The organism is Gemmobacter aquaticus, from assembly GCF_007859075.1.
Lineage (GTDB): Bacteria > Pseudomonadota > Alphaproteobacteria > Rhodobacterales > Rhodobacteraceae > Gemmobacter > Gemmobacter aquaticus.
On sequence record NZ_VOAK01000011.1, the window covers coordinates 1,450,407 to 1,505,902 of the forward strand.

General features: G+C 63.5%; 56 protein-coding genes (2 of these 56 cut by a window edge). 31 read left to right on the plus strand and 25 right to left on the minus strand.

Annotated features, from left to right (window positions below; translation table 11 throughout):
* A protein-coding gene (gene topA / locus FQU74_RS09160) for a type I DNA topoisomerase (RefSeq protein ID WP_146286082.1) crosses the window boundary here: on the minus strand, positions 1 to 887 show its 5' end (the start). It extends 1,753 nt beyond the left edge of the window; only the first 887 of its 2,640 coding nucleotides appear in the window; its start codon is at positions 885 to 887; its stop codon lies off the left edge, out of view.
* Between the two features lie 124 nt (positions 888 to 1,011).
* On the opposite strand from topA, the gene FQU74_RS09165 reads away from it, so the two are divergent.
* On the plus strand, positions 1,012 to 1,479 hold the full coding sequence (locus tag FQU74_RS09165) for a hypothetical protein (protein WP_206665005.1): 468 nt from the start codon (positions 1,012 to 1,014) through the stop codon (positions 1,477 to 1,479).
* Here the strand turns inward: FQU74_RS09165 and dprA are convergent.
* Positions 1,476 to 2,648, minus strand: coding sequence for a DNA-processing protein DprA (dprA, locus tag FQU74_RS09170; protein ID WP_146286084.1), 1,173 nt, complete (start codon positions 2,646 to 2,648; stop codon positions 1,476 to 1,478). The genes FQU74_RS09165 and dprA overlap by 4 nt on opposite strands.
* Positions 2,649 to 2,770: 122 nt before the next feature.
* Here dprA and FQU74_RS09175 point away from each other — a divergent pair, with 122 nt between their 5' ends.
* The 5 genes from FQU74_RS09175 to FQU74_RS09195 all read left to right on the plus strand — a co-directional run bounded on the left by FQU74_RS09175 (position 2,771) and on the right by FQU74_RS09195 (position 7,361).
* Positions 2,771 to 3,793 carry a GlxA family transcriptional regulator gene (locus FQU74_RS09175; RefSeq protein WP_146286085.1) on the plus strand — a complete coding sequence of 341 codons (1,023 nt, stop codon included), beginning with the start codon at positions 2,771 to 2,773 and terminating at the stop codon, positions 3,791 to 3,793.
* Between the two features lie 117 nt (positions 3,794 to 3,910).
* Entirely contained in the window at positions 3,911 to 5,188 is a 1,278-nt protein-coding gene (locus tag FQU74_RS09180; RefSeq protein WP_146286086.1) for a 4-aminobutyrate--2-oxoglutarate transaminase, read from the plus strand.
* A gap of 310 nt (positions 5,189 to 5,498) precedes the next feature.
* Positions 5,499 to 6,221, plus strand: coding sequence for an energy-coupling factor ABC transporter ATP-binding protein (locus FQU74_RS09185; protein WP_146286087.1), 723 nt, complete (start codon positions 5,499 to 5,501; stop codon positions 6,219 to 6,221).
* Positions 6,196 to 6,792, plus strand: coding sequence for an energy-coupling factor transporter transmembrane component T family protein (locus tag FQU74_RS09190; protein WP_146286088.1), 597 nt, complete (start codon positions 6,196 to 6,198; stop codon positions 6,790 to 6,792). The genes FQU74_RS09185 and FQU74_RS09190 overlap by 26 nt, the downstream gene beginning before the upstream one ends.
* Positions 6,793 to 6,818: 26 nt before the next feature.
* Positions 6,819 to 7,361 carry a biotin transporter BioY gene (locus FQU74_RS09195; RefSeq protein ID WP_146286089.1) on the plus strand — a complete coding sequence of 181 codons (543 nt, stop codon included), beginning with the start codon at positions 6,819 to 6,821 and terminating at the stop codon, positions 7,359 to 7,361.
* Positions 7,362 to 7,418: 57 nt separating this feature from the next.
* On the opposite strand, the gene FQU74_RS09200 is transcribed toward FQU74_RS09195, so the two are convergent.
* Positions 7,419 to 8,519, minus strand: a complete 1,101-nt coding sequence (locus FQU74_RS09200; RefSeq protein WP_241659871.1) for an acetyl-CoA C-acyltransferase — start codon at positions 8,517 to 8,519, stop codon at positions 7,419 to 7,421.
* Positions 8,497 to 9,666, minus strand: coding sequence for an AMP-binding protein (locus FQU74_RS09205; RefSeq protein WP_146286090.1), 1,170 nt, complete (start codon positions 9,664 to 9,666; stop codon positions 8,497 to 8,499). The genes FQU74_RS09200 and FQU74_RS09205 overlap by 23 nt, the downstream gene beginning before the upstream one ends.
* Before the next feature lie 230 nt (positions 9,667 to 9,896).
* Here FQU74_RS09205 and FQU74_RS09210 point away from each other — a divergent pair, with 230 nt between their 5' ends.
* From FQU74_RS09210 to FQU74_RS09225, 4 genes are all read left to right on the plus strand, one after another.
* Entirely contained in the window at positions 9,897 to 10,754 is an 858-nt protein-coding gene (locus FQU74_RS09210; protein WP_146286091.1) for an asparaginase domain-containing protein, read from the plus strand.
* A gap of 80 nt (positions 10,755 to 10,834) precedes the next feature.
* Entirely contained in the window at positions 10,835 to 11,779 is a 945-nt protein-coding gene (gene msrP, locus FQU74_RS09215) for a protein-methionine-sulfoxide reductase catalytic subunit MsrP (RefSeq protein ID WP_146286092.1), read from the plus strand.
* A 4-nt stretch (positions 11,780 to 11,783) separates the two neighbouring features.
* Positions 11,784 to 12,401, plus strand: a complete 618-nt coding sequence (gene msrQ, locus FQU74_RS09220; protein WP_146286093.1) for a protein-methionine-sulfoxide reductase heme-binding subunit MsrQ — start codon at positions 11,784 to 11,786, stop codon at positions 12,399 to 12,401.
* A gap of 149 nt (positions 12,402 to 12,550) precedes the next feature.
* Positions 12,551 to 14,098 (plus strand): hypothetical protein, encoded by a 1,548-nt coding sequence (locus FQU74_RS09225; RefSeq protein ID WP_146286094.1) that lies wholly within the window; start codon positions 12,551 to 12,553, stop codon positions 14,096 to 14,098.
* A gap of 71 nt (positions 14,099 to 14,169) precedes the next feature.
* On the opposite strand, the gene FQU74_RS09230 is transcribed toward FQU74_RS09225, so the two are convergent.
* From FQU74_RS09230 to FQU74_RS09260, 7 genes are all read right to left on the minus strand, one after another.
* On the minus strand, positions 14,170 to 14,982 hold the full coding sequence (locus FQU74_RS09230; protein WP_158635563.1) for a DUF1194 domain-containing protein: 813 nt from the start codon (positions 14,980 to 14,982) through the stop codon (positions 14,170 to 14,172).
* Positions 14,983 to 14,999: 17 nt separating this feature from the next.
* The gene (locus tag FQU74_RS09235) at positions 15,000 to 15,923 is read right to left on the minus strand and encodes a DMT family transporter (RefSeq protein ID WP_158635564.1); all 924 of its coding nucleotides are present in this window, start codon (positions 15,921 to 15,923) and stop codon (positions 15,000 to 15,002) included.
* A 230-nt stretch (positions 15,924 to 16,153) separates the two neighbouring features.
* Positions 16,154 to 18,112, minus strand: a complete 1,959-nt coding sequence (locus FQU74_RS09240) for a BTAD domain-containing putative transcriptional regulator (protein ID WP_158635565.1) — start codon at positions 18,110 to 18,112, stop codon at positions 16,154 to 16,156.
* Between the two features lie 268 nt (positions 18,113 to 18,380).
* Complete coding sequence (locus FQU74_RS09245) at positions 18,381 to 19,949, minus strand: GMC family oxidoreductase (protein ID WP_146286098.1); 1,569 nt, start codon at positions 19,947 to 19,949, stop codon at positions 18,381 to 18,383.
* Between the two features lie 12 nt (positions 19,950 to 19,961).
* Positions 19,962 to 20,531, minus strand: a complete 570-nt coding sequence (locus FQU74_RS09250) for a Twin-arginine translocation pathway signal (RefSeq protein WP_146286099.1) — start codon at positions 20,529 to 20,531, stop codon at positions 19,962 to 19,964.
* A 46-nt stretch (positions 20,532 to 20,577) separates the two neighbouring features.
* Entirely contained in the window at positions 20,578 to 20,973 is a 396-nt protein-coding gene (locus FQU74_RS09255; RefSeq protein ID WP_146286100.1) for a VOC family protein, read from the minus strand.
* Positions 20,974 to 21,059: 86 nt separating this feature from the next.
* Positions 21,060 to 21,350 carry a ribbon-helix-helix domain-containing protein gene (locus tag FQU74_RS09260; protein WP_146286101.1) on the minus strand — a complete coding sequence of 97 codons (291 nt, stop codon included), beginning with the start codon at positions 21,348 to 21,350 and terminating at the stop codon, positions 21,060 to 21,062.
* Positions 21,351 to 21,621: 271 nt separating this feature from the next.
* Between FQU74_RS09260 and FQU74_RS09265 the strand changes: the two genes are divergently transcribed.
* The 15 genes from FQU74_RS09265 (at position 21,622) to FQU74_RS09335 (ending at position 39,403) form a co-directional block, all read left to right on the plus strand.
* Positions 21,622 to 22,500: a helix-turn-helix domain-containing protein gene (locus FQU74_RS09265; RefSeq protein ID WP_146286102.1), complete on the plus strand. Its 879-nt coding sequence runs from the start codon at positions 21,622 to 21,624 to the stop codon at positions 22,498 to 22,500.
* 160 nt (positions 22,501 to 22,660) lie between these two features.
* Complete coding sequence (locus tag FQU74_RS09270; RefSeq protein ID WP_146286103.1) at positions 22,661 to 23,704, plus strand: ABC transporter substrate-binding protein; 1,044 nt, start codon at positions 22,661 to 22,663, stop codon at positions 23,702 to 23,704.
* A 65-nt stretch (positions 23,705 to 23,769) separates the two neighbouring features.
* On the plus strand, positions 23,770 to 24,579 hold the full coding sequence (locus tag FQU74_RS09275) for an ATP-binding cassette domain-containing protein (RefSeq protein ID WP_146286104.1): 810 nt from the start codon (positions 23,770 to 23,772) through the stop codon (positions 24,577 to 24,579).
* Complete coding sequence (locus FQU74_RS09280) at positions 24,576 to 25,820, plus strand: sugar ABC transporter permease (RefSeq protein WP_146286105.1); 1,245 nt, start codon at positions 24,576 to 24,578, stop codon at positions 25,818 to 25,820. Before FQU74_RS09275 ends, FQU74_RS09280 begins: the two co-directional genes overlap by 4 nt.
* Positions 25,821 to 25,839: 19 nt before the next feature.
* The gene (locus FQU74_RS09285) at positions 25,840 to 26,568 is read left to right on the plus strand and encodes an SDR family oxidoreductase (RefSeq protein WP_146286106.1); all 729 of its coding nucleotides are present in this window, start codon (positions 25,840 to 25,842) and stop codon (positions 26,566 to 26,568) included.
* A gap of 1 nt (position 26,569) precedes the next feature.
* On the plus strand, positions 26,570 to 28,183 hold the full coding sequence (locus FQU74_RS09290; RefSeq protein WP_146286107.1) for an FGGY-family carbohydrate kinase: 1,614 nt from the start codon (positions 26,570 to 26,572) through the stop codon (positions 28,181 to 28,183).
* A gap of 188 nt (positions 28,184 to 28,371) precedes the next feature.
* A complete protein-coding gene (locus FQU74_RS09295) occupies positions 28,372 to 29,382 on the plus strand; it encodes an ABC transporter substrate-binding protein (RefSeq protein ID WP_146286108.1) in 1,011 nt (336 codons plus the stop codon).
* The gene (locus tag FQU74_RS09300; protein ID WP_146286109.1) at positions 29,379 to 30,419 is read left to right on the plus strand and encodes a FecCD family ABC transporter permease; all 1,041 of its coding nucleotides are present in this window, start codon (positions 29,379 to 29,381) and stop codon (positions 30,417 to 30,419) included. The genes FQU74_RS09295 and FQU74_RS09300 overlap by 4 nt, the downstream gene beginning before the upstream one ends.
* Positions 30,416 to 31,180 carry an ABC transporter ATP-binding protein gene (locus FQU74_RS09305; protein ID WP_146286110.1) on the plus strand — a complete coding sequence of 255 codons (765 nt, stop codon included), beginning with the start codon at positions 30,416 to 30,418 and terminating at the stop codon, positions 31,178 to 31,180. The genes FQU74_RS09300 and FQU74_RS09305 overlap by 4 nt, the downstream gene beginning before the upstream one ends.
* Positions 31,181 to 31,285: 105 nt before the next feature.
* Entirely contained in the window at positions 31,286 to 33,073 is a 1,788-nt protein-coding gene (locus FQU74_RS09310) for a sensor histidine kinase (RefSeq protein WP_158635566.1), read from the plus strand.
* Position 33,074: 1 nt separating this feature from the next.
* Positions 33,075 to 34,418, plus strand: coding sequence for a sigma-54-dependent transcriptional regulator (locus tag FQU74_RS09315; protein WP_146286112.1), 1,344 nt, complete (start codon positions 33,075 to 33,077; stop codon positions 34,416 to 34,418).
* A gap of 203 nt (positions 34,419 to 34,621) precedes the next feature.
* The gene (locus FQU74_RS09320) at positions 34,622 to 35,599 is read left to right on the plus strand and encodes a tripartite tricarboxylate transporter substrate-binding protein (protein ID WP_146286113.1); all 978 of its coding nucleotides are present in this window, start codon (positions 34,622 to 34,624) and stop codon (positions 35,597 to 35,599) included.
* Positions 35,600 to 35,655: 56 nt separating this feature from the next.
* A complete protein-coding gene (locus FQU74_RS09325) occupies positions 35,656 to 36,120 on the plus strand; it encodes a tripartite tricarboxylate transporter TctB family protein (RefSeq protein ID WP_146286114.1) in 465 nt (154 codons plus the stop codon).
* 7 nt (positions 36,121 to 36,127) lie between these two features.
* Positions 36,128 to 37,633 carry a tripartite tricarboxylate transporter permease gene (locus tag FQU74_RS09330; RefSeq protein ID WP_146286115.1) on the plus strand — a complete coding sequence of 502 codons (1,506 nt, stop codon included), beginning with the start codon at positions 36,128 to 36,130 and terminating at the stop codon, positions 37,631 to 37,633.
* 186 nt (positions 37,634 to 37,819) lie between these two features.
* Complete coding sequence (locus FQU74_RS09335) at positions 37,820 to 39,403, plus strand: ABC-F family ATP-binding cassette domain-containing protein (protein WP_146286116.1); 1,584 nt, start codon at positions 37,820 to 37,822, stop codon at positions 39,401 to 39,403.
* Positions 39,404 to 39,448: 45 nt separating this feature from the next.
* Here the strand turns inward: FQU74_RS09335 and FQU74_RS09340 are convergent, their stop codons facing one another.
* Complete coding sequence (locus tag FQU74_RS09340) at positions 39,449 to 40,120, minus strand: trimeric intracellular cation channel family protein (RefSeq protein WP_229704291.1); 672 nt, start codon at positions 40,118 to 40,120, stop codon at positions 39,449 to 39,451.
* A gap of 152 nt (positions 40,121 to 40,272) precedes the next feature.
* Positions 40,273 to 41,490: an MFS transporter gene (locus FQU74_RS09345; RefSeq protein ID WP_146286117.1), complete on the minus strand. Its 1,218-nt coding sequence runs from the start codon at positions 41,488 to 41,490 to the stop codon at positions 40,273 to 40,275.
* Positions 41,491 to 41,637: 147 nt separating this feature from the next.
* On the opposite strand from FQU74_RS09345, the gene FQU74_RS09350 reads away from it, so the two are divergent.
* The gene (locus FQU74_RS09350; protein WP_146286118.1) at positions 41,638 to 42,402 is read left to right on the plus strand and encodes a hydroxypyruvate isomerase family protein; all 765 of its coding nucleotides are present in this window, start codon (positions 41,638 to 41,640) and stop codon (positions 42,400 to 42,402) included.
* A 37-nt stretch (positions 42,403 to 42,439) separates the two neighbouring features.
* On the opposite strand, the gene FQU74_RS09355 is transcribed toward FQU74_RS09350, so the two are convergent.
* The 3 genes from FQU74_RS09355 to FQU74_RS09365 are packed head-to-tail and all read right to left on the minus strand — an operon-like array spanning position 42,440 to position 47,880.
* Positions 42,440 to 44,179 (minus strand): Mur ligase family protein, encoded by a 1,740-nt coding sequence (locus FQU74_RS09355; protein WP_146286119.1) that lies wholly within the window; start codon positions 44,177 to 44,179, stop codon positions 42,440 to 42,442.
* A gap of 3 nt (positions 44,180 to 44,182) precedes the next feature.
* The gene (cphA, locus tag FQU74_RS09360) at positions 44,183 to 46,978 is read right to left on the minus strand and encodes a cyanophycin synthetase (RefSeq protein WP_146286120.1); all 2,796 of its coding nucleotides are present in this window, start codon (positions 46,976 to 46,978) and stop codon (positions 44,183 to 44,185) included.
* A gap of 29 nt (positions 46,979 to 47,007) precedes the next feature.
* Positions 47,008 to 47,880 carry a cyanophycinase gene (locus FQU74_RS09365; protein ID WP_146286121.1) on the minus strand — a complete coding sequence of 291 codons (873 nt, stop codon included), beginning with the start codon at positions 47,878 to 47,880 and terminating at the stop codon, positions 47,008 to 47,010.
* A gap of 680 nt (positions 47,881 to 48,560) precedes the next feature.
* Between FQU74_RS09365 and FQU74_RS09370 the strand changes: the two genes are divergently transcribed.
* Positions 48,561 to 48,716, plus strand: coding sequence for a DUF3309 family protein (locus tag FQU74_RS09370; RefSeq protein ID WP_146286122.1), 156 nt, complete (start codon positions 48,561 to 48,563; stop codon positions 48,714 to 48,716).
* Between the two features lie 20 nt (positions 48,717 to 48,736).
* Here FQU74_RS09370 and FQU74_RS09375 read toward each other — a convergent pair whose 3' ends face one another.
* On the minus strand, positions 48,737 to 48,973 hold the full coding sequence (locus FQU74_RS09375; RefSeq protein WP_146286261.1) for a hypothetical protein: 237 nt from the start codon (positions 48,971 to 48,973) through the stop codon (positions 48,737 to 48,739).
* A gap of 178 nt (positions 48,974 to 49,151) precedes the next feature.
* On the opposite strand from FQU74_RS09375, the gene FQU74_RS09380 reads away from it, so the two are divergent.
* Positions 49,152 to 49,904 carry a Crp/Fnr family transcriptional regulator gene (locus tag FQU74_RS09380; RefSeq protein ID WP_229704290.1) on the plus strand — a complete coding sequence of 251 codons (753 nt, stop codon included), beginning with the start codon at positions 49,152 to 49,154 and terminating at the stop codon, positions 49,902 to 49,904.
* Positions 49,905 to 49,949: 45 nt separating this feature from the next.
* Here FQU74_RS09380 and FQU74_RS09385 read toward each other — a convergent pair whose 3' ends face one another.
* Together FQU74_RS09385 and FQU74_RS09390 are read right to left on the minus strand one after the other, a co-directional pair.
* Positions 49,950 to 50,135, minus strand: a complete 186-nt coding sequence (locus tag FQU74_RS09385) for a hypothetical protein (protein WP_146286123.1) — start codon at positions 50,133 to 50,135, stop codon at positions 49,950 to 49,952.
* Between the two features lie 245 nt (positions 50,136 to 50,380).
* Positions 50,381 to 50,857 (minus strand): YiaD family glycine zipper/OmpA-like lipoprotein, encoded by a 477-nt coding sequence (locus FQU74_RS09390; RefSeq protein ID WP_158635567.1) that lies wholly within the window; start codon positions 50,855 to 50,857, stop codon positions 50,381 to 50,383.
* 323 nt (positions 50,858 to 51,180) lie between these two features.
* Here FQU74_RS09390 and FQU74_RS09395 point away from each other — a divergent pair, with 323 nt between their 5' ends.
* Positions 51,181 to 51,486: a hypothetical protein gene (locus tag FQU74_RS09395; RefSeq protein ID WP_146286125.1), complete on the plus strand. Its 306-nt coding sequence runs from the start codon at positions 51,181 to 51,183 to the stop codon at positions 51,484 to 51,486.
* A gap of 832 nt (positions 51,487 to 52,318) precedes the next feature.
* Here the strand turns inward: FQU74_RS09395 and FQU74_RS09400 are convergent.
* Complete coding sequence (locus tag FQU74_RS09400; RefSeq protein WP_146286126.1) at positions 52,319 to 52,672, minus strand: hypothetical protein; 354 nt, start codon at positions 52,670 to 52,672, stop codon at positions 52,319 to 52,321.
* The gene (locus tag FQU74_RS09405; RefSeq protein WP_146286127.1) at positions 52,669 to 52,968 is read right to left on the minus strand and encodes a hypothetical protein; all 300 of its coding nucleotides are present in this window, start codon (positions 52,966 to 52,968) and stop codon (positions 52,669 to 52,671) included. The genes FQU74_RS09400 and FQU74_RS09405 overlap by 4 nt, the downstream gene beginning before the upstream one ends.
* Before the next feature lie 273 nt (positions 52,969 to 53,241).
* On the opposite strand from FQU74_RS09405, the gene FQU74_RS19280 reads away from it, so the two are divergent.
* Positions 53,242 to 53,412 (plus strand): hypothetical protein, encoded by a 171-nt coding sequence (locus tag FQU74_RS19280; protein ID WP_158635568.1) that lies wholly within the window; start codon positions 53,242 to 53,244, stop codon positions 53,410 to 53,412.
* A 214-nt stretch (positions 53,413 to 53,626) separates the two neighbouring features.
* On the plus strand, positions 53,627 to 54,268 hold the full coding sequence (locus FQU74_RS09410; RefSeq protein ID WP_146286128.1) for a hypothetical protein: 642 nt from the start codon (positions 53,627 to 53,629) through the stop codon (positions 54,266 to 54,268).
* A 226-nt stretch (positions 54,269 to 54,494) separates the two neighbouring features.
* Here the strand turns inward: FQU74_RS09410 and FQU74_RS19285 are convergent, their stop codons facing one another.
* From FQU74_RS19285 to FQU74_RS09420, 4 genes are all read right to left on the minus strand, one after another.
* The gene (locus tag FQU74_RS19285; RefSeq protein WP_158635569.1) at positions 54,495 to 54,653 is read right to left on the minus strand and encodes a hypothetical protein; all 159 of its coding nucleotides are present in this window, start codon (positions 54,651 to 54,653) and stop codon (positions 54,495 to 54,497) included.
* Positions 54,654 to 54,690: 37 nt separating this feature from the next.
* Positions 54,691 to 54,864, minus strand: coding sequence for a CsbD family protein (locus FQU74_RS09415; protein WP_146286129.1), 174 nt, complete (start codon positions 54,862 to 54,864; stop codon positions 54,691 to 54,693).
* Between the two features lie 152 nt (positions 54,865 to 55,016).
* Positions 55,017 to 55,142, minus strand: a complete 126-nt coding sequence (locus FQU74_RS19715; protein WP_268236722.1) for a hypothetical protein — start codon at positions 55,140 to 55,142, stop codon at positions 55,017 to 55,019.
* A gap of 159 nt (positions 55,143 to 55,301) precedes the next feature.
* Positions 55,302 to 55,496: the 3' portion of a DUF302 domain-containing protein gene (locus FQU74_RS09420; RefSeq protein WP_146286130.1), read on the minus strand. 192 nt of this gene lie beyond the right edge of the window; 195 of the gene's 387 nt are visible here — the last part of the coding sequence; the start codon falls outside the window, past its right edge — the gene reads right to left on this strand; the stop codon is at positions 55,302 to 55,304.

Sequence of the window (55,496 nt, forward strand, 5' to 3'; positions counted from 1 at the left end):
CGCATGTAGGTGATATGCCCCGCCTCATAGAGACGCTGCGCCGCCGACATTGTGGCCTTGGCGCCCATTCCGAACTTGCGGCTGGCCTCCTGTTGCAGGGTCGAGGTCATGAAGGGCGGCCAAGGGTTGCGCGAGACCGGCTTTGCCTCGACCGCAGAGACCGAAAGATCGCGCGATTGCACGGCCTTCACCGCAAGCTCCGCAGCCTCCGCGGTCGGGATGTCGAACTTGTCGAGCTTCTTGCCACCCAGAATATTCAGGCGCGCCTCGAACTCTTGCCCGCGCGGGGTGACAAGAAGGGCAGTCACGCTCCAGTATTCGCGGGCCTGAAACGCCTCGATGTCCATCTCGCGCTCGACGATCAGCCGCAGGCAGACCGACTGCACACGGCCTGCGGATTTTGCGCCCGGCAGCTTGCGCCAAAGCACCGGCGACAGGGTAAACCCCACAAGGTAATCCAGCGCGCGGCGCGCAAGATAGGCCTCGACCAGCGCCTCGTCGACCTCGCGCGGCTGCTTCATCGCCTCGGTCACAGCCGATTTGGTGATGGCGTTGAAGGTGACGCGGCTGACTTTCTTGCCCTTCTTCAGGCTTGAGGCCAAAGCCTCCTTCAGGTGCCACGAGATCGCCTCGCCCTCACGATCAGGGTCGGTTGCGAGGATCAGCTCGTCGTCGGTTTTCAGGGCCTCGGCAATGGCGCGGACATGCTTCTTGCTGTCGGCAGCCACCTCCCACTTCATGTCGAAGTCCTGCTCGGGATCGACCGATCCGTCCTTGGCCGGCAGGTCACGGACATGGCCGTATGAGGCCAGAACCGTGTAATCCGAGCCAAGATACTTGTTGATGGTCTTGGCTTTTGCCGGAGATTCGACGACGACGACTGCCATGAATACCTCTTGCGCCCCAACCGCCGGGGCGCCGAAAGATGTGAGTGCAGCCGCACCCATGTCAAGGCGAGGGGTCCGCGTCAAGCCCGCTTGGGCTTTGACCGGCATCACTGCAAGCGGCAGAATGGTCGCAGTTCAGTCGTTTCAACATGGATATTCGATCATGCGCCTTGGTCTGGCCACCGCCATTCTTGTGATGCTGCCTGCGCTTGCGCAGGCCTGGGATACGCCGGCGCGCGGCTCGTCAGACCGGCGTGCGATGATGGATGCCATGCGCCCGATCGCCGAGTGGAACCTTGGCGCACCGGTCGAATTTGTCGTCAGGGATCTGCGGGTCGCCGGCAACGCGGGCTTCGCCTCTGTTCAGCCGCAACGCCCGGGCGGAAGCCAGATCGACATTTCGACGACCCCGCTCGTTCTGCGCGACGGGCAGGACCCGGCCTGGCTGGATGGCACATGGATGCAGGCGCTGCTGACCAAACAGGGCAAGACCTGGGTCGTGGTACATTCCGCCATCGGCGCGACTGACGTCTGGTATGCGGATGCGCGTTTCTGCCCGCAGTGGGGCGCGGTGATCCCCGAAGTCTGCTAGGCGCGGCTGACCATCCCGCCGGGATGGCGCAGCAAGTCGCCCGCCAGCTCCAGCACAAGAAGTTCCGGCATGACGACCTGCGCAGACAGGCCCAGATCACGGATCAACTGATCCTCGGCAACCGGGCTGGGCGACAGCCGATCCAGAATCTGCTGACCAAGATCCGCGCGCCCTGCCCCGACAGCACCTTGGGGTGCGATCGGTGGCAGCGAATCTGGCGCAGCCCGGACCTTTGCAGCCTGCAAGGGCGCAGGCCGCGCGTGCACCGCCAATGCCGGGCCGACGGCCTCGATCACATCGGCGACCGAACGCACAAGCGTTGCCCCGTCACGGATCAGCTGGTTGCAGCCCGCCGCCCTCGGATCAAGCGGATGCCCGGGCACAGCCAGAACCTCGCGCCCCTGCTCCGCCGCCTCTTGCGCGGTGATCAAGGAACCGGAGCGCGCGGCCGCCTCAACCACCACGAGCGCATGCGAGAGGCCCGAGATGATGCGGTTGCGCAAAGGGAAATGCCGGGCCTGCGCCTCAACCCCCGGCGGCTGTTCCGAGAGCAGGACGCCTGCCTCGGCAATCCGGGCGGCGAGGGCTGTGTTCTCGGGCGGGTAGATCACGTCCACACCACCCGCCAGAACCGCCACGGTGCCGCCGGAGAGCGCATGTTCATGCGCCTCGGTGTCGATGCCGCGTGCCAACCCCGAAACGACGACAAAGCCCGCCTCGCTAAGCCCGGCCGAAAGCTGGCGCGCCATGCGCAACCCAAGGCTGGAGGCATTGCGAGCCCCGACCATCGCCAGCATCGGCCGGGCCAGCATCGCCAGATCGCCCCGCGCCCACAGGACGGGCGGCGCGTCTGCGACACCCAGCAAAGCCGCGGGATAGTCGGCATCCCCTGCCACCAGCATCCGCGCACCCACGGCCAAGGCCGCGCGCATCTCGTGCAGCGCAACCGCCTCTGGACATGGCTGATACCCCTCGACACCGGCCTGACGCGCGATCTCTGGCAGGGCCAGCAGGGCTGCGGCGGCGCTGCCATGTTCGGCCAGCATCCGATGCCAGGTGACTGGCCCCACCCTGCGCGACCGGATCAGGCGCAAGCGGCATAGCCGTTCGTGATCCGTCAAGGCTGGTCTTTTCGGCTTTGGATGCTGTCCCGGTCCGGCGGCGTTCATGCTGGCAACTCCTGTCCTCGCCAGCATCTGTGTCAGTGGTTAATCGCCGGTAAACGGCAGCGCACGAACCTGACCACCCGACGACGCTTGCGGCAGACCCGCTCTGGCGTTACGCCAGTGTCATGGAACACCCGCCCGCAATAGAAGCCAGCAAGTTCGTCGCCCGTGGCGTGGCCCATGTGCCGCTGCCAAAGGTGACCGAGCCGGTATCGGTCACCTTTGTCCTTGTGCCCAAGTTCACCATGCTGGCCTTCACCTCGGCGATCGAACCTTTGCGCGTCGCCAACCAGTTGACCGGGCAGATCCTGTTCCGCTGGCAGACCTGTTCGGAAGATGGCAAACCTGTCGCCTGCTCGAACGGGGTTCCCGTCGTGGCCGATGGTCCGCTGCCGGAATCCCCACCCGCTGGCTATGTGCTGGTCTGCGGCGGGGTCGAGCCCGAGACGCAGATCACGCCCACGCTGGGTGACTGGCTGCGCGGTCAATGGCGGCGCGGACGCATCGTTGGGGGACTTTGCACCGGCGCCTATGCGCTGGCCCGCGCCGGCATCCTGAAAGGCCGCCGCTTCACGCTGCACTGGGAAAACCTTGGTGGCTTTTGCGAAACCTTTCCCGATCTGGAACCTGCACGGCAGGTGTTCTGCATCGAGGACCGGATCGTCACATGCGCGGGCGGCGTCGCTGCCGCCGACCTTATGCTGAAGCTGATCCATGACCGCTATGGCGCACAGCTGAGCCAAGAGGTCATGAACATGTGCCTGCTGACACAGCGCCGGACAGAAGAGGATGAGCAGATCACCTCGCTGGCCGCGCGGCTTGGCACGCGAAACGAAAAGCTGATCAAGGCGGTGGCCTTTCTCGAGGCGCGGATCGAGGAAGAGTTCGACCTCGACGCCTGCGCCACGCATCTGGGCGTGTCTCGGCGCCAGATCGAACGGCTGTTCAACCGCTATCTGGGCGTGACACCCGTGCGCTACATGAACGACCTGCGTCTGCAGCATGGCCGCGCCCTGCTGGCCGAGACAGATATGAGCGTGACCGAGGTCGCCATCGCCTGCGGCTACGCCTCAAGCAGCCACTTCTCGAAAAGCTTCCGCAAGAAATACGGCGTGTCGCCCTACCGCTTCTCGCACTTTGGTGGCTGAGGCAGGCGAGTATGCCTTTTTCGTATGAATGCATGTCGCAATTCCGGTTGATTGCCGGATGCTTTTGATCAAAATACCGCGCCAGAGCGGTCCATGCCGGGCCCGAAAGGATTCAAGATGCAAAACAGCGAAGTGGCAAAGCGCCGTGTCGAAGCCGTGGCCCGTGGCGTGGGGATGCAGACCCAGATCTATGCGGACCGTGCGCTGAACTCGGAAATCTGGGATATCGAAGGCAACCGCTACATCGACTTTGCAGCCGGTATTGCCGTGGTGAACACCGGGCATTGCCATCCCAAGGTCATGGCCGCCGTGGCCGAGCAGATGGGCCGCTTTACCCACACCTGCCATCAGGTTCTGCCCTATGAGAACTACATCCGCCTGGCCGAACGCCTGAACGCCGCAGCTCCGGGCGACTATGCCAAGAAGACGATCTTCGTCACCACCGGCGCCGAGGCCGTTGAAAACGCGGTGAAGATCGCGCGCATCCATACCGGCCGCAATGCCGTGATCGCTTTTGGCGGGGCCTTCCACGGGCGGACCTTCATGGGCATGACGCTGACCGGCAAGGTCGAGCCTTACAAGAAGGGCTTCGGCGCGATGATGCCCGATGTCTATCACGTGCCCTTCCCGCAGGATGTGCATGGCGTGACGACCGAAGATGCCATGTCCGGCATCACCAAGCTGTTCAAGAACGACCTCGATCCGGGCCGCGTTGCCGCCATCATCTTTGAACCCGTGCAGGGCGAAGGTGGCTTCTACCCTGCCCCCGCCGACTTGGTGCGCGCCATCCGTAAGCTTTGTGACGATCATGGAATCGTGATGATCGCCGACGAGGTGCAGACCGGCTTTGCCCGCACCGGCACCATGTTCGCCATGCACGGCTATGACGTGACAGCCGACCTGACCACCATGGCCAAAGGTCTGGGCGGTGGCCTGCCGATCGCCGCAGTGACCGGCAAGGCCGAGATCATGGACGCCGCCAATCCCGGCGGTCTGGGCGGCACCTATGGCGGCAACCCGCTGGGCATCGCGGCAGCCCATGCCGTTCTCGACGTGATCGCCGAGGAAAAGCTCTGTGACCGCGCCAATGAACTGGGCAGCCGCCTGAAGCAAAAGCTGGAAGCGATCCGCTCCACCACGCCCGAGATCAGCGACATCCGCGGCCCGGGCTTCATGGTCGCGGTCGAGTTCGCAAACCCGTCGAACAAGGCGCCGGATGCCGATTTCACCAACCGCGTGAAGACCGAAGCGCAGAAGCGTGGCCTGATCCTGCTGACCTGCGGCGTTTATGGCAACGTGGTCCGCTTCCTTGCGCCCATCACCATTCCGGACGCGATCTTCGCCGAGGCGATGGACATCCTCGAGGCATCCGTCGCGGCGGCCCGCCAGGCGTGATCTGCCGGAAGCGGGGGCCAGCCCCCGCACCCCCGGGATATTTTCGAAAAGAAGAAAGCAGCCCCGGATCGGTCAACGCCGACCCGGGGCTCTTCTCCTTTTACGGTCATCGGCGTCCCCGCCTGTACCGCATCCCCAGATCATCCGATTCCCGTAAACAAAGCCTTACCCGGCTTCTTCTTTTCAGAAATATCCTCGGGGGGTGAATTGGGCCGCAGGACCAAGAGGGGGGCAGACAGCCCCCCATTCCTCTGTCGTTGCCATCAACTGGAGCATTGTGCACTTGCGGCACCGGCGCTAATCCGGGGGCATGGACAGCGGCATCATCCTCAATCAGGTCGGCTTCAGCGTGCAGGGCAAGGTGATCCTTCACGAGATCAGCCTGTCATTGACCGGCCGCCGCATTGCGATCATCGGGCGGAACGGGTCTGGCAAGACGACACTTCTGCGGCTGATGGCTGGTCTGATGGCGCCGACTTCTGGCACGGTCCGAGTTGCGGGACTTGACCCTGCCGCCGAGCGCAAGGCCATGCTTCGCGGCATCGGCATCCTGTTCCAGAACCCAGATCACCAGATTATCTTTCCGACCGTCGAGGAGGAACTGGCCTTTGGCCTGCGGCAAATGGGGATGAACGCAAAGGAAGCGGGCGCCCGCGTACTTGCAATGCTGAGGACCGAGGGGCGCGCGCACTGGGCATCTGCACCCGTTTCCAGCCTGAGCCAGGGGCAGCGGCAATGGCTCTGTCTGATGGCGGTTCTGCTGATGGAACCCGAGACACTTCTGCTGGACGAGCCCTTTGCGGCGCTCGACCTTCCCACGCAGGCGAGGCTGCAGCGGCGGATGTCGCAGCTTGATCAACGTGTCGTGACGATCAGCCATGACCCCGCGACGGTCATCGACTGTGACCATGTGGTCTGGATCGAAAACGGCAGAGTCGCGGCCGAGGGGGTACCAGCCGAGGTTCTCCCCGCCTTCAAGGACGAGATGGACCGGCTGGGACTACGCGATGCTGACACTGACCTCGCCGGTTGAAACCCCGCTGCATCACTGGCCGGCGGGCGCCAAGCTTTTGCTGGTCGCCGCGGGGACTATGGTGATCTTTGCCTTGCCCGACTGGCGGTGGGGGCTTGGCGCCCTCGCCCTGATCGCGGCGGGTTATCTGGCGCTCGGCCAGGACTTCGCGCGGACGGGGCTGCGGCTCTTGCGCCCGCTCTGGCCTTTTCTGCTGGTTCTGGCGGTCTGGCATCTGTGGCTGCAAGAACCGGGCCGCGGCGTTCTGCTGGCGTCGCGGATGTTCGCGGCAGTGGCACTGGCCAATCTGGTGACGATGACGACCCGGCTGGATGCCATGATGGCCGTCATCCAGCGGCTTCTCACACCCCTCGCGCGCTTCGGGCTGCGCCCCGAGGTCGTCGCGCTTTCCATTGCATTGGTCATCCGCTTTGTCCCCGTTCTGCTGGACAAAGCGACACAATTGCGACAGTCATGGCGCGCGCGCAGTCCAAAAACACCTGCCGCCTCTATCATCCTTCCGCTGGCGGTGCTGGCACTGGATGACGCCGATCACGTGGCCGAGGCGTTGCGGGCGCGGGGCGGTCTATGACGATACAGGACCAACAGGAGACACGAATGGAACGCAATATCACCCACATCGCGCTTTTCGCGGCGCTGATCGCAGTTCTTGGCCTCGTGCCGAAGATCGACCTGATCTCGGGCGTGCCGATCACGGCGCAGTCGCTGGGCATCATGCTCTGTGGCACGGTTCTGGGCGCGCGGCGCGGGGCCTTGGCGGTACTTCTGTTCCTCGGTCTGGTTGCGGCAGGTCTGCCGCTGCTGTCAGGCGGGCGCGGTGGTCTGGGCGTCTTTGCCGGCCCCTCGGTCGGCTATCTGGTGGGCTTCCCGATTGCCGCCTTTGTCGCGGGCCTGGTGGTGGAACGCTGGAAGGTCTCGATCGGTATCGCCAGCTTTGCGGGCGCCGTGCTGGGTGGCATCGTCGTGATGCACATCTTTGGCATCATCGGGATGTCGATCATGCTGGGCAAGTCGCTCACCGAGGCCGCTATGCTCGCCGTGCCGTTCATCGCGGGCGATCTGCTGAAATCGGGTCTTGCGGCAGGCATCACGCGTGGCCTCGCGCGGGCGCGCCCTGCATCGGTGCTGTCGCGGAACTGATGCCCGGCGACCACGACGATTTATGCGCAAGGGCGGCCCGGTCGGGCCGCCCTTTCTTCATGGCGTGATAACAAGCGCAGAGCCGATCCCGCCTGCCGCCGCGATGGCGGCGAGGCCCGCACCGTCCCGCAGATCATGGAACAGCCGCGCCACCAGCACCGCGCCCGATGCGCCAATCGGATGGCCGCGCGCCAAGGCTCCACCACCGAGATTCACGCGATCTTCAGGCAACTGGCAGGCCCCCAAACAAGCCAGCGCCTGTACGGCATAGGCCTCCATCAGCTCGATCCGCTCCAGCGCGGCGGGTTGAAGGCCTGCCGCAAGCAACGTGGCATTGATTGCGGGCACCGGTGACAGGCCCGGCTCATCTGGCACCGCCCCGCAGGTTTCCGCCGCGATGACCCGCATCGCGCGCGCGGCCCGACGGGCGTAGTCCCTTGTGGTCACGACGGCAAAGGCCGCCGCATCGGCGGCGACGGCGGTTGTTCCCGCTGTCACACTGCCCGCAAGTGCCGGGGCGCGGGCCAGGGTCCGGGCGGAAAGGTTGCGGGCAAAGGGGTCACGCGCCTGCCCGGCCAATACCACCATCTCGGGGAACGTGGCCTGCATCGCCAGTCGATGTGACCGCAATGCCCAGTCTTCCTGCATGGCGCGGCTGATGTTCAGGCGCGCAGCCAGCGCAGCGGCAGCCTCGGTCATGTCAGGGTCGCGATCCGGCCATGGGGTGAAGGGCGGCGCGTCATAGGGTTCAGGCTCTGCCCCCGGCGCCGTCGCAAGGCGCAGCGGGCGGCGCGAGTAGCTTTCCGCCCCGCCCGCAACGACAACCTGTGCCTGACCGGACGCGACCATGGCCACCGCGATGCGGATGGCGTCGAGCCCGCCCGCGCATTGCCGGTCGATGCTCAGCCCCGCGACCCGCTCGGGCAGGCCCGCCGACAGCGCGGCAAGTCGTGCCGGATTGCCGCCCGCGCCAAGCGCATTCGAGAGGATCAGCTCGTCAACGTCCTCTGGCGCGATACCGGCATCGGTGAGGGCTGCGGCGATCACGGGGGCTGCCATTTCATGCGGCAAGAGATGCGCGAACACCCCGCCGCGTGGGCAAACTGCGGTACGACGGGCGGCGGTGATCCAGACCTCAGCCATTCGTTCGGCCGCCATGGTCTTGCATGAGCTGCGCCAGATCGGTCTTGCCCGATGGCAAGAGCGGCAGGCTGGCGCGCCAGTGCAGACGCCGCGGCGCCATCAACGGGCCGAAAGACGCGCGCAGAGCGGCGAGGATGGCAGGCTCTTGTGACGCATCGCCAACCACACAGGCCGTCAGAACGTGACCGCGGCGTAAATCCGGCACGGCGATGACGGCGCCCGCCTGCACACCGGGTTGCACGGCCAGAACCTCTTCGATCACCTCCAGCTGCACGGTCTGATCGGCGACCTTGACCCTGCGCCCGATCCGCCCGGTCAGCCAGAGATACCCGTCCTCAATCCGACCGCATTCACCCGGCGCGACCCAGCCATCCTGCCAGAGCGCAGCACCGGGACGCGCAGCCCCGTCTCGTGCGGCATCGAGAGCGAGATAGGGTGAGCGGACCCAGATCACCCCCTCGCGACACGCGATCTCAACCCCCGGATAAGGGCGCCCGACGCTGCCGGCAGGCGTTTCAGCATCCGACATCGTGATGAAGCTTGTTTCTGCCGCGCCGTAGAACTCGGTCACCTTTGCATCCGTGCGCGCAGACAGGGCCGAGCGGTCAGCCTGAGCCAGCTTTGCACCGCCCACGATGACGTGGCGCAAGCGGGGCCAATCGATGCCTGCCTCGACCAGCCCTTTCAGTTGTGCGGGCGTGGTGTAGAGCACATCAATGGCGCGATCCGCCATCGCGCGCGCCTGCCGGTCGGGGCGCAAACCATCGAGCAGATGCGCCTCGGCGCCCAGATGCAGCGCCTCGATCGCCGCATAGAGCGCAAGCGAATGGATCAGCGCACCCGGCACCCCGACCCGCGTATCCGGCCCCAGATCAAAGAGCCGCGCATTGACGCGGAAGCTTTCGATCCAGCTTTGCTGGCTGCGGGTGATCCGCGCAGGCGTGCCAGAGCTTCCACCGGTCAAGGTTTGAAAGACGCCCTCGCCCACGGCAAGCGGACCTGTGCCCCCGATCCGGAACGCGGGCGCGCCGATGACGCTTTGCAAGGCAGCCGCAGCCGGTCTTGGTGGCATCAGAACCGGGTGCATGGCTGCAGCCCCCTGAAGGTGCCGCACGCCCTGCGCATCAACGGCGACCGCAGCGGGATGCCAGACAAACCGCATCAGGCTGCACCACAGGCAAGCGCTTGGGCAAACACGGCAGCAGGTGGCGGGGCTTGGGTCATCGATCCTCCGGTTCGGGACACAGGTTAGCCAATGCCATTGGGCATGGCCAGACCCGCAGGGTGCAGCGGGGCTCTGCCCCGCACCCCGGGATACTTGGAAAAGGAAAGAGGGTTGATCGCAAGCGCTGCGCGCGGCATGGAGGGGCCGAATGATCGAAGGGGGGACTTATGACTTTGCTGTTGATCCACACCGGCGGCACCATCGGCATGGGGCCGGGGCCTGGCGGTCTTTTTCCGGTTGAGGGCAAGCTGGAACGCGCGGTCGAGGCGCGTCTTCCCAAGGGGACCGAGTTGCTGGCCGAGGTCTTTGCCCCGCTTCTCGACAGCGCCGATGTGGGGCCCGCCCACTGGAACCGCATCCTCGATACGATCAGCGCCCACCCTGAGGCCGATGTGATCGTGTCTCATGGCACCGATACGATGGCGTATACGGGGGCCGCGCTGTCGCAGGCGCTGGCTGGCAGCGGGCGGCGGGTCATTCTGTGCGGGGCCATGGTGCCGCTTGGCATGCAGGGCGACGCAGAGGCGAACCTTGATCTGGCCATTGACGCCGCGCGTGCTGCGTCGCCGGGGGTATGGCTGGCCTTTGACGGCAGGCTCTGGCCCGCCGGGGCACTGGTCAAGACCGACAGCCATGCCCATGCTGCCTTCAGCACCGTACCGCAGGCAGAGGCGCCGCCACGCGCTGGCATCCGTTTTGCCGAACGCAAGCTTGCCGTGCTGACCTTGACGCCCGGTCTGCCTGCTGCCGCGATCGGGGCGATGCTGTCGCAGCTGGATGCCGCCGTGCTGCGGGTGTTCGGCGCCGGCACCGCGATGAATGATCCCGCATTTCTCGACGTGCTCTCTGCCGCAATAAACCGCGGGTGCCGTATCCGCGCCGTAAGCCAATGCCTGCATGGTGGACTGGAACCCGGTGCATATGCCGCAGGCGGCTGCCTCTGGTCGGCCGGGGTCGAGAATGGCGGCACCGAGACGCCGGAGGCAGCTCTGATCCGGCTGTGGCTGGACCTTTCGGCGCAATGACCACGATCTTGTGATGTAATGAAACTGCGCTTTCCGACGACTCGTATCATAAGGATAGGAAAACGAGCGGAGCGCGACCGATGGCCGACAGATACACGACGAACCGTCTGAACAGCGGGCTGAGCTGGGCCGATGTGACGCCCAAAGAGGTATTCCTGAACCGTCGGCAGTGGCTTGCGGGCAGCGGGGCCATGGCGCTGGCCGCCACCCTGCCCCGTCAGGCGCAGGCCCGGATCGAGGCCGCAAAAAGCCGCTATTCGACCGACGAGGCTCCGAACAGCTTTGAAGACATCACAAGCTACAACAACTTCTACGAATTCGGCTTTGACAAGACCGATCCCGCCACCCATGCGGGCGGCCTGACGATCAGCCCCTGGACGGTCGAGATTGACGGGCTGGTCGAGAAACCCGGCAGCTACGACCTGGCCGATCTGGTCAAGGGCATGCCCATCGAGGAACGCATCTACCGCTTCCGCTGTGTCGAGGCCTGGTCGATGGTCATCCCCTGGATCGGGTTTGAGCTTGCAGCACTTCTGAACCGTGTGGGCGTGCAGCCCGGCGCGAAGTATGTGGCCTTCACCAGCCTTGCGCGGGCGGAAGAGATGCCGGGCGTGGCGCGCGGCCTGCTCGACTGGCCCTATCGTGAGGGCCTGCGTCTGGATGAGGCGATGCATCCGCTGACCATTCTGGCGACAGGTCTTTATGGCGAGGAAATGCCACGCCAGAACGGCGCGCCGATCCGGCTGGTGGTGCCGTGGAAATACGGGTTCAAGTCGGCAAAAAGCCTTGTCCGGATCACCCTGACGGACAGCCAGCCGCCAACAACATGGAACATGATGCAGCCCAATGAATACGGGTTCTACGCCAATGTGAACCCCGAGGTCAGCCACCCGCGCTGGTCACAGGCGTCCGAGCGGCGCATTGGCGGGCTGTTTGCCAAGCGCGTCGATACCATCAAGTTCAACGGATACGGGGATCAGGTCGCATCGCTCTATGCCGGGCAGGATCTGGCCAAGGACTATTGATCAGATGTCGGTTCAGGATCAGGTTCACCGCCTGCTGCGGCCTGTGCGGCCGTGGATGGTTTATGCACTGGGCACCATTCCGGCCGCGCTGCTTATGCTGCGCATCTTCACCGGCGATCTGGGCGTCGACCCGGTCAAGGCCATCGAACATTCGCTGGGACTGACCGCGTTGCAACTGATCGTCGCGGGGCTGTGCGTCACACCGCTGCGGCGGTTCGCCGGTCTGAACCTGAACCGGTTTCGTCGCCAGATCGGCGTGCTCGCCTTTGTCTACGCCAGCCTTCATCTGATGGTCTGGGTCACGCTTGACCTGCAGTTCCGCTGGGCAGAGATCGGGGCCGATCTGGTAAAGCGCCCGTATATCGTGATCGGCATGATCGCCTTCCTCATGCTGCTTCCGCTGGCGCTGACATCGAACAACGCAGCCGTCCGCAAACTGGGGGCGCAGAGGTGGCAGTTGCTGCATCTTCTGACCTATCCTGCGGCCCTGCTTGCGGCGCTGCATTTCGTCTGGCTGGTGAAAGCCTGGCCGCTAGAGCCGCTTCTTTACATGGCTGCAGTGGTCGCCCTGCTTGGGCTGCGGGTCTGGGTCCGGCAGCGGCGCGCGACGGCAACAACCTAGCCGCTTGATCGACGCACGGGCGCGCAACGCACGGTAGAATTCCGCACCAGAAAGCGTGTCATTCCGCAAATGTTCACGCCATGCGAATCTTTGTTCGCATGGTAGATTTTCCGCATTTGGAACAGTTCTTGAATGAAGGGGAATAGGGCATGGCGAACGTGACGATGACGACCCAGTTTTCTCAACTGGATGAGTGGCCGGGGCATCTGCTTGAGGCACAAGGCAACGAAACCATCGAAAACCGAACAGCAACAAACCTGACTTTCCGCTATGGACCGGGCCATGATTTCGAGGGGTACACGGTCAGCATTTCGGGAACCGGGTTTACCTGGAACGATGGTGAGGCGACAGGCGGTCGGGTGCAGTCGCTCGTTGTCCGAAATGGCGCCGGCAACGTCATCTTTTCAGTAACCGGCATTACAGCCGCAACACTTGGCAGCGACTTGACCCAGCTTCACAGCGCGATATTCGGCGCGGCGGGCCAGACCAACCCGGATCTCTGGTCGGCCTGGAATTTCCTGATGTCGGGGAACGACACGATCACCGGCACCAATCAGGATGACTGGAATTTCCCACCCGGCGAAAATGGCGGGAACAACCTCTACAACCTGCGCGGCGGCAACGATTGGACATGGGTCGGCGCGGGGCGTGACACGATCAATGGCGGTGCGGGCGATGATACGATCTCGTTCATCGAGACCCACTACAATCAGGGGGCAACCGCCACGCGGGGCGCTGTCATCAACGTCAAGACCGGCACCATCATCGACCCATGGGGCAATACCGACCGCTTCACCAGCATCGAGCGGTTCGAGGGCTCTCGTTTTGCCGATCAATTCATCGGCGGCGATAATCGCGACCGGTTTTCCGGTGGCCGGGGGGCCGATACCATCAACGGCGGCGGCGACACCGATGAGGCACGTTACAGCAACGACTATCAGCGCGGCGCAACACTGGGCATCATCGCGAACCTACAGACATCCGTCTCAGGCGGAAACATCCGGGGCACCGTGCGGGATGGCTTTGGCCAGACCGACCGACTGATCAACGTCGAACGTGTGGAAGGCACCCGCCTCAATGACCGCTTTACCGGGTCATCACAGGACAACCACTTCTGGGGCGGTGAGGGTCTCGACCGCTTCGACGGCAAGGGTGGCTATGACTTCCTGCGCATGGAACGTCAGTTCACAGATCAGGAGATGACCGGCGTACATGTCGATCTGTCTTTGGCCAGTGGCCAGATCGTCGACGACGGTTTTGGCAACACCGAGAATGCGGCGAACTTTGAAGGCGTTCTCGGAAGTGCTCAGGACGATCTGATCCTTGGCAATGGCCAGGGCAATGTGATCGAAGGTTGGCTCGGCGCAGACACCCTGACCGGCCGTGGCGGGCACGACGAGTTTTCCTGGTACTCCCAAGAGGAAATCGGCGACGACGATGTAGTGACCGACTTTACCCTGAATGGAGCTGGCTCTGATGTGCTGGCGTTCGAAGCCGATAACTTCAGCGGCATGACCAATACCGTGCGACTGGTGAACGGAACGGCGGCGACCATCGCGCAGGGACAGTTTGTGTTCAACGCGTCCAACAACACGCTCTACTGGGATCCTGATGGCACCGGCAGCGAAGATGCGATCATCATTGCCCAGTTGCAGGGGGTGAACGCGCTGACAGTGGGCGATTTCATACTGTACTGACGGATCAATCCGCGCGGTGCGGGAGGGTTCACGACCCTTCCGCACATCAAAACCATGACGGCAGGCGAGGCTCATAGCCCTTTCCGGATTCCGCCAGTCGGTACGGGTTGATCTGCCGCCAAAAGCGGCACCGAGATTTCGCGCACCAGCTTGGCATTGATCGCCTCGCTGAAAGAAGCGAGGGTCGAGACGCTCATCACGAATGCACCCGGCCCGGTGACAAGGTTGCGGCCATACCATTCCGCAAGATCTGGTCGGCTGGTCTGTATCGCAAGGCCGTTGACCGTAACCCCCATGGCCGCCGCCCGCATACGCGCCACGTTCAGCGCGATGTTCTCGCGGGCGCGGGCAATCATGGTTTCCGCCCCATCGCCCGAAACATTGACCAATCGGCGGGGCGCGCAGGACATGTCCAGCGCAATCAGGTCAAGCGCCGTCCAAAGCCCCCGGCCGATCCCCGTGTTTCCGGTCACCCGGCGATCAAGCGCGTCGATGCGTTGGGCAAAGGCCTCTGCCGCGCGTCGGTTGCTGACGTCCTGAAACGGAAGAACCTGCGAGGACATCTCGCCATCCGCCCAAACCACCATCGCGACCTGGACCTGCCCGGCCGACATGATCGCGTTCTGGACCGAAGGCGAACGAAAGGCGTCGGCATAGCCCTGTATTTGCAGCCGAAACTCGGCGTCGTTGACGCTGCCCGAGGCATCCAGCGCCAGTACCAGCACCAGATCAGGGCATCGCGCGGCCCAAGCTGCGGGTGCCCCGGCAGTCCAGAATAGAACCAGAGCAAGGCCTGCCCTGCCCCATGCAGCAGACCGCCGCACGACCCGGCGCCAGCAATCTGGCCGTTGTGCCGGGAAGACACCGAATGCGAACCTGAACATCCTGACCTCCTGAAAATTCACGCCTCCAATCGATTGGCCGCCCCAAGTGGCTGAGCCGGGTCGGCTTTCAGCCTGCGTTCGCTCTCCCACAGCGTCAGCATTGCGGCCATGACAAACCCGCATCCCAGAACCTCGGTCGGTGTGAGCCTCTCATTCAGCAGAAACCATGCCAGAAGGGCCGCGAACGCGGGCTCGACCATCGAGGCCACGAGGCCCAGGTTCGCCGAACGGCACCGGGCCATTCCCGCGCAGAACAGCACATAGGCGAGCGCGGTCGGTCCGAGGCCGAGATAGAAGACCAGTCCGGCAAGGTCCCAGCCAGCCATCGCCCCTATGGGCGCCTGATCGGGCCGGAACAGGTGCAGCATCACAAGCAGGATCAATGCGGCCAGTGTCAGCCCTGCGCCTGCGACCAGCAGCGGCCCGGCTGATTGCGTCAGCCGACGCGCCGCCGAGGTCATCAGCACAAAGGCGGCAGAGGCAATGATCGCCAGCACAAGCCCGTAAGGGTTCAGGCCATCCGCACCGACCGTCATGCTTCCAGCGGCGAAAAAGCCAAGCCCGACAACCGCCAGCCCTAGTGCCAGTAGAGCACCCTTGGCGGGGCTGCGATTGCCGTGCAGGAAACCCAAGGCCGTGCCCATGAGGGGGGGCAAGCAAACCGTCAGGAACACCGTGGTGGTGACCCCCAGCAGGGTGAAGGACTGAAACAGGCAGACCTGAAATACCGCACAACCCATGGCAAAAGACGCAAGCCAGAAGGGCTCCAGCCGCAGGATCGCTGATATCGGCACACGCGCGACGAGCACGAGCAAAACCAGAAGCGCAGGCCCGCCGATGGCCAGACGCGCAAGCCCCAGTTCCTCTTGCGGCAGGATCGCTGCCGACGGGACGAGCCTCGTCGAGACCCCGACCGTCCCCCAAAGACAGGCCGCGGCCATTACCTGTGCGATCCCTGTGACTGCCGACTGATTTCTGCCCTGGCTTTTCACTGCAGCAACTCCCGGCATGTCATGCCCTGTGCGGGGTCATCGGCACGTTGGACTCAACTGCGGCGAAACTAGCCCGGGCGCCTGCTGCAAAGCGCTTGGGTCGGTGCCGTTGAGCAGTCTTGGCACGTGAAATCAGCGTGATTTCATCCGACGGGATCGTGAAATACTGTTTCCACCGTTCAGGCGTGCAGTGGCAGGCCTGTCGCGGTCAGCGCATCGAGGAAACGGTGGTTCCAAGCCGGATCGAGGAACGGCTGCCCTGCAGCCCATGCCGCCGCGCCGAAGGCCGGGTCGAGCTTCATGACCACCTGCGCCGCCGCAGCCGCGTCCTCGGCCCTGCCCTGTTCGTGCAGCCCGATCACGCGGAAAAGATGTGCGTGGATATAGGCGCCGCTCCGGTCGATCGCCGCCTTGGACCAGACGAGCGATTGCGCAAACTGCCCGAGTTGCAGATGGGCCTGCGCCATGTCGCCCGCATACCACGGCGGATACACCGGGCACAGGCGCATCGCCTGTTCGGTCAACCGCAATCCTGCCTCTGGGCGGCCCGAAAAGTTCGCCACATTTGCGGCAATCGCATAGACCATGGCATGGTTCCGGCCAAGCCGCATCGCTTCGGCCAGCGAGGCCTCAGCGGCAGCAAAGTCGCGCTGCTGCATCCGGGCAATCGCGGTCACGACATGCGGCTCGGGGTTTTCGGGATCGAGTTCGCGCCCTTTGGCTGCCGCGTCAAGCGCGGCGGCGATCGATGACGCGGGGTCCATGCTCCAACCACAGAAGGCCTGGCCCCAATGCCACCAGCCCAGCAAGGTATGCGCAGCGGCATAGGTCGGATCGAGCCGGATCGCCTCTTTGATGCAACGATACGCCGCGGGTGAGCAGACGCGGTCATGGCTGGAAATCAGTGTCGAGGCCTGCAGCACGAGCTCCCACGGCTCCAGCTGGTTCGCCCGGTTGAGCTTTGACAGCGCCTGCTCACCCTGCAGCAAGGCCACGTTGATGGCGACCGCGACCTTGAGCGTGATCTCGTCCTGCGCGGCAAAGCCATTGGCCAGATCAATGTCATGGCGATGCGAGAACAGGTATTCCGTTGCCCGGCAATCGACGAGATGCACATTGACCCGGGCCCGCCCGTCAGCAGCCATCAACTGCCCCTCCAGCATGTAGTCGGCTGCCGACGCCCGGTTCAGCGCGAGAAGATCGTCGGGATGTCTGCTGCTGAGTCCAACCGTGCCCATCGCAACCACCCGAAGATAAGGCAGCTTGGACAGGGTGGTCACAAGACTTCCCGAGAGCGACGAGGCAAACAGAAGCTTCTCCCGGTCATCCGAAAGGCAGACCAGCGGATGCACCGCAAGCACGGGCGATGCAGGCGACCGCGGCTCCGCCTGCGGCAATGGCGGACCGGCACTGGCCTGCGCGCGCTCGATGCTGCGCATCAGGGCGAGTGTTTCGGCCGAGACCGGCTCACCAAGCTCGCGGGTATAGAGGTCTTTGAGCAGCCGGAACTGCCGGATCGCCTCATCCCTTGACCCGGTTTCGGCGAGTGCCTCGATCAGCACTTGATGGGCCTCCTCACGCAGGGGATCGGCCGAGACCCATTGCCGGGCCCGCGCAACCCTCTCCCGGCCCAAGGACTGCCTGGCCATCGTCTCTAGCGCCCCGACGTAGAGATCATGCAGATGCCGCCGCTCTGTCCCCGACCAGTCTTCAAACATGGCATCGCGGATGTAGATCCCGTCCAGAAACGGTCCTTGATAGATCGACACCGCATCAGAAAGACGCCCGGCAGCGATGTACGACCGGAACTCAGCCACGTCGCATCGCACACATGACGACCTTAGACCTATCGCGTTGCGTCCGACATCCAGATAGTCGTCGCAGGTCGGCCCGAATGTGCGCCTGATCAAGGCAAGCGTCTGGCGCAGGCTGCTTTTGGCGAGGGCATCGTCGGTACCGCTCCACAGAAGTCCCGAGATCCGGTCACGACTGGCGGTGCAATCGGGCGAGACGGCGAGGATGGCCAAGACTGCCGATGCCTTTTTACCGAGTGAGGCCGCCGGCGCCAACGTCGGGCCTTTGACGTTGAACCCTCCGAGAAGTTTCAGATGGATGGCTTCATCAGATCCGTCCGCCAAGCGCGATCTCCTGCCGATGTGCCTCTCGCCTGTCTCTTGAAACAATACCCTTCTTCGACCACCGGCCGCCAAACCCGACAAAGCACGGATAATCGTCTGAGCAGCGGGATCTAATCGCTTGATGATTGTATAGAATCCAGTCCGATTTCAAGCGGCGTTTCACGCACTCCCCGTCATGTGAGGGGCCATAAAACGGCAAACGTGCAACGGACGTGGGCCGGAGAAAACCCCCGGCCCACATTCTGCACTTCAGCCCACATTTTGTACTTCAGATGGTGCCTGCCGACATCTCGCGGGCGATGTGGTCGGCCTGACGGATTGCCAGCGCCACGATGGTCAGCGTCGGGTTTTCGGCGGCACCTGTGGTGAACTGCGACCCATCCGAGACGAAAAGGTTCGCAATTTCATGGCTTTGCCCCCACTTGTTCACAACCCCGTCTTCCGGCTTTTCCGACATGCGGTTGGTGCCGAGGTTATGCGTGCTTGGATAGGGCGTCGTCGGGAAGGTGCGTGTCGCGCCCACCGCCTCATACATCGCGATCCCCTTGGCATAGGCGTGGTTGCGCATCGCGATGTCATTGGGGTGGTCGTCGAAATGCACGTTCGCAACCGGCAGCCCATACTGGTCCTTGGTTTCCGACAGTGTCACGCCGTTCTGCAGCTGTGGCATGTCCTCGCCCACGATCCAGAGACCGGCCATGTTTTCATAGCTGTCGAGCGCTGTGGTAAAGCCGCGCCCCCAGGCACCGGGGTTGAGGAAGGCCGCCATGAACGGCAGGCCGAGGCTGAGTGTCTCCAACTCATATCCGCCGACAAAGCCGCGCGAGGGGTCGTGCCGGGCCTCATCCTGAACGATGCCCGCCATCGTGGTGCCCCGCCACATCCGCACGGGCTTGTCAAAGACCGCGTACACAGACCCGGTTGTGTGGCGCATGTAGTTCTTGCCCACCATGCCCGAGCCATTTGCCAGCCCGTTCGGGAATTTCGAGGAATGAGAGTTGAGCAGCAGGCGCGGGCTTTCAAAGCTGTTGCCAGCAACGCAGACGATGCGCGCCTTCTGCATTTGAAGGTTGCCGTCCTTGTCGAAATATTCGACGCCGGTCACCTTGCCGCTGTCATCGTGCAGAATGCGCGCAACGTGCGAGCGTTCGCGAACCTCCAGATTGCCCGTCGCCTCACCCGCTGGGATATCGGTATAGGCCGCGCTCCATTTGGCGCCCCATTTGCAGCCCTGAAAGCAGAAGCCGGTCTGTTGGCAGGCCAAGCGACCATCATACTCTTTGGAGTTGATCGCCATGCGACCGGTATGCACTTCCTTGTAGCCAAGTGCCTGGGCGCCTTTCTCGAACACCTTGTAGTTGTTGTTGCCGGGCAGGCCAGGGCGGTCCCCCGTGCGCGTCACGCCCAGCTTGGTTTCGGCCTTGTCATACCACGGCGCCATTTCGGCCCCATCGATCGGCCAGTCGAGCAAGTTTGCCCCTTCGACCTTGCCGTAGTTGGTCAGTGCCTTCCATTCGTGGTCCTGGAACCGGATCGAGGCACCGGCCCAGTGGGTCGTGGTTCCACCCACCGCCTTTACGATCCATGCGGGCAGTCCGGAGAAATCCTTGGCCACACGCCATGTGCCGCTCGTGGTGCGGGCATCGAGCCAGGCGAGTTGCGAGAAGCTATCCCACTCGTCGTTGATGAAATCCTCGGGCAGGTAGCGCCCGCCAGCTTCAAGCGCGACAACCTTGACGCCCTTCTGAGCCAGTTCATTGGCCAGCACCCCGCCGCCTGCGCCGGTGCCGATGATCACGACGACGGAGTCGTCGGACAGTTCAAACTTCGCGACCATATCCGTCTCTCCTCACAGCCAGTCGATGTCGTCGAAACCACGTTCGATGTAGCCACCCTGCGAGAAGGACTCGCCTTCGTAGCCAAACAGCGGCCAGATGTCTTTCTGGTTGTAGAGCCCGGTCACGAGCCCCGCGCGAACGGTCTGAAAGAAGGGCGTGGTCTCGATCGCCTGCAGTACCTTCACCCGGTCTTCCTCCCAGCCGATACTGACGTAATCGGCGTGGCCCTGGGCTTGGGCCGCGGCGTTCAAGGCCGCCACCCCCTCATCGACCAGCGCCTTCTGATCGGCGCTGTCGTAACCTTTGACGGCGACCGCGTAGAAGGCGTCGGCGATGCGGTCATGCGGGTAGATGTCACGCGCCATCTGCACCAGCGCGGCCATCTGTTCAGGCTTGATGGTCGTGACCTCCAGCGCCCAGGCCGCATTCGGGGCGGCGATGAAGCCCGCCCCCACGACGGTAAGGGCGCCGGCGGCGAAGGCGCGTTGCAGCAGGGCGCGACGGGTAAGCCCGGCAAGTTCGGGCCCCGGACTGCGGATCGGGTTGCGGATATCGGGGCGTTTGGCCCGGGAATGTTTCATGGTCTCCTCCCTAAGACTTTGAAACGGTGCAGGAAAACAGCGTCGCCTACTGGAAGCGGCCGCCGCGCTGGATGACTTCGATCTGGTAGCCATCGGGGTCGGCGATGAAGAAGAACTTCGCCACCGTCACATCGCCATTTCTGAAATCGACCACATTGCGTGGCGCAAGCCCCGCTTCGGTCAGGCGGGCATGCTCGGCTGCGACATCGTCGACGCTGACCGCGAAATGGCCATATCCATTGCCCAGGTCGTAGGGTTCGGTCCGGCCCTTGTTCACCGTCAGCTCAAGCTCGAACCCGCATTCGGCATTGGACAGATAGATCAGCGTGAAGCTGTCGAAGTCCAGCCGGTCGGCCACCTTGAGCCCAAAGGCCAGATCATAGAACGCGACCGAACGTGCCTCCTCCAGCACGCGGATCATCGAATGGATTGCCTTGGCCATGTGTCCTCCAAAACCTGTGCAGCTTTGGTAAGATTACAGAACCAATTTTTGCCGGGGTAGTAGGGGGTTACTACAGCAGAATTTTCCTACTCAGCCGCGGCGAGCCTTGGAATCTGTTCGTATTCGCCCAGATGGATTGTGCAGGCACAGCGCAAAAGCGAGGTGAAATTGGTCACCTCACCCTGCTGTTCCAGCACCTCAGAGTGGAGCTTCGACAGGAATGCCGGGGTCGACACGCCTTCTTTCGCAGCGATCTGGTCCAGAATGACCCAGAAGGCGCGTTCCAGCCGGATCGAGGTGGATTGTCCGTTCAGGCGCAGGCGGCGGGTCACCGATTCATAACGGACGGGGTCTTGACCGGCGAATATCTGGCACATGGCTTGATCCTCCCGGAGATGAGGTTAGTCCTCCATGGCGAATCGTCAACATACGCTTAGGTGTGCACTTGCTGCGCCGATCGCGTTGGAATTCGGACGCGCAGAGCACCAAATTTGATAATTCTGCAGTGCAGAAAGTCAAAAAAGTATCACTGGGCATGCTCTGCTGTGGTAGTCACCCCCGTTTCTTTGCGGCAGAGTGATCTGGCAGGGCGGGTCCAGACCTTCCCTGTGCCGCGAGGGGGAGACGCGGGGAAACTGGGAGGAGCGCATGAAACCGGATCTCGAAGTCGTCCAGATCGGACAGGGACAGTCCTTCAAGGCCTGGGAACATGGCTATCCCTATCACACGGTCCGTTGGCATTTTCACCCCGAGATGGAGGTGCACTATGTCGTCGCGACCTCGGGGCGCTACTACATCGGCGACTTCATCGGTGAATTTGGACCGGGCAATCTGGTGCTGACCGGGCCGAACCTGCCGCACAACTGGATCTCGGATGTGCCCGAAGGCACGATCGTGCCGCTGCGCAACCGCGTGCTTCAGTTCCCCGAAGAACTGCTTCTGCGGATCGCAGAGTTGTTTCCCGACACAGGCGGGTTTTCTGCGCTCTTTGACCTGAGCCGGAGGGGGGCACTTTTCTCTGCCGCCTGCTCTGAAATCTGCGCGCCGATCCTGGCCGAACTGGTTCAAGCCAAAGGGCCGAGACGGGCGAGCCTGTTCCTTGACCTGCTGGCCAATCTTGCTGCCGATGCGGGCGCGCGGGCGCTGGCGTCAGACACCTATCTGCCTGATCCGTCAGGCTTCATGACGGCAGGGGTCAACAAGGCGCTGGCCTTCATCAATCAGAACCTGACCGAAGACTTTGGTGAGGTCGATCTGGCCGCAACCGCCGGGATGACGCCCGCCGCCTTCTCGCGCAGCTTTCGCAAGCATACCGGGATGGGCGTGGTCGAATACGTCAACCGGCTGCGGATCAATCTGGCCTGCCAACTGTTGATGAATGACACCGACACAAGTGTGACCGACATCTGCTACGCCACAGGTTTCAACAACCTGTCAAACTTCAACCGGCAATTCCTTCGCAGGAAAGGAATGCCACCGTCACGGTTCCGCGCGCTTTTGCAGGACAACCGGCCCGTGGCGGCCTGACTGAACGACATTGCGAATGACTGGCCGCGCCCGACCAACCGGTGCGCAGCACGGCCGGTTTTTGCCCGACGCAGGGCATGGCAAAGCGCAACCGGGAACTGCCCCTGTCGACTACGGACGGCCGGGAGAGACTAATGTCAACGCTAGGGAGAGAGAACCGATGAAAACCACCACCACCCTTCTGGCTGGCACTGCCATGGCCATGTTCGCGGGGGCAGCCATGGCCCAGGAGGCCGCGACCGTTGCCTTCCTGATGCCCGATCAGGCATCAACCCGCTATGAAGAGCACGACTACCCGGGCTTCAAGGCCGAGATGGGCAAGCTCTGCCCCGATTGCACCGTGATCTATCAGAACGCCAACGCCGATGTGGCGCTGCAGCAGCAACAGTTCAACTCGGTACTGGCGCAGGGCGCCAAGGTCATCGTGCTGGACCCGGTCGACAGTTCGGCCGCTGCGGCGCTGGTTACGCTGGCGCAGTCGCAAGGGGTGAAGGTCATCGCCTATGACCGTCCGATCCCCGGCACGCCGGCCGACTACTATGTGTCCTTCGACAACAAGGGCATTGGCCAGGCCATCGCGCAATCGCTGGTCGACCACCTGAAGGCAAAGGGCGTGCCGGACGGCGCGGGCGTTCTGCAGATCAACGGCTCGCCGACCGATGCGGCCGCCGGACTGATCCGGGACGGCATTGACGCGGCGCTGGACGCATCGGCCTACAAGACGCTGGCCGAATTCGACACTCCCGACTGGGCACCGCCAGAAGCGCAGCAATGGGCAGCCGGCCAGATCACCCGCTTTGGCGCCGACATCGTGGGCGTGGTCGCCGCGAATGACGGCACTGGCGGTGGCGCGATCGCGGCCTTCAAGGCGGCGGGCGTCGATCCGGTTCCGCCGGTCACCGGCAATGACGCGACCATCGCGGCACTGCAACTGATCATCTCGGGCGATCAGTACAACACCATCTCCAAACCTTCGGAGATCGTGGCGGCAGCGGCGGCGAATGTTGCCGTAACCTTCCTCAAGGGAGAAACGCCCGAGGCCAAGACCACACTCTATGATACCCCGTCCGAGCTGTTCGTGCCGGCTGTCGTGACCGCCGAGAACATCAAGGCCGAGATCTTCGACAAGGGGATCAATACCCCCGAGGAAGTCTGCACCGGCGAATACGCCGAGGGCTGCAAGGCCCTTGGGATCACCCAGTAACCCATGACCGTCCGGTCCCGTATGCCGGGGCCGGACACCACCCAAGACCGGGGAGAACGACCAACATGCAGGCACGCGAAAGACTGCCCGCCAAGGGAGAGCGCATCCTGTCTCTGCGCGGCGTAACAAAACGATTTGGCGCCGTCTCGGCGTTGACCGACATCGAGCTGGACATCCACGCAGGCGAAGTCGTGGCGCTTGTGGGCGACAACGGCGCGGGGAAATCGACGCTGGTCAAGGTGCTTGCGGGTGTCCACCAACCCACGGCGGGCAGCATCGAATACATGGGTCGCCCCGTGACGCTCGACAGCCCCGCCAAGGCACTGGAAATGGGCATCGCCACGGTCTTTCAGGACCTCGCCTTGTGCGAGAACCTCGATGTCGTCGCGAACCTGTTCCTGGGGCACGAGCTTTCGCCCTGGCGGCTGGACGAGGTGCAGATGGAGGTCCGCGCCTGGACACTGCTGAAAGAGCTTGCCGCGCGTATCCCCTCGGTCCGCGAGCCCATCGCCTCGCTGTCGGGCGGACAGCGCCAGACCGTGGCCATCGCCCGGTCGCTGCTGCTTGATCCGCGCATCATCATGCTGGACGAACCCACCGCCGCACTTGGCGTGGCCCAGACCGCCGAGGTGCTGAACCTGATCGAGCGCGTCCGCGACCGGGGCTTGGGCGTCATCATCATCAGCCACAATATGGAAGACGTGCGCGCCGTGGCCGACCGGATCGTCGTGCTGCGCCTTGGCCGGAACAATGGCGTCTTCACGCCCGAAACCTCGAACCAGGACCTCGTCGCGGCCATTACCGGTGCCACGGAAAACTCCGTCTCGCGGCGGCAGGGGCGGCTGGCTGCCGAAGCAGGGGGAACCACTGCATGACGACCGACAATGACAAGACCACGCTTGACCGCGCCGATGCGCGGGTGCGCCATGACGACAGCCTGAAGGGGGCGATCCGCGACTTTACCGACCGGCTGCGTTCGGGCGATCTGGGAATGCTGCCGGTCATCGTCGGCCTCGTGCTGATCTCGACCGTTTTCTCGGCGCTCAACCCGGTGTTTCTGGCCCCCAATAACCTTGTGAACCTGCTTTTTGACTGCGCGACCGTGGGTGTGATCTCGCTCGGGATCGTCTGCGTGCTCATGCTGGGCGAGATCGACCTGTCGGTCGGCTCGATGAGCGGCCTTGCCTCGGCGATGATCGGGGTGCTGTGGGTCAATGCAGGGGTCTCTCTGCCGCTTGCCATCGTTGCGGCGCTTGCAACGGGCGCAATGATCGGGGCGGTCTATGCGACGCTCTACAACCGGCTTGGGATGCCCAGCTTCGTCTCTACCCTGTCCGGTCTGCTGGCAATTCTGGGCCTGCAGCTTTACATCCTCGGCCCCACCGGCTCGATCAACCTGCCGTTTGCATCGGCACTGGTGGGCTTTGGCCAGCTGTGGATCCTTCCTGCCTGGCTGTCCTATCTTCTCGGCCTTCTGCCCGGCGCTGTCATGGTCTGGGTCGGTCTGTCGGTGATGCGGCAGCGCACGGCGGCGGGGCTTTCGGCACAACCGCTTGGGCGGCTGGTGCTGAAGGCTGCGGCGCTGACGGTTGGTCTGGAAGGCGCGATCTACTACCTGCACCTCGGTCGGGGCGTGCCGGTGATGTTTGGCCTGTTCGTCCTTCTTGCCGTGATCCTGAACTACGGATTGACGCGCACCCAATGGGGCCGGTCGATGTTTGCCGTCGGCGGCAACCGCGAGGCCGCGCGCCGATCGGGGATCAACGTGCGCCGCATCTACCTGTCGGCCTTCATGCTCTGCTCCACCCTTGCGGCACTGGGCGGGATCCTCTCGGCGGCGCGGCTTGCCTCTTCCAGCCAGCAGGCGGGCACGGGCGACGTCAACCTGAACGCCATCGCGGCGGCAGTGATCGGTGGCACCAGCCTTTTCGGCGGACGGGGCAGCGCCTGGTCGGCGGTGCTTGGGATCATCGTGATCCAGGCCATTTCCAACGGGCTGACGCTGCTGAACCTGTCGTCGTCCCTTCGCTACATGATCACCGGCGGCGTCCTTGCCATCGCCGTGATCGTTGACAGCCTGGCACGCCAGTCGCGCGTCAGCCATGGCCGTGGCTAAGCATCAACGGAGCAGAATGATGACCGGACGTATGACGGGAAAAGTGGCCGCGATCACCGGCGCGGCCTCGGGGATCGGGCTGGAGTGCGCGCGCGCGCTGCTGGCAGAGGGGGCGCGGGTCGTGCTGATCGACCGGGCCGAGGACCGGCTGCAAGCGCTCTGCGCTGAACTTGGGCCGAGCGCCCTGCCCCTTGTGGTCGACCTTCTGGATGGCGCGCAGGTGTCGGGCATGCTGCCCCGGATCCTTGCGCTGACCGGGCACCTCGACATCTTTCACGCCAATGCCGGGGCCTATATCGGCGGCCCCGTGCAAGAGGGCGATCCCGACAGCTGGGACCGCATGCTGAACCTCAACATCAACGCGGCCTTCCGTTCGATCCATGCGGTCCTCCCCCACATGATTGAACGGCAGACGGGGGACATCGTGCTGACCTCTTCGATCGCCGGTGTCGTGCCCGTGGTGTGGGAACCGATCTACACCGCCTCGAAATTCGCCGTTCAGGCCTTTGCCCACACGATCCGCCGGCAGCTCGCGCCGCATGGCATCCGCGTGGGTGCGGTGCTGCCCGGCCCGGTGGTCACGGCACTTCTGGACGACTGGCCAAAGGCCAAGATGGAAGAGGCGCTGGCCAATGGGAGCCTGATGCAACCGGTCGAAGTGGCCGAGGCGGTGGTCTTCATGCTGACCCGCCGCAAGGGCGTGGTCGTGCGCGATCTGGTGATCCTGCCCAACACGGTGGACCTGTAAGATGCTGATCGGTGTCGATGTCGGAACGGGGTCTGCGCGGGCAGGTGTCTTCGATGACACGGGCCGCCTGCTTGGCGTCGGAAAGCACCCCGTGACCATGTGGCAGGAACCGGGTGAGATCGTCGAGCAATCGTCGGACCAGATATGGGACGCAGTTTCTCGTGCCGTTCGCGGGGCGCTAGCCGCCGCCGATGTTGCGCCGCAGGCAATCCGCGGCATCGGCTTTGATGCCACATGCTCGCTTGTCGTCGTCGGCAAGGATGGCGAAGGCGTGCCGGTGGGCCCTTCGGGCGATCCTCAGCGCAACGTCATCGTCTGGATGGACCACCGCGCCCATGCCGAGGCGAGTGAAATCAATGCAGGCGGCCATGCGGTGCTTGACTATGTCGGCGGCCGGATCTCGCCCGAGATGGAGACGCCAAAGCTGTTGTGGCTGGCACGGCACATGCCGCAGTCCTTTGCAAAGGCCGCGCATTTCCTTGACCTGTCTGATTATCTGACATGGCGTGCAACCGGGCAGCTTGCGCGATCTTCCTGCACGGTGACCTGCAAATGGACCTATCTTGCGCATGAGGGCCGTTGGGATGCGCGCTACTTCCACGCCATCGGCCTGGGGGCGCTGGCAGACGAGGGCTTTGCGCGCATCGGGACCGAAGTCGTCCCGCCGGGCACCGCGCTTGGCGGGCTGACCGCAAAGGCGGCGGCCGACCTTGGGCTGCATCAGGGCGTCACGGTCGCCGCAGCGCTGATCGACGCCCATGCCGGGGGGCTGGGCACGCTCGGCGCGCGCCTTCCGGGCGTGACCGAGGACCCGACGCGAAGGCTCGCCTATATCTTCGGCACCTCTGCCTGCACCATGGCATCGACGCGCGCGGCGACGCCTGTTCCGGGGGTCTGGGGCCCCTACTTCGGCGCAATGCTGCCCGACCTCTGGCTGAACGAGGGCGGCCAATCCGCGGCGGGCGCGGCGCTGGATCATCTGGTGCACCTGCATCGCGACGCCGAAGCCATTTCCCGTGAGGCCGAGGCGAACGGGGTTTCGCTGATCTCTTACGTCGCGCGCCATGCCGCCACCCTGGGTCCCACGCTTTCGGACACGATCCGCGCCGCCGCCGAGATCGTGGTGGTGCCCGAGTTCCTTGGAAACCGCTCTCCCTTTGCAGAGCCGGATGCGCGGGCGGTGATCGCGGGGCTGGGCCTTGATCGCGGGATGGGTAGCCTCGCGGCGCTCTATCTGGCCGGACTTTCAGGCATTGGCTATGGGCTTCGGCAATTGCTGGATCGCTTCAACGGTCAGGGCATCCGCATCGAGGCCATCATCGCCAGCGGCGGTGCGGCGCAGAGCGACCTCGCCTGCCAGATGCTTGCCGACAGCACGGGCGTTCCGGTTGCCCTGCCCACCGCGCCCGAGCCAATCTTGCTGGGCTCCGCCATGCTGGCGGCCATCGCATCCGGGCTGCACCCGGATGCCGCGACCGCCATGTCCGCGATGACGGGCGATGCGCAGCTCTTTGTTCCGGCGGACGGAGAGTTGGCAAGGCTGCATGCCGCACGGTTCGAGGCCTTCGCCGCACTGCAAGGTGCTGCACGGGACTTGCGCGCGGCCCTGCGTTGACGGGCAATGACCGGAACGACATCGACGGCGGCGGCGCCCCGATCAGGCACCTGCCCCGTCGATCTGTGCCTCCGCCTTCGCCGGAGGGTTGACACGGATTCTTATTTCCGACTGATTTAGTATTGATTTCCACATAGCGGCGCAATACGAGAAGCCGACAATTATAGTCGGATAAACGGAATACCATCATGTGGAACAAAAGCCCCGCAGTGCTCGGTGGCGTCGCTGCTGCAGTTCTTTGCACCTCTGTGCAGGCAGAGCCGACGACCTACCCCCTGACAATCGAGAATTGCGGCCAGCAGGTTACCTTTGCCAAGGCGCCAGAACGCACCGTAGCGCTTGGGCAGAACAGCGCAGAAATCCTGCTGCTGCTTGGACTTGAGGACCGTATGGCAGCAACCGCCTTCTGGCCGAACAAGGTTCTGCCAGAGCTGGAAGCCGCGAACAGCAAGGTCGAGGTTCTGACAGTTGAATTCCCGACGCTGGAGGCAGTGCTGTCCAAGCAACCCGATTTCGTGCCGGCCATGCTCGTCACCCTGATGGGGCCCGACAGCAAGGTCGCCAAGCGCGAGGATTTTGAGGGGCTCGGCATCCCGACCTACCTCTCGCCCAGTGCCTGCACCACCACGGACACCACGACAGACGCCTATGGCAGCCGTGACAAGCTCTGGACGATGGATCTGCTCTACAAGGAGATCGACGATCTTTCGCGCATCTTTGACGTGGCTGATCGCGGACAGGCGCTGATTGCCGACTTCAAGGCGCGCGAGGCAGCGCTTCGGCAAGAGTTCGCGAAGAAAGACAATCTGACCTTCCTCTTCTGGTTCTCGAGCCCCTCGCCTGCGGACGACGCCTATCTGGGCGGCGGCAATGGCCCGTCGGGATACATCGCCGATCTTCTGGGGGGCACGAACGCCATCCAGACCGACGCGGAATGGCCGACGCTGGGCTGGGAAGGCATCATGGCCGCAAACCCGACCGTCTTTGTCGCGGCGCAGGTTGACCGCAACCGCTGGGATCTGGACGATGCAAAGACGAAAGTCGGCTTCCTGACTTCTGACCCGACCGTCAGCCAGATGGAGGCAGTCAAATCCGGACGGATCGTGGTGATGAGCGGGGCCGCCATGAACCCGAGCATCCGCACGCTTTACGGCGCGGAAGAACTGGCGTCGCAACTCAAGACCCTTGATCTGCCGTGACACCCTCTGATGAAACCGGAAGCGGGGCGGGTTGGCTCGCCCTCTTCTTGGTGCTTGTCCTTGCTGTCCTTGCCTTTGCGGTCGCGCTTGCGACCGCCATAGGCGACTACAGCATCGGTCTTCGCACCGTCACACTTGCGATTACCAACGGACTGGGGCTGACCGGGGCCGATATTCCGCCAATCGAGGAAAGTGTTGTCTGGGATCTGCGGTTAAGCCGGGCCTTGGTCGCCGCTCTGGCGGGGGCCGGGCTTGCGATCTGCGGCGCGATCCTGCAGGCGCTGCTGCGCAACGCGCTGGCCGAGCCCTTTGTGCTGGGCGTCTCGGCGGGGGCCTCGACAGGGGCGGTCTGCGTGATCGTGCTGGGCATCGGGGCGGGCAGCCTTTCGCTGTCGGCGGGGGCATTCGCGGGGGCCTTTGCGGCCTTCGCCCTCGTCGCGATCTTGTCGAACGGTGCTACGAGCGGGCCGAACCACACGATCCTCGCAGGGGTTGCAGCATCGCAACTCTTCAACGCGCTGACGTCCTATGTCGTCACCACGTCGGGCAATGCACAGCAGGCGCGCGACGTGATGTTCTGGCTTCTTGGCAGTTTTGGCGGCGTGCGATGGCCCGACTTCCAGCTTCTGTGCGCGGTGGTGATCTGCGGTCTGGCGATCTGTCTTTGGATGGCGCGCGCGCTCGACGCCTTTACGTTTGGCGATGAGGATGCCGCCGCATTGGGCGTGCCGGTTGCACGCATCCGGCTGATCCTCTTTGCCGTTACCGCGATGATGACCGCGACCATCGTCAGCATGGTGGGCTCCATCGGCTTCGTCGGGTTGGTGGTTCCACATGCCGCGCGCCATCTGGTTGGTCCGCTGCACCTGCGCCTCTTGCCCGCCTGCGCGGCGGTGGGGGCCGTCTTCATGGTGCTGGCCGATATCGCCTCGCGCGTGATCGTGGCGCAGCAGACCATTCCCATCGGGGTCGTCACCGCGTTGGTGGGCGTGCCGTTCTTTGCAATCATCCTCTACCGCTCGAGGCCGCAGACATGAGTGTCGTCGCCAGCAATCTGGTCTGGGGCGTCCGGCGCAAGCGCATTGTGTCAGATGTCTCGCTTTCGGTCGCGCAAGGGGAAACGCTGGGGCTGATCGGCCCCAACGGGTCGGGCAAATCCTCGCTTCTGCGGCTGCTCGCGGGCCTCAGACGCCCCCAGTCGGGCCGGGTCGAGATCAGCGGCCAGGATATTTCGCAGATCCCGCGACGCGCCTTGGCGCGGCAATTGGCCTTCGTCCAGCAGAATGCCGCGACGGATACCAACGTGTCGGTGCGCGATGTCGTGCGCTTGGGGCGGACGCCACATCGATCAGCCCTTTCGGGCTGGTCGGCGGTGGATGAACTTGCCGTCGCAAGCGCGCTGGAACGCGTCGACATGACGGATCGCCGCGCGCAACCGTGGCAGACCCTGTCGGGCGGTGAACGCCAGCGGGTGCATATCGCCCGCGCGCTGGCCCAATCGCCGCGTGTCATGTTTCTGGACGAGCCGACCAACCACCTCGACATCCACCATCAGATCGAGATCCTGCGGATGGTACGGGACCTCGACCTGACCAGCATTGTCGCGCTGCACGACCTGAACCTTGCCGCGCTGTTCTGCGACCGTATTGCCGTGTTGCAGAACGGCGTTCTGGTGGCCTGTGGTCGGCCGGCCGAGGTGCTGACCCAGTCCCTGCTGCGCGATATCTTCCGCGTTCAGGCCGAGGTCAACAATATCGATCAGACCGGCCGGCCGCATATTCGCTTCAAGACCGGCTGACGCCGCATGTGCTGAAGGGCGCGTCAATCTGCGAGGCCGCTATACAACGCGGGCTGACTCCGGCATCTCTAGGCACAGGGGAACGCTGGATGGGGGCGCGGCGCTTTGACGGGGTCACGGCGGATATGGACGGTGGTGATGGGTGCGGCGCTCTGCCTTGCGCTTGTCTTTGCTGTCGAGCGTCTGGTCCGCGCCTCGACCTTCATGGAAGCGCAAGAGACGGCCGAGAATACCTTGCGCCAGACTGTCTACGCGCTTGAAGGCCATCTGCGCCGCTATGAGGTTCTGCCCGCCTTGCTCGCACGCCAGGTGGAGGTCCGGTCATTCCTTGCCACTCCGCCGGGATCTGCGGGGATCGAGCAGATGAACCTCTGGCTTAAACACACCAACCGGGTCATCGAATCCTCCGACCTCTACCTGATCGCGCCCGATGGCACGACGCTCGCGGCATCGAACTTTGATCAGAGCGACAGCTTCGTCGGCCAGAACTTTACCTACCGGCCCTATTTCACCACAGCCATCGCCGGTGGATCGGGCCAGTTCTTCGGGCTTGGCACGACCTCAGGCGTACGGGGCTATTACTTCGCCTCGCCCGTGCGGGACTGGGCGGGGCGGATCGTGGGGGTTGTCGCCCTGAAGATCGGGGTGGACGATCTTGAAACCGGCTGGCTCGCCTCGACCCATCATACGCTGGTGACTGACCCCGATGGGATCGTCTTCATGGCGACTGACCCTGTCTGGCGCTATCGCGGCCTGCTGCCTCTGACCCCGGATCGGATCGCGCGGACCAAGACCTCGCGCCGCTATGCCGATACGCCGCTCTACCCCTTGGGTCAGCGCGAGTCCGCTGACAACGGGCGCTCATTGGTGACGCTCGCCGGGTCGGATGGGATCGCGCGCGAATACCTTGCCGTCAACCGCGAGATGCCGGGTGCCGGCTGGACGGTCCGCGTACTTTTCGACACCGGACCCATCCGCGCGCAGGTGCGTCTTGCGGTGGCGGCCTTTGCGCTGCTTTTGGGGATCGGGCTCTCGCTTGGCTGGGCGCTCTGGCAACGCCGGGCGCGGCTGGCTGAACGCATCGCCCTGCAGGCGCGCGCGCAGGCAGAGCTTGAACGACAGGTGGCTGAACGGACCGCCGACCTGCGCCATGCCAATGATGAGCTGCACCGGATGCAGGCTGACATGATTCAGGCCGGAAAGCTCGCAGCCCTCGGCCGCATGTCGGCGGCGCTCAGCCACGAGATCAACCAGCCGCTTGCAGCGGCGCGCAACTACGCCGACAGCGCGGCCCTGTTGATCGAGAGGGGCGACCTGCCCCGCGCCAGCGACAACATCGCGCAAATCCTGTCCTTGATCGACCGGATGGCCACGATCGCGCGGCACCTGCGCAACGTGGCGCGCAAGCCCAATGAGCCACTGAAGACGCTTTCGCTGCATGATGCGGTGACAGACGCGCTGCAGGTTGCAGAGACCCGGCTCAGGGCCTCAAACGTCGAGGTAAGGAACAAACTGCCAAAGGATCTGCCTATGGTGCTGGGCGGGCCGGTGCGGCTGCAGCAGGTGATCGTGAACCTTCTGTCCAACGCCGCCGATGCGATGGACAGCACCGGGGGCGAGGTCGAGCTTGCCGCAGCATCCGATGGCGATACCGTCACACTGACGGTCCGCGACCACGGACCCGGCGTGGCGCCGGCCATCGTCGACCGTATCTTCGATCCGTTCTTCACCACCAAGACCGTGGGCAGCGGGCTCGGGCTTGGCCTGTCGATCAGCTACAATATCGTCAAGGACTTTGGCGGCGACCTGCGCGTTGCAAATCATCCTGATGGGGGCGCGGTGTTTTCCGTGATACTGCAGGCGGCCAAGGCACTGCAACCGGCGGCACAATGACATGACCCAGACCGTTCTGCTGATCGATGATGACGAGGCGATGCGCCGGTCCACCGAACAGGCCTTGGAGCTTGCTGGGCACCACGTCCGCGCCTTTGCCAGCGCGGAAGAAGCGTTGCGAACCGCGGCGCCAGGGTTGAACGGTGTTGTCGTCAGCGACATCCGCATGCCCGGCATGGATGGGATGACCCTGCTTCAACACCTGCAAGAGATTGACCCCGACCTGCCGGTGATCCTGATCACGGGCCATGCCGAGGTCGCGCTGGCGGTCGAGGCGATGCGGCGCGGCGCCTATGACTTCATCGAAAAGCCCTTTGCCATGCAGGCCTTCGGCGCGGTGCTGAAACGCGCGCTCGATCACCGTGCGCTGGTGATCGAGAACCGCCGCCTGCGCGCCGTCGCGGGGCAACATGACGATATCGAGGCGCGGCTGCCCGGCAGGTCCTCGGCCATGATCGATCTGCGCCGGCAGGTTCGCAGCATCGGCCCATCCGAAACCGATGTTCTGATCACCGGTCCCACCGGATCCGGCAAAGAGGTGGTCGCACGGGCGCTGCATGATCTCTCCCCGCGCGCAGGAAAACCCTTTGTCGCCATCAACTGCGCCGCCCTGCCCGCCACCCTGATCGAAAGCGAGCTTTTCGGGCATGAAGCTGGCGCCTTTCCGGGGGCCATGCGCGCACGGTTTGGCCGGTTCGAGCATGCGCGGGGTGGCACCATCCTTCTGGACGAGATCGGCTCGATGCCGCTAGAATTGCAGGCAAAGCTGCTGCGCGTGCTGCAGGACCGGGTGATCCTGCGTCTGGGATCGAACGATCCGCTTGCGTTGGACGTGCGCTTTCTGGCGACATCCAAGGTCGATCTGGCACAGGCCGTGGCCCAAGGCGCCTTTCGCGAGGATCTGTTCTGGCGGCTGAACGTCGCGAGCCTGCGCTTGCCAGCGCTTGCAAACCGCCGCGAGGATATTCCGGTGCTGTTCCTTCACCTCTTGCGGGAATCCGCTGCCCGTCACGGGGTCGAGGATCGTCTTCCCGACCCCGCGCTGCTTGCACAGATGACAGCACTCGACTGGCCCGGCAACGTGCGCGAATTGCGCAACGCGGCGGAACGCCATGTGCTGGGCCTCGACTGGCTGGAAGCCGAGGGCGCCCCTGCCACCCGACTTGCCGAACGCGTCGCCGAATACGAACGCAGCGTGATCGCGGCTGCCATCACCGCCCATCGCGGGCGCCTGCGACCGGTCTATGAATCGCTCGGCATCAGCCGAAAGACGCTCTACGAAAAGATGCAGAAACATGGCCTCGACCGCCACCTGATCCGCGACGGAGACGATGGAGAGGCCTGACCCCGCGCCGGATGGGTGGATATCCACCCATGCGAAACAGCGTATGTTACCCTTTCCACCCATGCCGCCCTTCAGGCACGCATTTTCCGGCACGACACGGCTGCGCGACCTTTGCGACCGCAGGCCTGCCAAGGCTTCATGTTCCCAACCGCGCGGCTGAGGAGACCACGCGGGGCGATTACAGCCACGTCTGGGAGGACATGATGACGCTGACCAAAACGCTCGCCGGCCTTGCCGCCGGCACGCTGCTTTCCACCACCGCAGCCTTTGCCCAAGCCTATCCCGAACGCCAGATCACCATGGTCGTGCCATTCTCGGCCGGTGGGCCGACCGATACGGTTGGCCGCCTGATCGCCGAACGCATGTCGGCCGATCTGGGCCAGCAGATCATCGTCGAGAATGTGGGCGGCGCGGGCGGCACGCTGGGCGCCGGACAGGTCGCCGGGGCAGAGGCCGATGGCTACACCATCCTTCTGCATCACATCGGCATGGCCACCAGCCCCACGCTCTACCGCAACCTCGCCTTCAACCCGCTTGAGGCGTTCGAATATGTGGGCCTCGTCACCGAGGTGCCGATGACCATCGTTGCGCGCAAGGATCTGGAGCCCACGGACTTCCCCGGTCTTGTCGCCTACGTCAAGGAAAACGCCGACACCATCACCATGGCAAACGCCGGGATCGGGGCCGCCTCGCATCTGTGCGGGATGCTGTTCATGCAGGCGCTGGATGCCCCGATCGTCACAGTTCCCTACAAGGGCACCGGCCCCGCGATGACCGAGCTTCTGGGCGGGCAGATTGACCTGATGTGCGACCAGACCACCAACACCACCGAGCAGATCAAGGGCGGTACGATCAAGGCCTATGCCGTGACCACCCCTGCCCGTCTTGCCGTCTTCCCCGACCTTCCGACCGTGTCCGAAGGCGGCATGCCCGGCATGGAGGTCTCCGTCTGGCATGGTCTTTACGCGCCGAAGGGCACGCCGGCTGATGTGGTAGAGCGTCTCTCTGCCTCGCTGCAATCTGCGCTGGCTGATCCGGGGATTGCAGAGAAGCTTGGTGAACTGGGCACCGCACCCTCACCCGCCGCAGACGCCACGCCCGCCGGGCTGAAGGCCAAGCTCGAGGCCGAGATTGCGCGCTGGAAGCCGGTGATCGAAACCGCCGGCGTCTATGCCGATTGATGGAGCAGGGCCGCGCGGCAGCGTGCGGCCCCACCTGCCACCTGGCGGAGGTCCCAATGAAAATCACGTCCATCGACCGCGCAGATGCCGCCTCGGGCATTCTTTTCCTGCTGTTCGGGCTGTTCTTCGGCAGCCAGTCCCTTGGCCTCGAACTCGGCACAGCCTTCCGTATGGGGCCGGGGTTCTTCCCTCTGATCCTGTCTGGCGTGCTGATGTGCTTCGGGCTTTTGGTGCTGTTCAACGCCTTCAAGACCGATCAGCCCGGCGACATGGGCAGCTTTGCCTGGCGCGGGCTGCTCTTCATCCTGCCTGCACCGATCTTCTTCGGACTGACGGTCCGCGGGCTTGGCTTCGTGCCGGCGATCTTCCTGACCACGGTGATCGCGGGGCTCGCCTCGCTCAAGATGCGCCCGCACTGGGCAATCCTGCTTGCCATCGCGGTCACGATCTTCTCGACGCTGGTGTTTTCATACGCCCTTGGCCTGCCGTTCCGGCGCTTTGGCCCTTGGCTGAGCTTCTGAGGCAAACATGGACCTGATTTCCAACCTTGGCCTTGGCTTCGCGACGGCGGCCAGCCCTGAAAACCTGCTGTTCTGCCTGATCGGGGTGATCCTCGGCACGCTCATCGGCGTTCTACCCGGCATCGGGGCGACGGCGACCATCGCGATGCTGCTGCCGATCACCTTCCAGCTGGAACCGGTGTCGTCGCTGATCATGCTGGCGGGCATCTACTACGGCGCGCAGTATGGCGGATCGACGACCGCAATCCTGATCAACATGCCGGGCGAAAGCTCATCCGCCGTCACCGCCATTGACGGCTACCAGATGGCCCGCCGGGGCAAGGCCGGAACTGCGCTCGCCGTGGCGGCACTCGGGTCTTTCTTCGCGGGTACTGTGGCGACCCTGCTCGTGGCGCTTTTCGCACCGCCCCTTACCGTGATCGCGCTGAAGTTTGGTGCGGCCGAGTATTTCAGCCTGATGGTGCTGGGCCTCGTCTCGGCCATCGCGCTTGCACATGGATCGATCCTGAAGGCGCTGGCGATGGTGGTTCTGGGCCTTTTGCTGGGCCTTGTCGGGACCGACATCTACACCGGAACGCCGCGCTTTACCCTTGGTATCACCGAATATGCAGACGGGCTGAACTTCGTGGCGCTGGCCGTGGGCGTGTTCGGTATCGCCGAGATCCTGCGCAATCTTGAGGGCGAGCAGGACCGGACCGTGCTTGGCACCAATCTGGGCGGGCTGTTCCCCACGCGTGAGGATCTGAAGCAGATGGTCGCCCCGATGGTGCGAGGAACAGCCTTGGGCTCGATCCTTGGCATCCTGCCGGGCGGCGGGGCGGTCCTTGCCTCTTTCGCCTCCTACACGATGGAAAAGCGGCTGTCGGATCGTCCGCAAGACTTTGGTCAGGGGGCGATTGCCGGGGTGGCCGGCCCTGAATCCGCCAACAACGCGGGCGCACAGACCAGCTTCATTCCGCTGCTGACGCTCGGCATTCCGGCAAACCCGGTGATGGCGCTGATGGTGGGGGCGATGATCATTCAGGGTATCGTGCCGGGGCCGAACGTGGCCACCGAACAGCCCGCCCTGTTCTGGGGGATCATTGCCAGCATGTGGATCGGCAACCTGATGCTGGTGGTGCTCAACCTGCCGCTTATCGGGCTTTGGGTGCGGCTTCTGAAGGTGCCTTACCACGTTCTCTTTCCCATCATCATGGCGTTCTGCTCGATCGGGGTCTATTCCGTGAACTCGAACGTCTATGACCTGTTCGCCGTCGCCTTCTTCGGCCTGCTCGGCTATGCGCTGATCAAGCTGCGCTGCGAACCTGCGCCCTTGCTTCTGGGCTTTGTTCTGGGCCCGATGCTGGAAGAGAACCTGCGCCGCGCGATGATCCTTGGGCGGGGCGATCCGTCAATCTTCGTGACCCGCCCGATCAGCGCCGTCCTGCTGGCCCTGACGGTCGGTGTGCTGGTGGTGGTTCTGCTGCCTTCAATCCGCAAGAAGCGTGACGAGGTCTTTGTCGAGGCCGACTGACCCGCCCACTGCCGATCAAGCCGCGAGGGCCGAAACGCCTTCGCGGCAGTTCCATGTCTGCCCCTGACTTGAATAATCGCCGGCACGCGCCTATCTTTGTGGACCAGAACACCGGAGATGCCAACGACATGAACATGACCCTCGCCGCTTTTAACCCTATGGTTTCGCTGCGAGAAGTAATGTCCCATGCCTGCATCCATCTCCCTGTCCGGCCTGTCGTGGTCTACCCCTGACGGCACGCCACTTTTTACAAACATCGATCTAAGCTTTACCGCCGAACGAACTGGACTCGTTGGGCGAAATGGCGTTGGCAAGAGCACGCTGCTGCGACTGATCGCGGGCGAGCTGCACCCATCGGCAGGTCAGATCCGCATATCCGGCACGATTGCCAGCACCCGGCAAGAAGCACTGGTGCGACCCGATGATACCATCGCCGACCTGTTCGGCGCACGTGCCGCACTTGATCTGCTGAACCGGGCCGAATCCGGGTTGGCCAATGCGGATGAACTGGCCGCAGCGGACTGGACCCTGCCCGCGCGGCTAGAGGCCGCCCTGCTGCGATGCGGCCTTGACGTCGGCCCGCAGACGCCACTTCAAATCCTGTCCGGTGGCCAGCGCAGCCGCGCCTCTCTGGCCGCACTGATCCTGGCCGATCCCGATTTCATGCTGCTGGACGAACCCACGAACAACCTTGACCGCGAGGGCCGAAAGGCCGTGATCGAGCTTCTGCGCAGCTGGAATGGTGGTGCCATCATCGTCAGCCACGACCGCGAGTTGCTGGAGGAGATGGATGCCATCGTCGAGCTGACCTCTCTGGGTGCAACACGATACGGCGGGGGGTACAGCGCCTTCCGCGAGCACAAGGCGACAGAGATGGAGGCTGCGCGCGCGGCTCTTGCCCATGCCGAAAAAACCAGCGTCCAAACTGCGCGCCGCGCCCAGCAGGCGACCGAGCGAAAGGCCCGCAAGGACGGTGCGGGACATCGGGCGCGGTCAAACGGCGGCCAGCCAAAGATCCTGATGGATGCGGCCAAAGGTCGGGCCGAGGCATCTGGCGGCTCGGGCGTGCGTCTGCGCGAAGCCCGCCGCGAGGCCGCAGAGGCGGCGCTCTCTGCAGCCCGCGAACGGATCGAGGTCTTGCAGCCGCTTCGCATGGACATCCCGCCGACTGGCCTCGCAAGCGGCAGGACGGTTCTGCGGCTGGAATGCGTGACAGGTGGATATGACCCCGACCAGCCGATCATCCGCGATCTGACCTTGACCATGACAGGCCCCGTACGCGGCGTTATTGCCGGACCGAACGGCAGTGGAAAAACCACGCTGCTGCGGTTGATCATTGGTGAGATCGCGCCGCAGTACGGTCGGGTCGATCTGCTGGTTTCCCATGCTGTGCTGGATCAGCATGTCACGCTGCTGGACCCTGCCATGACGCTGCGTGACAATTTCATGCGTCTGAACCCGGCCTCGGATACGGGGATCGCGCAGGCGGCGCTGGCGCGCTTTGGCTTCCGCGCAGGCGACGCACTGCGATGCGCGGGCGATCTGAGCGGGGGAGAGCGCCTGTGCGCCGGGCTTGCCTGTACCCTGGGCGCCCTGCCCCCGCCCATGCTGCTGATCCTCGACGAGCCCACCAATCACCTCGATCTGGAGGGGCTGACCGCGCTGGAGGCGGCACTCGCCACTTATGACGGCGCCGTGCTGGCGATCAGCCACGATGCCGCGTTCATCAGGTCACTCGCGCCCGATTGGACGCTGCGGTTGCCGGTTTGACGGGACATGCAAGGCGCGCCCGTTGCCCGTGCAAGACGACCGCCTTCACTCAACCTCGCCCCGGCTGTCCGGAACGCGTCCGGGGCGCGGCCTGAAGACCGGAAGATAGATATCAAACCGGATGGCAAGCGCGCGCAGCCCGAAGGCTGCACTGACGGCAAGGCCCATGGCGGCAAGCCGTGGCAGGCCAAAGCCCTCGGCCACCAGAAACACGACCGACCCAAGTGCGGCAGCGGTGACGTAGATGTCGCGCCGCAAAAGGATCGAAGGCTCTTGTCCAAGCAGATCGCGCAGGATCCCCCCGACGGATGCGGTGATGACACCCATGCAAACCGCGATCAGCGATCCTGTCCCAAGGTCATGCGCCTTGGCTGTGCCGACAGTCGTGACCAGAGCCATGCCGAAAGCATCAAGATAGAGCAGGATCCGGTAGCGCGACGCCACCAGATGCGCCGTGAAATGAACCAGCGCCGCCGCCCCCAGACAGAGCGCAAGCGGCGTAGAGTTGACGACCCAGAAGACCGGCACATCAAGCAGCAGATCGCGAACCGTACCGCCGCCGATGCCAGTCACGACTCCCAGCCACATGAAGCCCACGATATCCATCTGGTTGCGTGAGGCGACCAGCGCACCTGTGACCGCAAAGACGACCACCGACGCAAGGTCAAGCAGACGCAGGATATCCGTCATCTCGGCCATCATCACTTCCTCAGACATGGTTTGCAAAAAGACATCGCCGCCTACTGCCCCGACGTATCAGTCCTGACATGCAGGGCATCGGGCGTCCAGCCGCGTCTCCGGGCCAGGCTCATGACGCGGATCATTTGCCGCGTCGGCACCGCGGCAGAGCGACAGCGGCCTTCGCGGGTTCAGTCCAGCCTCAGCCGCAGCAGCGTGTAGATCAGCAGGATCGCGCAGCTGATACTTGCGGTGATGAAGGTCGCGCGGATTGCAAGCTCTCTTGCCATATCCCGCTCAAGGATGGCGACGAGGACGCCTGCTGAAAGGGCGCCCAAGGGCATCGAACCCCAGCCAAAGAACCGGTAGATGCTGTTCACCCGCCCGAGAAGCGGCGACGGAATACGCCGTTGACGCCAGGACACGGTGATCACATTCCAGACCATCGCGGCGGTCATGATCGCGAAAAGCGCAAAAGCCATCAGATACCCGTCGGTGCAAATCCCCATCAGACCGTAGCCGACACACCAGACGGCGACCGAGAGATAAAGGCAGGATTGGCTTCCCATAATGCGCGTCAGCTGTGGCGCGAGCAGACTGCCGGTGATCGCGCCGGCAGCCCCGACCGACAAGACCAGACCGTATCCCGCCGGGGTAAGCCCAAGAACCTCACGCGCGAACATGACCTGAACAGCAAGCACGGCCGCAGCGATAAAGTTCGCCACACTCAGCACAATTGCGAGGCGCAGCAAAAGTGCGTCGCCCCGCATGAAAGCGATACCCTGCCGCAGTGCGGTAGCGAAACCGGGCACGACACCAACCTTCGACGGCAAGGTGATCATCCAGACAAGCCCCGCGGCAAGGACCAGCATCGCAATATCGAGGCCAAACGGCATGCCGACGCCCATCCCGATCAGAACTCCGGCCAAGGGCGGGCCGATGAACTGCCCCGCCAGTTGCTCGGCCCCCCACAATTGCCCGTTCGCGGATTCAAGGTCCGCAGGCTGGACGATCGCGGGTAGAATGGTCTGCGCCGCATTGTCCCGCAGCACCTCGGCCGAACCGAGGAGAAAGGCCAGCCCGGCCAGCATCCACGCCGCGCCAGTCACCTGCGCGTTCAGCGCCAGCATCAATATCGCAGAGACGATGGCCGCCCTGAGAAGATCCGCCTGTGCGATCAGGCGACGCAGATCCGATCGATCCACGATCACCCCTGCCGGGATGGCGAAGAAGAGCCAGGGCAAGGTCGTGGCAGCAGCCACGCCCGCGATGGCGATTGGATCGGTCGTCATCAATGTGGCAAGCCAGGGAAGCGCAAGGACGACCAGCCCGTCGCCGAGATTGGTCAGAGCGCCTGCGCCAAACAGAAGGCGAAAGTTCCGGTTCCGGAGCAGAAGGCTCGTGGCCATGTTGGCGTCTCCTCGTATTGTCGGCACGATCGCGGATGGTGAGGGATTGTCCTTAGGTGCATTTGAATGTTGTGCGATGACTGATCGCAAAAGAACAGCCTGTCCGATGCAGGCGCAGGTCATCGGGCGCAACGTGGAGCAGGATGAATGACGCAGTTTTCCGCCAACCTGGGGTTCCTGTGGACGGAGCTTCCCTTGCCGATGGCCATTGCAGCAGCCAAGGCCGCCGGTTTTGCCGCGGTAGAATGCCACTGGCCTTACGATACGCCCGCCGAGGAGACCGCCCGCGCCCTGAGGGAGTCCGGGCTCCGTATGCTGGGGATCAACACGGTACGCGGCAAACCCGGTGAGAATGGTCTATCTGCCCTGCCGGGATGCGAGGCCGAGGCCCGCGCCGCGATTGACCAGGCCCTTGGCTATGCCACGGCAATCGGGGCGGGCATGGTGCATGTCATGGCGGGCTGTGCCGACGGGGACGAGGCGCATGCCGTCTTTGTCACCAACCTCGCCTATGCCGCGCAGCGTGCTGCGGAATGTGGGATCACGATCCTGATAGAACCACTGAACCGGCATGACGCTCCGGGGTATTTTCTCAAGACCACCGATCAGGCCTGCGCGATTATCCATGAGGTAGGCGCCCCCAACGTGAAGCTGATGTTCGACTGTTACCACGTCGGTCGGACCGAGGGCGACATCACGACCCGCTTCAAGGCCCTTCAGCCGCTCATCGGCCATGTCCAGTTCGCCAGCGTTCCCGACCGGGGTCCGCCGGACAGTGGCGAGCTGAACTTCGGCACGATCTTTGCTGCGATCGCCGATACGGGCTGGGTTGCGCCGTTGGGGGCAGAGTACCGCCCCATAGGGCCGACCTCAGAGAGCCTCGGCTGGATGGCACGGTGGAGACAGGTCTAGCTCGCCTTCGCTTCCGCGCGACAACTATCCCATCCGGCTAGGCAGCGTAGGACTGCAGCAGCGAGAAGACCCGGTCCCTTTCATCATGAATCAAGAGCAGCGCAAGATCGCCCGGTTCTAGCCGCTCGACGATGGCTTTCGCGCCGTCGAAGGGGCTTGCCGCGTCAAGAATGGCCTCAGGCGGCAAGCCATGATCGCGGCTCGCCTGCCGGATCAGGGCCGGGATCTCGCCCGGCTCGCGGCCGCGCAGATATTTCGGGTTCTCTGCCGCCACCACGACATCCGGCCCCAATCGGAAGGCCCCGTCGACAAGCCCGCGGATATCCTCGTCAGACCGGTCGCCGGCATGCGACAGCAGGACGAACCGCCGTCGGGCGGGAACCGCCGCCAGAGCCGAGGTCACCGCCGCGATCGAATGCGGGTTATGCGCAAAATCGACAAACACCCGTGCCCCGTTCACCGCGAACTCGTTCGCGCGCCCCGGGTTGTCGGTCAGATCGCTGCGGAAGGAACCCAGCACCTGCCGGATTGCCGTATCGGGCAGTCCCAGAGCCTTCGCTGCGAGAGCCGCTGCAAGCGCATTCTCGATGTTGTAGCGGGCGACGCCGCCAAGGCTGAGCGGCACACCGGATGCGGCAATCAGCGCCCTTTCGCCCTGACCGTCAAAAAGGCGCAGAACGCCGTCCTGCAGCCAGCCGCAGGGGCGGCCCGCCTGCCGCGCGGCGCGGATCTCATCGCACGCGGGGTCCAGCGCGAACCAGACCGCCCGGTCGGCAAACTCCACCGCCGCAGCCCTGACAACCGCATCCTCGGCATTCAGGATCAGCCATCCGTCCGGTGCCAGCACGCGGCGCACCGAAAGCTTGACCTTAGCCAGTTCTGGCACAGTGTTGATCCCGTACTGCCCAAGGTGATCGGCGGCGACATTGGTAACCACCGCCGCACGGGCCCGTGTTACTGGCAGCCCGCGCCGCAGGATGCCGCCGCGGGCAACCTCAAGCACCCCAAGCTCCAGCCGCGGGTCCCGCAGCAGAAGCCGCGCCCCGGCGGGGCCGGAGTAGTCGCCCTTATCCAGCACTTCGGTGCCAACCCGGACGAAATCGGTCGAGGACAGCCCCGAGACCTTGCCTCCCGCCTGCCCCATCGCCGCAATCAGCCGCGTGGTCGTGGTCTTGCCGTTGGTGCCGGTCACCAAGGCCAGCGGCACATCGTGCAGCGCGGTCCAGTCGGGCGCCTCAGGCAGGGCATCCGTCTGCCAGGTACGCGCGCCAGTGCCGTGGCCCAGCGTGATTGCGTCATCATCCAGAAGCCGGTCGATCCCCCGGCTGCGCGCCGCGTCGACCAGCCGAACCAACGCCGGATTGGCCTCAAGTGCGGCAATCCGGCGCAATTCACCCAGCATGCGGTCCTTGGGCCAGGCGTCCAGCCCCAGAATCCGGCAGGCGGTGAAATACCACGCGGCTTCAATCACATAGGCCGCCGTCATCAGCTGGTCGACCGGGGCCTCAAAGAACAGGCTGCCACCACCCGCGAAAGGCCGCGTCACCGTTTCGCTGTGCCAGCCAAGGGCGGCCAGCAGGTCCTTCGCCGCGTCCTGCCACAGTTCCAGCATCTGCGCCGGGTCTGTCCCCGGTGCCAGGCCGTCACCCACGGCGCCCGGCAGATCGGAGTAAAGGTTCGGACCCAGAAGCCGCCGGCAGCCGTCAAGCACCAGTGCCGGATCCTCCGGCACCGGGATCACCAGCGCGTTAGCAAGCACCTCAAATGGCGCGGGCATGGCTCAGTCCGCTTCCTCGCCGCCGCGGGCAAGGCGGACGCCGCGCTCGTCACGGATCAGCGTGTCGCCACCTGCCAGAAGCTCTTCAAAACCGACTGTGCGCTCGGGCTTGGTCGGGGCCACAGCCGCCGCCTCGCGCTCAGCCTTCTTGAAGTAGATGATCTGCTTCCAGGATCGCGCCAGTTCATCTGCAAAGACCACCAGCAGATCGCCTGGTTGGGCAGCCTCCAGCCCGCGTTCGATGGCCTCGACCTCGCTGCCGACAAGGGTGATCTGGCTGTCGCTCACACCGTGCTGCAACAGGACATCGCGCAGCATGTTGGGAACTTCCATCTCGCCCCGGCCGCGCCGGTCATCGTCGGGCTTCAGGAAATAATGGTCGAAGTGTCCGGCCAGCGCCTTCGCGCCCTCCACGATATCCTCGTCACGCCGGTCGCCCGGCATCGCTGCCACCGCGATGCGGCGGCCATGCACGTCCAGCCGGTCAACAAGATCGCCCATGGCCGCGATGGCCGCCGGGTTGTGGCCATAGTCGAGGATGACCTTGAAGGGGTGCTCGTCATAGACGTTCGTCCGCCCCGGAGCCTGGAAGAACGACGAGTCGAAGGTGCGCAGGCCGTGGCGGATGTTGTCGAGATCAAGCCCGAAGGCATAGGCCATCGCACAGGCGAACATCGCGTTCTGCACGTTGTAAAGCGCCTTGCCCTCAAGCGTCGCGGGAATCAGATGCGACCACAGGACCGGCATGTGCAGCCCCTTGGCATAGATGGTGATCATGTCACCATTCATCGCCTTTTCCAGCACGACGGCGCGCCCGCCCGCCCGGATATGCTCTTTCACAAGCGGATGGTCGGAATTCATGGTGACGTAGCAGATATGCGTCGCATGACAGAAATCGGCCATGCGCAGGCAGTGCATGTCATCGGCGTTCAGCACCACCGTGTCGGTTGCGGTCTCGACCACCACCCGCTTCACGACCGCCAGTTCCTCAAGCGTGTTGATCCCGCCCATCCCCAGATGATCAGAGGCGACGTTCAGACAGGCCGAGACATCGCACCGCTGATAGCCAAGACCGGACCGCACCAGGCCGCCCCGCGCCGTCTCCATCACCGCGAAATCAACCGACGGGTCGCGCAGCACCATCTGCGCCGAGGCAGGGCCCGTCATGTCGCCCTTCACGGTCAGCTTGCCATCGACATAGACCCCGTCGGTAGAGGTCATGCCGACGATCTTGCCCGACGACTTCATGATATGCGCCAGCATCCGGCTGGTCGTGGTCTTGCCATTGGTGCCGGTGATCGCCCCGATCGGAATGCGCGATTGCGTTCCCGGCGGGAACAGCATGTCCATCACCTTGCCCGACACATCCCGCGGCTTGCCCTCCGAGGGTGCCACGTGCATCCGGAAGCCCGGCGCCGCATTCACCTCGACGATGGCGCCGCCTACGTCCTTGTAGCTCTTGGTGATGTCCGAGGTCAGGAAATCGACCCCGCCGACATCCAGACCCACGGCCTTGATCGTGCGCTCGGCCATGTCCTTGTTGTCGGGATGGCAGACATCGGTCATGTCGATGGCCGTGCCGCCGGTCGACAGGTTCGCGGTCGAGCGCAGGTAAAAAACTTCACCTGCGGGCAATACGGTGTCTGCGGTGTGGCCAGCGTCTGCCATCAGCCGCTCGGCCTGGCTGTCAAGCTCGAGGTTGGTCAGCACCTTTTCGTGGCCGATCCCCCGGCGCGGGTCCTGGTTCACGATCTCGACCAGTTGGGCGATCGTATGCTTGCCGTCGCCCACCACATGCCCTGGCACCCGCTTTGCCACGGCGACCAACTCGCCGTTTACCACCAGCATCCGGTGGTCCATCCCGGTGATGTATTGCTCGACCAGAATACCCCGGCTTTTCGACTGCGCCTTCGCCTCGTGGAAGGCCACCTCGATCTGGGAATCCTCGGTCAGGTTGATCGACACGCCACGACCATGGTTGCCGTCCAGAGGCTTCACCACCACCGGATAGCCGATGCGTCTGGCCGCGCGGATCGCCTCGTTGGGAGAGTAGACCAGACGCTGCTGCGGCACCGGCAGGCCAAGGTCGGACAGCATGTTGTGGGTGTCTTCCTTGTCGCAGGAAATCTCTACCGCGATATGCTTGGTCTGGCTGGTGATCGTGGCCTGAATGCGCTGCTGGAACTTGCCGTGGCCGAACTGCACCAGCGAGTTGTTGTTCAGCCGGATCCAGGGGATATCCCGCTCTTCCGCCGCCTTGACCAGAGAGGCGGTTGAAGGCCCGAACTCCCGGCGCTGCGCCGACAGGACAAAACTCTTCAGCTCGGCCGCGAAATCAAATTCGGCGTCATAGTCATAGTCGGTCAGTTTCTTCACGTGATCCGGCAGCAGATGCATCAAGAGCCGGATGGCAAGCCGCCCCGCATCGAGACCCACGTCGCGCTGGCGATACTCATAGACAAGGTTGTACTGCCCCGGCACACCGGTGCCGCGCGTCCGCCCGAAGGTCACGTCCGACCCCGCAACCCCCTGGATTTCCAGCGCCACATGCTCGGCGACATGGCCGAGCCAGGTCCCCTCGCCTTCACGCAGACGACGGATCAGCCCGCCCGCCTCGCGGTAGGAACAGCCATGTTCGCGCAGACCCGGCAGCGCATCGACCAGCGCCTCGATCCAGACATCCCCCAGCTTGGCCGAGGGCCAGTCTTCCAGAACACCAAGATCCACCACATGGCGGATGACGGGAAACCCCGCCCAGATATTCGGACCGACAAACACGTTGGTCGAGACGATCTTCATGGGCAGGTCTCCTTCCTGTTCAGGTCTGGTCAGTGTGTGCTGACCTTTTCGTTGGGCAAAGTGCAGAATGCAGCATGTACGTCAGGCGCAAAGGCGTGGCGGCCGTTCAGGTCGTATCGGCACCCCTCACCCATCACGTGAACCTTCAATCCCAGCAGCGTCAATGCCTGTCCGGGCCGCGCTTCCCACATCGAGGAATGCGTCAGCTCTGAGGCGTCAACCACCGTCACCGTGCCAGAGCCGACCACCTCGAACACGCCGTCGGGGCCGATGAAGGCTGCTGTATCTTCGTCGATCCCCAGCCCGATCAGGAAGGGATTGTAGGACGAGGCCGAGAGAAGCCGCCCAAGCCGGTTCCGCTGGGTAAAATGCTGGTCGATGATCACCGCGTTGGTCAGGCCAAGCCCCGGCGCCAGACTGACAGCGCCTTCCACGGGCGAGGAGTTGCTGTCGCCCCCGGCAATCATATGTTCGGACATGATAGAGGCACCCGCCGAGGTACCCGCCACATGTACGCCAGCCGCATTGCGGCGGCGGATCCTCTGGGCGATCCCGGTTCCGCCCAGAATGGTCGAGAGCCGCAGCTGGTTGCCGCCGGTCAGGAAGATACCGGTCGCGCGGTCCAGCATCTCCAGATACCTTGGGTTGTCGCAATCGGCGCGCCGGGTGATCGGCAGGAAATCGACCTCTGCCGCGCCAAGATCGCGGAAGATGCGGTTGTAATCCTGCCCGGTGGACTCAAGCTCCGAGGCGGTGGGGATGACGACGATATCTGCCCCTGTTCCGCCCGAAAGTTCGACAAACCGGCGGTGGATGTGGCGCTCTTTCACGCGGTCCTCGCCACCACCGATCGGTATGATGAATCCGCGTGGTGCGTTTGCGCTAAGCGGGGCTGGGCACATGCCAAGAGATTTCCCGAAATGGCCGGATGGCCCGTTGCGTTTCCCCCAAACGCGGCCTCGCCCCAGATCGGACGTTCCGCCCCCATATCTGGCAACCATGGCGAAACATTCTTTCTCAGGCAAGGGCTTTGCAGAATGCGCCAACGGCTGTCTGAAGGACCAAGCGTGCGCCCATAACCTTTGGGGAATGAGAGGCTTTCCACGAAGGGCAGCCCTTACGCAAAGGGATGGCGGCGAATACGCCGCGCGAACAGGCGACCCATGCCGTGCTGGCAACAAATTCTTGGCGCTATGCAGCGATGTCGGAATGTCCGCTGCGCCCCATCTGCTGATCGCGATCTGCCCTCTGCCGATCGGGGTTCGGCCCCAATCCTCGCCCGTTGACTACCGCAAGCCGTGGCTGAACTGGCGGCTGTTCGCCTCTGCGCATTTCGTTCAAACGCCCATTAGGTCCAGGCCGGGCGCAATTTCAAGCGCTTTTGACTGGTGTCCCCTGACCTGTAGTCTCGAACCGGTCAGTGCCCATTCCTTCAGTGTCGATGCTGCTGCGTGTTAGTGCAGAAGGTATTACCTGTCGCCAATCTGGAATCCGTGATCCCGTTTCAGTGAAGATGTGCATCGAGAGAGTTGTGTGATGGCGGGATCGCAAGCACTCAACCCCAGCGAAGAAAGATCTGGCTATGTTAGGCACCATCCTTCTCATTCTTCTGGTCTTGCTGGTCGTGGGGGCCCTGCCGCGATGGCCGCACAGTTCCTCTTGGGGATATGCGCCAAGCGGCGCGCTTAGCCTCGTGCTGATCATCTTGCTGGTCTTGGTGTTGACCGGCCGGCTGTAACGTCCGACAGATCTGCGTGTTCAAGGGCGTCGGACGGAATTGCCGCTCGTGATGATCTTTTCAATCAACTGCGCCACCGCCCTGTGCATGGAGGGATCACCGCTGCCGTCGGCCGCATTGTCATGCGCGGCAGCGGCGTCCTGCAGAATACCGATGATCTCGCGCTCGGGCAGGATCTTGCGATCGTTCAATGCCAAAAGCAGCGATTCACAGATGGCGAGGGCGGCCTGTCCGGCGACGTCTGAATGAAGCGGCATAGGTTTTCGACTTTCTTGATGATTTCTGCCATACTGCAGAGTATCCACAGCTGCTGCTTACAATCGTCGCAGGAAATTGCGACGGCGGGCTGATCTGGATCAGCATCGCGCCCCCACTTCTTTCCGAAAATGGGATTGCGGGTGGCAGAAGGCTGTCTGATCCCGCAGAGGGGCGACCATGACCATGCAACCTGCTACGCCGACCGTTCTGGACAGCCCTCTTGCGCGCAAGCTCTCGGCCTTTGTCAGGCTCTCGACCGATGATCTGAGGGTGGTGTCAGACCTTTTCCGCCGCCGCCGCAACTTCGGGATCGGTGTCGAAATGATCCATCAGGGCCAGACCGACCAGACAGCCTTCGTGCTGGCTTCGGGCTGGGCCTGTTCCTACAAGATCCTGCCCGGTGGCACGCGGCAGATCGTCGATTTTCAGGTGCCGGGCGATTTTCTGGGCCTGCGCTCGGTGCTCTTTCGCACGTCTGACCATAATGTCGAGCCGATCACACCAGTACAGGCGTCCGAGGTCACGCAGCGGGATCTTCTGTCGGCCTTTGCCGAAACGCCGCGTCTGGCCACAGCGGTCCTGTGGGCGGCTTCGCGTGACGAGGCGATGGTGGTCGAGCGTCTGGTTGATCTGGGACGGCGTTCGGCGACCGAGAGGATGGCGCATTTCCTGCTGGAACTTGGCGCCCGTCTGCGGCTGGTCGGTATGGGCGAGCGCAGCGGCTATAGCTGCCCCTTGTCGCAGTATCTTCTCGCCGATGCCCTTGGACTGAGTGCGGTCCACGTCAACCGTGTGCTGCGCGAGTTGCGCGAAGAGGGGATGCTCACGTTCCAGAAAGGCCGTGTCACGTTTGACGACTACGACGCGCTTGTCGAGCTTGCAGCCTTTGATCGCGCCTATCTGGATCACGAGGGGCCACTCTTGACTTGATGTGGTCCTTCCGATGCCACCTGCACGCGGAAGGGCCGTTCAGTGTCAGGCCAGCGCTTTAGTCGCTGCATCCAGCGACTTTATGCAGTCGGCATCCCTCTTTGCCGCCAACGCTTTTTCGGCAGCCTGATAGTGGGTCAGGGCAGCCTCTTTCTTGGGACCGGCCGGAGCCTTGTCCCAGGCAGATTTCACGGATTTCATCTTGTCAGACGTCGAAGTGAAGCTTGTCATTGGTTTGGACTTTCCTAGTTGCGACCAGACCCGGTTCCGTTGACCCTGTTCCTCCGGGGATTGAGGGGATGAAGGTTCAGGGCCGGAGCCGGGCCTGGTGCAGTATGGGCTTCGAGGATTCGTTGCCCATGCCGGACCCTGCACTTATTGACGGGGGGCTGTGCTGATGCAGGTTTGCTTTACAGGATGTTTCGCGCGCAGAGCGCATTATGCGGGTCCCGTATGTGTCGCCCCCCCTGATCGGATCAGTTTATCGGGGTGATCACGATCTCGACGCGCCGGTTCTGCGCGCGCCCGGCCGCTGTGGCATTTGAAGTAATGGGTTCAGCAGAGCCATGCCCTGATGCAGTGACCCGGGTAAACCGCACCCCCTCTGCCACGAGAATATTCGCCACTGCCAGCGCGCGATCCTGGCTCAGTTGCCGGTTATAGCTCTCGGAACCCTCTGTGTCTGTGTGGCCCACCACACGGACATTGCTGTCAGGATAGGCACGCAGCGAGCGCGCAACTTCCCGCAAGGCCGGGCGGATGCCGGGCTCGACCATGGCCGATCCGGTCACGAAAGCAACATTTTCTGGCACGATCACACGTAACTGACTGCCCGTGTTGGTGACGCGGGTGCCGCTGTTGACCAGTTGCTGGTTCAAGTCGCGTTCCTGCTGGGCCATGCGCGCGCCGATGTCGGAACTGACGGTCGCGCCACTCGCGGTGCGGATGGGCATACCGGTGTTATATGTGCATCCGGCCAAGGCAACGCTTGCCGAGAGGACGCAAATCAGGGGTTTGAAGGGCATAGGGTCCGTCCTTTTGAGTCGTCCTGCCGGGACAAGGCGCAGTGCCACATCAACCGGGGCCGATCTGGGGGTATCATGCGCTGCGGCACGCGCGTCTGCCCTAATCTCGATCAGCCTTGTCCAAATTGCATTGCGGGCGGCAGATGCAGATCAAGCTGATCGGCGTTAGTGCGCCCGCCTTACGGTGTTGCGAAGATCGCCTGTCACCGCATGGCAGGTGCCATGCAGGCCAATCACGAAAGGAGCCCGTCGTGGCACAAGACCCAAGCGCCCAAGCCGCCGCAGAACATGAGGCTGTTCTCGCTCAGATGTCCGCCCTGCGCTCCGAGCTTGCGAGGCTGGCGCAAGAGATACAGTCAACAACCCTCAGCCGCGGTCAGGCCATTGCCCGCGACATGTCGGATGGGATGACAGAGGCCGCCAGCTATCTGGGCCGGAAGGGCCATGCCGCCGACCAGCGACTGGAAGGTGCTGTGGCCGCAAACCCTTATCTGGCCCTCGGGCTGGCTGCAGGAATGGGAATTCTCTTGGGCGCGCTGACCAGGCGTCATGGCTGACACGTCGCGGATGGGCGCAAAGATGGGTCGGATGCCGCGCAAGTGTCTTGCGTGGCGCCCTGATCGCCGGTCTGGCTGCGGTCGGGCTCAGCCTTACCCTTGCGGCGATCGTGTTGGCGCTCTCTAGCTGGCTTGGTCCGATCGCCGGTTTGGGACTGTCAGGCCTGGCCCTTCTCTTCATCGCAGGCGCACTGCGCAGGTACTCGCGCTCTGTGCCATCCACGTTTGAAGGCGAAACGACCGCGCGCATAGCCAGCCACCTTGAGGCTGCAAGTTTTCTGCTGGGATTCGTCCTTTCGCGCATCGCGACGCGACGGATCCGAGCTGTCCTTGCAAGACGGAGACGATGAGAAAGCGGCTGGCACGACCGGTGCTTGATATCGCCGGGGCTAATGCACGCTCCGCAACGGATCAAGCAGGCGTCTGGATTCCCCGCGCAATCCGGATAGGAGCGGAGAGCCTATACCTCTATTCTCTGCTCAGAGTTCCTCGCACCTCGACAGGTAAGCAATGTCGCGCAGGGCGCGTCGTGCCAAGGTTTGCTGACGACCGCTCTGCCCCGGCACGGTTAACATGTATTGCTCGACCAGGAACCGCAATCGAACCGCCGCTTCTGGCCACGTTCGGGCCGGCCCCTGAAGCAAAAGCGCATCTGCCTCTGCAAGAACCAGGCGCGAGCTGGGTGTACCTGCGCCGCGCATTGATCGTCGCAAGTACACGGCGAACAACTCTGCCGTCCCACGATGGGCATCAAGGTCTAAAATCGAAGCATAGGGATCGGTCGCCACTGCCGCGGACCTGCTGTCAGAAGGCGACCCCTTTGTGGTTTCGGTCATTGCGATGCGACCGTCATGGCCTGCAGGCAGGCGCGCGCAAGACTGCGGTCTGCCTTGTCACCTCCGGGCGGGGTGGCCCAACCGGTTTGCATCAGCAGATCGGGCTGCCCCGAGGGCGCGGCCGCGCGCAAGGTCTCCAGTTTGGCCACGCTCGCAGGATCACTGCGCGACCTTTCAAGACAGACGGGGACCAGCGCCGCCGTAACATCGGCGGTGGACCGGATGGCCGCTTGCTTTTCCGCCCCCGAGGCGGTCTGCCAGCCGCCCCAGTTGAACCCGATCACGGCTAACATCGCGGCCCCAAAGACGGCGCCATAAGCGCCAGGCTTGAACCATTCCGGCATGTTCATCTTGTATCCTTTTCGCTGACCGGCGCGGTTGCGCCTGTATTCTCGGTCTTGGCGAGGTCTCTTGCCAGGGCCGCCTCAATGTCTTGCTCGGTCGTGGCACGCAACTCTGTCACCCCGGCACGGCCGACGACCTGTAGATAGGTTGAAACCCGGCGGAAGGCCTCAAAACTCAGCCCATGAAGCAACTCATCCTCGATCAGCACGTCGTAGACGCCTGCCGAAAACTCCTCAGAATGACCGGCAAGCCTGAACGGATGGGCGAACCGCACTTGCGCGATGGACGGGCGGATCGTCATGGAACCCCCTTGACCGCCGGGAGAAATCACTTCCCCAAGCTGCGGTCTGATTTACGCAATGATACCCCGCCGTGCCTGGGCCGGCACTTGCGCAGGTTAGCCCTCGCAGGCCTTTATCGTGACAGCACCACCTGGGCCTTGAAGCCTTCTGCCTGCGGAGGGCAAAGAATCCAGCCCCCTGGCCTCTTTAGGAAGAATGTAAAATAAATCATTAGGATAGAGGATGATCCGACCCTATATATAAGATGTCGCGGGAGTATCCCGAGCGACGTCATGGAGGACCCGATCATGGGTACCGACACCAAGCACACTGGCCCCGGCAAGATGCAGGACACCAAGCGGAAGCAGCCAGCCGAAACCCCGGAGTCCGATCCGTCGCGCCGTCAGGACGGCGATCCCGCACCAAGCAAAGAGACCCGCGCAGAAAAGCCTCAACAGGCTTGATCATGCTGCTGCGCGCGTGGCTGGCATCCGCAGGAGCCAATATTGCAAGGTTCTTGCCGCCAGTCTGATCCCGAGTTCGGCGAAAGTCTGGGCATGGGGATAAGGCTTCTTCGCCCCCCGGAACCAAACGCATGAAGTAGCCGGATTGCGGGGCGGCAGGTTTTTTTGCCCGCCGCCCTGTAAACAATCTGATGATACGCCGATGGAGGCTACCATGCTGACATTTGATGTCACGGGTCCGCTCAATTCCGATCCTGAACATGATCAGCGCCTTACGGTCGCTGATGAGATCGAACGTGCAGAAAACGAAGGGATGCCGGACCCGCAGCAAGCAGATCGATCGACTGCTCCGCCACCGGACCTGCTTGCCGAAACAACCATGCTGGAACGGCGCGTGCTGGCGCATGAGCGTATCCTGCAGTCCCTTATCGCCCATTTGTCCGAGCTTGACCCTCGATACCTGGAACGGCTGAAAACCACATTTGTCGTTCCCCTCACGATGAAGCACTATGAGCAGGACTTCACCGAAACCGAGGACTACGCAGCCGAGTTCATCCGCGCGATCGAGATTATTGGACAGGCCGTGCCGACCTTCGCGACCCCAGCGGTCAGAGCGCCGTATGAACCGGATCGTGTTCCGTCTGGCAAAGGGCCGGTAGTCGGGTTTTTCACGCCCACATTGTTCATGATCCGTCAGCGCGAAAACCAATGGGATCTGATCATCGACGGCCATCCCTACAGCAGTTTCGACTCGGAACCCGAGGCGCTGGACGCAGCCACCCGTGTCGCCCGTCGCATTGCTTCACGCGGACCCGTGGAGGTGCGCAGCAGCAGCAAGCCTGATGGCTGGCCTTAGGCCCGAAAGGGCAGCGCTCGCACGGCCGATCGGTTGCGCAGCGGCTTTCATGGCACGTGTTGCCTGGCCAATTTGAGTTCTTGGTCAGCCCTCTGGCGACTTCAAATGCGCCAGTCGGCGGCATGGGCAGGCCTTGCTCCGCGCAAGGCACGACCGGCATCCGGTTGTCCTGTTTGGACTTCGGGTAGATCCTGCGCGTTGGAGGTGCAGGGGGCGATTCGTTCGATCAGACTTTGTCGGATGCGTCTTTTCTCTTGTTGAACGCTTTTCGAAACGCTGCATCGTTTCGGTGTATCTTGTCATCCGCCTCGCGGGACTTGTAGGCGCTTACCACCTTCAATCCCTTCGGGGCCCCGGCCCCCGGTTTCTTTTTGGCCTCTTTCATCAGATTGTCACTTCCTCAAAACCTGTAAATTTTGACGTCAATCGTCTTTCAGGTTGTCGAGCGCCTTGCCGACAGCCTTCTGGACTGTGCCAGCGGCCTTTTCGATCTTGCCTTCAGCCTCCAGCGTCTTGTCACCGGACAGCTTGCCAAGCTGCTCTTTGACGGTACCTTCGACCTGCTTGACCGTTCCCTTGATGCGGTTCTTGTCCATGTTCGTATGTCCTTATGACTTGATGTTGATGTGGCGGCACTGAAACTGCGGACCCTGCGAAGCGTCGATGCGCCACACATAGTTCTTGGACCTGCCAGCCGATTGCGGCCCGAGACCCGGACATCAGCGCAGCGTCACAGGTATCGGAATGCTCAGCGCAGGCCGAGGTAACCAAGGATGAACAGGACTATGACGACCAGTCCGACAATGTAGATGATCTGGTTCATGGGGCCTCGCCTTCTGATCTGTTGGCCGATGCGGCCAGCAAGCCAAACCATGGCTCTTTGCCAGAACTTTGCCACAACATGGATCAGTGCCGCCTCTCGCAAGTCGACATGATCACTGCAGGACGACCTCTCGACGTGGCGTCAAAGAGCTCCGGCAAACAGCCGGGGAGCGCGATCTGTACCGATGTTGCTGTTTTGCATGCGCTGCGCCTAGACGCTGTCGATGGCCTGGGCCAACAAGGCGCGCACTTCAACCGCAACCGCCTGCAGGTCCGAATTTTCGATGGCCTGCATAGAAGCAACGGGGTCCACTGCGCTGACCTCCACACCGGCTTCCGTTTCCCGCAGGATCACATTGCAGGGCAACATCGCACCGACGCGCGGTTCCATCCCGATGGCCTGCCA

Excerpts from the sequence above, each read along its gene's own strand:
- FQU74_RS09165 (WP_206665005.1), top strand. The coding sequence starts at position 1,012 with ATGGTCGCAGTTCAGTCGTTTCAACATGGATATTCGATCATGCGCCTT.
- dprA (WP_146286084.1), bottom strand. The coding sequence starts at position 2,648 with ATGAACGCCGCCGGACCGGGACAGCATCCAAAGCCGAAAAGACCAGCC.
- FQU74_RS09175 (WP_146286085.1), top strand. The coding sequence starts at position 2,771 with ATGGAACACCCGCCCGCAATAGAAGCCAGCAAGTTCGTCGCCCGTGGC.
- FQU74_RS09180 (WP_146286086.1), top strand. The coding sequence starts at position 3,911 with ATGCAAAACAGCGAAGTGGCAAAGCGCCGTGTCGAAGCCGTGGCCCGT.
- FQU74_RS09185 (WP_146286087.1), top strand. The coding sequence starts at position 5,499 with ATGGACAGCGGCATCATCCTCAATCAGGTCGGCTTCAGCGTGCAGGGC.
- FQU74_RS09190 (WP_146286088.1), top strand. The coding sequence starts at position 6,196 with ATGCTGACACTGACCTCGCCGGTTGAAACCCCGCTGCATCACTGGCCG.
- FQU74_RS09195 (WP_146286089.1), top strand. The coding sequence starts at position 6,819 with ATGGAACGCAATATCACCCACATCGCGCTTTTCGCGGCGCTGATCGCA.
- FQU74_RS09200 (WP_241659871.1), bottom strand. The coding sequence starts at position 8,519 with ATGGCGGCCGAACGAATGGCTGAGGTCTGGATCACCGCCGCCCGTCGT.
- FQU74_RS09205 (WP_146286090.1), bottom strand. The coding sequence starts at position 9,666 with ATGCGGTTTGTCTGGCATCCCGCTGCGGTCGCCGTTGATGCGCAGGGC.
- FQU74_RS09210 (WP_146286091.1), top strand. The coding sequence starts at position 9,897 with ATGACTTTGCTGTTGATCCACACCGGCGGCACCATCGGCATGGGGCCG.
- msrP (WP_146286092.1), top strand. The coding sequence starts at position 10,835 with ATGGCCGACAGATACACGACGAACCGTCTGAACAGCGGGCTGAGCTGG.
- msrQ (WP_146286093.1), top strand. The coding sequence starts at position 11,784 with ATGTCGGTTCAGGATCAGGTTCACCGCCTGCTGCGGCCTGTGCGGCCG.
- FQU74_RS09225 (WP_146286094.1), top strand. The coding sequence starts at position 12,551 with ATGGCGAACGTGACGATGACGACCCAGTTTTCTCAACTGGATGAGTGG.
- FQU74_RS09230 (WP_158635563.1), bottom strand. The coding sequence starts at position 14,982 with ATGTTCAGGTTCGCATTCGGTGTCTTCCCGGCACAACGGCCAGATTGC.
- FQU74_RS09235 (WP_158635564.1), bottom strand. The coding sequence starts at position 15,923 with ATGGCCGCGGCCTGTCTTTGGGGGACGGTCGGGGTCTCGACGAGGCTC.
- FQU74_RS09245 (WP_146286098.1), bottom strand. The coding sequence starts at position 19,949 with ATGGTCGCGAAGTTTGAACTGTCCGACGACTCCGTCGTCGTGATCATC.
- FQU74_RS09250 (WP_146286099.1), bottom strand. The coding sequence starts at position 20,531 with ATGAAACATTCCCGGGCCAAACGCCCCGATATCCGCAACCCGATCCGC.
- FQU74_RS09255 (WP_146286100.1), bottom strand. The coding sequence starts at position 20,973 with ATGGCCAAGGCAATCCATTCGATGATCCGCGTGCTGGAGGAGGCACGT.
- FQU74_RS09260 (WP_146286101.1), bottom strand. The coding sequence starts at position 21,350 with ATGTGCCAGATATTCGCCGGTCAAGACCCCGTCCGTTATGAATCGGTG.
- FQU74_RS09265 (WP_146286102.1), top strand. The coding sequence starts at position 21,622 with ATGAAACCGGATCTCGAAGTCGTCCAGATCGGACAGGGACAGTCCTTC.
- FQU74_RS09270 (WP_146286103.1), top strand. The coding sequence starts at position 22,661 with ATGAAAACCACCACCACCCTTCTGGCTGGCACTGCCATGGCCATGTTC.
- FQU74_RS09275 (WP_146286104.1), top strand. The coding sequence starts at position 23,770 with ATGCAGGCACGCGAAAGACTGCCCGCCAAGGGAGAGCGCATCCTGTCT.
- FQU74_RS09280 (WP_146286105.1), top strand. The coding sequence starts at position 24,576 with ATGACGACCGACAATGACAAGACCACGCTTGACCGCGCCGATGCGCGG.
- FQU74_RS09285 (WP_146286106.1), top strand. The coding sequence starts at position 25,840 with ATGACCGGACGTATGACGGGAAAAGTGGCCGCGATCACCGGCGCGGCC.
- FQU74_RS09290 (WP_146286107.1), top strand. The coding sequence starts at position 26,570 with ATGCTGATCGGTGTCGATGTCGGAACGGGGTCTGCGCGGGCAGGTGTC.
- FQU74_RS09295 (WP_146286108.1), top strand. The coding sequence starts at position 28,372 with ATGTGGAACAAAAGCCCCGCAGTGCTCGGTGGCGTCGCTGCTGCAGTT.
- FQU74_RS09305 (WP_146286110.1), top strand. The coding sequence starts at position 30,416 with ATGAGTGTCGTCGCCAGCAATCTGGTCTGGGGCGTCCGGCGCAAGCGC.
- FQU74_RS09315 (WP_146286112.1), top strand. The coding sequence starts at position 33,075 with ATGACCCAGACCGTTCTGCTGATCGATGATGACGAGGCGATGCGCCGG.
- FQU74_RS09320 (WP_146286113.1), top strand. The coding sequence starts at position 34,622 with ATGACGCTGACCAAAACGCTCGCCGGCCTTGCCGCCGGCACGCTGCTT.
- FQU74_RS09325 (WP_146286114.1), top strand. The coding sequence starts at position 35,656 with ATGAAAATCACGTCCATCGACCGCGCAGATGCCGCCTCGGGCATTCTT.
- FQU74_RS09330 (WP_146286115.1), top strand. The coding sequence starts at position 36,128 with ATGGACCTGATTTCCAACCTTGGCCTTGGCTTCGCGACGGCGGCCAGC.
- FQU74_RS09335 (WP_146286116.1), top strand. The coding sequence starts at position 37,820 with ATGCCTGCATCCATCTCCCTGTCCGGCCTGTCGTGGTCTACCCCTGAC.
- FQU74_RS09340 (WP_229704291.1), bottom strand. The coding sequence starts at position 40,120 with ATGTCTGAGGAAGTGATGATGGCCGAGATGACGGATATCCTGCGTCTG.
- FQU74_RS09345 (WP_146286117.1), bottom strand. The coding sequence starts at position 41,490 with ATGGCCACGAGCCTTCTGCTCCGGAACCGGAACTTTCGCCTTCTGTTT.
- FQU74_RS09350 (WP_146286118.1), top strand. The coding sequence starts at position 41,638 with ATGACGCAGTTTTCCGCCAACCTGGGGTTCCTGTGGACGGAGCTTCCC.
- FQU74_RS09355 (WP_146286119.1), bottom strand. The coding sequence starts at position 44,179 with ATGCCCGCGCCATTTGAGGTGCTTGCTAACGCGCTGGTGATCCCGGTG.
- cphA (WP_146286120.1), bottom strand. The coding sequence starts at position 46,978 with ATGAAGATCGTCTCGACCAACGTGTTTGTCGGTCCGAATATCTGGGCG.
- FQU74_RS09365 (WP_146286121.1), bottom strand. The coding sequence starts at position 47,880 with ATGTGCCCAGCCCCGCTTAGCGCAAACGCACCACGCGGATTCATCATA.
- FQU74_RS09370 (WP_146286122.1), top strand. The coding sequence starts at position 48,561 with ATGTTAGGCACCATCCTTCTCATTCTTCTGGTCTTGCTGGTCGTGGGG.
- FQU74_RS09375 (WP_146286261.1), bottom strand. The coding sequence starts at position 48,973 with ATGCCGCTTCATTCAGACGTCGCCGGACAGGCCGCCCTCGCCATCTGT.
- FQU74_RS09380 (WP_229704290.1), top strand. The coding sequence starts at position 49,152 with ATGACCATGCAACCTGCTACGCCGACCGTTCTGGACAGCCCTCTTGCG.
- FQU74_RS09385 (WP_146286123.1), bottom strand. The coding sequence starts at position 50,135 with ATGACAAGCTTCACTTCGACGTCTGACAAGATGAAATCCGTGAAATCT.
- FQU74_RS09390 (WP_158635567.1), bottom strand. The coding sequence starts at position 50,857 with ATGCCCATCCGCACCGCGAGTGGCGCGACCGTCAGTTCCGACATCGGC.
- FQU74_RS09400 (WP_146286126.1), bottom strand. The coding sequence starts at position 52,672 with ATGAACATGCCGGAATGGTTCAAGCCTGGCGCTTATGGCGCCGTCTTT.
- FQU74_RS09405 (WP_146286127.1), bottom strand. The coding sequence starts at position 52,968 with ATGACGATCCGCCCGTCCATCGCGCAAGTGCGGTTCGCCCATCCGTTC.
- FQU74_RS19280 (WP_158635568.1), top strand. The coding sequence starts at position 53,242 with ATGGAGGACCCGATCATGGGTACCGACACCAAGCACACTGGCCCCGGC.
- FQU74_RS09410 (WP_146286128.1), top strand. The coding sequence starts at position 53,627 with ATGCTGACATTTGATGTCACGGGTCCGCTCAATTCCGATCCTGAACAT.
- FQU74_RS19285 (WP_158635569.1), bottom strand. The coding sequence starts at position 54,653 with ATGAAAGAGGCCAAAAAGAAACCGGGGGCCGGGGCCCCGAAGGGATTG.
- FQU74_RS09415 (WP_146286129.1), bottom strand. The coding sequence starts at position 54,864 with ATGGACAAGAACCGCATCAAGGGAACGGTCAAGCAGGTCGAAGGTACC.
- FQU74_RS19715 (WP_268236722.1), bottom strand. The coding sequence starts at position 55,142 with ATGGTTTGGCTTGCTGGCCGCATCGGCCAACAGATCAGAAGGCGAGGC.